Below are 55,726 nucleotides of genomic sequence, written 5' to 3'. Positions count from 1 at the left end.
CCGGATACACCTACGCCTACCGGGACTGTGTGGAGGGGCTGGTGGACCGCCGCGTCCAGCGCGTCCACGCCTTCGAGGCGTGCCGTCTGGCCGCGGAACGCCGCTGAAAGACACCGGCGCCGACCACGGGTGCGACGCCACCGCGCCTTCATCCGGATCTAGAACGAGTGGGGATCTATCTTTCCGGTGACCAGGCCGACGAGGAACTGACGCAGCGTGGAGGCCGCGCCGGGCCGCTTGGCGCTCGCGGGGCTCTCGTCGGCCGCCGGCTCGGCCGGCGCGGGCAGGTCGTAGCCGGCCTTGAGTTCGTATCGGATGGGCAGGGACCGCAGGCCCCGGACGAAGGGCGAGGACCGCCAGGGAAGCCGGTCCACCGGGACCGCCAGTTCGAGCTGCTCGAACTCCTCGAAGAGGCACTCCAGGGCCAGGGTGGTGATGGTGGTGGCGAGTTCACGGGCCGGGCACTGGCGCGGGCCCGCGCCCCAGGAGAGATGGGCGCGCGTGCTGGTCGTCCGCTCCGCCGACGTGCCGGACGCGAAGCGTACGTCCGTGTGCGTGGCGGCCGTGGCGATCCACACCGGTTCGCCCGCCCGGATGAGGTACTCGCCCAGCCGCTGGTCGGTCACCGGGAACCGCGGTACGAAGTTGGACAACGGCGGTTTCCGCAGGGCGACATGGTTGACGGCCTCACGGATCATGCCGGCCGACAGGCTGGCGCGTGCGCGGCCGTCACCCGTGATGATCTCGACGACGGCGTTCGCGATGAGGATGCCTCCGTGGTCCGAGATCATCCCCATCAGCATGGTGAGTTCATGGGCCAGCTCCGAGGCCGTCAGACCAGGCCGCGCGGCCAGCATGTAGGAGGGGAAGTCCTCGCCCGGCCGGTTCCGCTTCTCCTCGCCGAGCCTGCCCATGGCGGTGAGGACGCGCGCGGAGGCCTCGGCGGAGCCCGGTCCCGCGTCGAGGATCCGCCAGATGTCCATGAGGGACTCGTCGTCGAGGGATCCGGAGGCGCCCAGGAGTTCACCGGCGACCATCAGGGGCAGCGGCCGGGAGAACTGCGCGGCGAGATCCGCCGTACCCGACCTGCCACCCTGCGCGATGAGCGCGATCAGCTCCTTCGCGGTCCGGCGGATGCTCTCCTTGAGCCTGCGGGTCCGCGGATGCCGCGGGTCCTGGAACGGTTTGAGCGCCGCGTCCCACGCGGCCCGGTAACCGGGGTGGCCGGCGCCGCCCCGCGCCATCATGTTCTCGGCCACCAGCGCGGGAGCGAGCGGCCAGTCGTCCGGGACACGGCCCTCGTTGCGGGCACGCCAGTACTGCATCCCCTTGGGCCACAGCGCGTCGTTCTGGAGCACGTGCAGGGCTTCCGGATAGCCGAGCACCAGCCAGACGGGGACACCCAGCAGGTCCACCGGCGCCACGGCGCCGTGGCGGCGGCGCAGCCGCTCGTGCACGAGGTCCGGGCGGTCCTGGTACTCCCGCCCGAGCAGCGGCTCGGGGCTCAGTTCTTCCAGAGTGGCATCCGGGGCGTGTCCCCCGCTGACTCGTTCCACGTCGGTCTCTTCCCACGGGGCGGTTCACCGCGCCGGAGGCGGGCCGGCGGCGCGGCCGACCGCGCGGCCCTCGGCCAGCAGTGTACGAGTCCGACGCGGTGTGACCGTCGCCGGGCGCCCCCTCGCGGGAGTCGCCGGCGGCCCACCGCGGGAGTCGCCGGCCGCCCACCGCACGTCACTTGACGGTGTGTCAGAAGATACGGACCGGGATCTCGGCGGGGGCCGCGAGCAGATCGGAGATCTCGTCGTCCAGGCGGACCAGGGTGATGGAGGCGCCGGCCATATCGAGCGACGTGCAGTATTCGCCCACATAGCTGCGGCGGACCGCGATGCCCCGCTCCATGAGCTGACGGTGCGCCAGCCCGTACACCAGATACAGCTCGCCGAGGGGGGTGCCGCCCAGGCCGTTGACCATGAGCGCCACGGAGTCGCCGGAGGTGTAGGGGAGATCGTCCACGACGGCGGTGACCAGTTCCCGCACCATCGCGTCCGCCGGCTGAAGTTTCTCGCGCCGCCGCCCCGGCTCGCCGTGGATCCCCACGCCCATCTCGATCTGGTCCCCGGGCAGATCGAACAGCGGGGACCCCTTGGCCGGCGGGGTGCACGCGGTCAGCGCCATCCCCATGGTGCGGGTGACGGAGTTGACCTTCGTACCGATCCGGTGCACCTCGTCGAGGTCCGCTCCGCGTTCCGCCGCCGCGCCCGCGGCCTTCAGCACGAAGAAGTTGCCCGCCACCCCGCGGCGGCCGACCGTGTACGTGGAGTCCTGAACGGACACGTCGTCGTCGATGTACAGCGTACGGACGGTGATCCCGTCGGCCTCGGAGAGCTCCTCGGCCATCTCGAACGCCATGCGGTCGCCGGTGTAGTTGTTGACCAGCAGCAGAACGCCCTTCGGGGACGCCACCCGTTTGACCGTCTCGTACACATAGTCGGCGGGCGGTGCGGAGAAGACGTCCCCCGGACACGCGGCGTCGAGCATTCCCGGGCCCACGTTCATGACATGGGCCGGTTCATGTCCGGACCCCGAGCCCTGGACGAGGGAGACCTTGTCGGCGCGCGGTGCGTCGGCGCGCATGATCAGGTTGTACTCGGGGACATAACGGAGGGTGTCGGGGTTGGCGAGGGCCAGCCCCTGAAGCATCTCGGGTACGTAGTTCTTCGGGTCGTTGACGAACTTCTTCATGGGGTCGGTCGCTCCTCGATCTCGACGCCGGACAGGGACGGAAACAGCACGGGCACGGAAACAGCGGGGCCGGAAACAACGGGGCCCCGGAACAGCGGACGGAACAGCGGGGCCGGACGCGGGGCGCGGAAGCACCCCGGGGCGGGACCGGGTACGGGACCGGTCCCGGGGAGGGTCAGGTGCGCCGGGCCCACTCGTCCGCGACCCGGTCCGCGATCACCGCGACGGCCACGGCTCCCGCGTCGGGAGAGCCGATGCTGCGCTCCCCCGTGTAGCTGGGCCGGCCGCGCCTGGCGAGCATCGGGGTGGTCGCGTCGGCGGCGGTACGGGCCGCCGACGCCGCGACCCGCGCGAGACGGACGGCGTCGGCCGCCGCGCCCTCGCCCTCACCGGTCCGTGTCTCCTTCTCCAGCGCGTCGGTCATCGGGATCAGCGCGTCCAGCAGCGTCTTGTCACCGAGATCGGACCTGCCCCGCGCCTTGATGCCCTCGGCGGCGGCGCGCAGCATGGCGACCGCGTCCGTACGGCCCAGCCGGGACCGGTCGGTGACGGCCCCGGCCGCCCGGAGGAACGCCGTGCCCCACAGCGGTCCCGAGGTGCCGCCCACCCGTCCGGTGATCACCACGGCGACCTTCTTCAGGAACGCCGACGGCGAACCGCGGTCGAAGGAGTCCCAGTCGGCGAGCACGATCTCGAATCCCCGCGCGAGCGAGTATCCGAGGTCGCCGTCGCCCACGACGGCGTCGAGTTCGCTGAACGCGCGCTCGTTGTCCACGGCCGCGCGGGCGATGGTTCTGACGACGAACTCCAGGTCGCTCTCCTGACCGTTCGCACCGCCGCTGTCCATCACACTGCCGCTGTCTCTCTCACTGTCACTGTCTGTTGTCGCTGACATGTCCTCTCCTGACTGGCCTGCTCCGCTGTCACTTCGCGCCGGGGGCGGCGGAGAGCAGGAATTCGAGATCCGCGAGCCGGACGAAAGGACGCGGGTCCGCACCGAAGGGGTCGCTCAGGACCTCCGTGGTGGTCTCCTCAGGCCCGGGGCCGTCCCCCGGTGCGGGGTCGCCCAGGGAGGACACGACCACCAGCGCGCCGGTGAAGTCCTCCTCACCGGTGTAGGCGCTGGGCGTGACGACACACCCGAGGCCCGCGTCCAGTGCCGACAGCAGGCCGTTGCGGCTGTCCTCGATCACGACCGTGCCCGCGAGGCCGAGCCCGAGCCGGTCCACCGCGTACCGGTAGATGTCCGGAGCCGGTTTCTTGCGCGGGACGATGTCTCCGGCGAACACCGCGAAGCGTCCGGCGAGTTCGGGACCCATGGCGAGTTCCAGCACACTCCGTACGGCCGGCTCCGCCGAGGTGGAGGCGACGGCCAGCGTCCAGCCGGCCGCGTCGGCCTCGGCGGCCACCCGCCGTACACCGGGGCGGGGCGGGATGGAGCCGCCGGCGATGATCCCGGTGTACACCTCGGTCTTGCGCCGGTGCCACCGGGCGACCTCCTCACCGAGCGCCGCGGGGTCGTCGGGCAGTCCCGCCTCGGCGACGAACCGGGGGGTGAGGAGCGTCTTCATCCGTTCCTTGCCCCCGCCGACCTTGACCTTCTCGGCGTACTCGGCGTCGCTCCAGCGCACCGGCAGGCCGAACTCCTCGAAGGTCCGGTTGAACGCCGGCAGATGCCCGTAGCGCTCGGTGTCGGCGAGTACTCCGTCGCAGTCGAAGACGAGGGCGGGCACGGTGTCACCCGGCCCGGCCGGCGCTGCCGAAGAGCGTCATGAGCGAACCGGCCATTCCGATGACGTCCTGGCGGACGGAGCGGAACAGCGAAGGCGGATCCCATTTCTGCTTCTCCGCGGCCGATTCGAGGAAAGCGAGACCCGACTTCATGAATGTTTCCTTGAGAGCGGTCGAGATATTGACCTTCGCGCACCCCCGGGAGATCAGGTCGCGGAACTGCTCGTCGGACAGACCGCTGCCGCCGTGGAGCGCGATCGGCACGGGGTAGGCGGCGACGATGTCGGACACCCGCTGGAAATCGAGGACCGGTGCGCGTTTGTACGTTCCATGAGCGTTTCCGATGGCGGGCGCGAAGACGTCCACACGCGTCGTCGTGAGGAATTCCAGCGCCACGTCCAGATCCTGCTGGGCGGCCGTGCTGTCGGTGCCGATCCCGTCCTCGACACCCGTGATGGACTCGATCTCGCCCTCGACATGGGCGCCGTGGGAACGGGCCTCGGCGACGACCTCCACCGTTTGCCGCATATTCTCCTTCACCGGCAGATGAGAGGCGTCGAACAGCACGGAATTCCAGCCCCGGCGCAGACACTCGGTGATGACCTCACGCTCCGGACAGTGGTCGAGATGCAGGCTGACCGGGACCTCGATACCCGCCGTCATGGAGGTCCACAGGGCGTGGAGCACATCGCTGCCGATCGATTTGACCGTCTTGACGGACGTCTGCACGATCAGGGGCGACGATTTCTCCACGGCGGCCGCGAGGACCGCCTCCATCGTGAGATCGTTGAAGACATTGATGGCCGGCACGCCGTAACGCTCTTCGAAGGCGTCGGACAGAATGTCGGTCAGCGGCACGACGGGCACAGCGACTCCTGGGATCGGGCTCACCCAATGGGGCCCGGCCCTTCTCGCGGGGGACCGGACACTCCAGGTCCATTCGACGCCTGTCGGCGGGGCGCCGCCACTCAGCCGCGTTCGGCCGGTCCGGCCACGCGGCCTACAGACCTCCCGGCAGACCACCTGACAGACCTCCGCCGGGCCGGTCAGCCGTCCCGCTGCGGCCGCTCGTCGGCCCCCTGCGCCTTGGCCCGCTGCTCGTTGGCGTAGTTGATGTAGTTGTAGACGGTGAAGCGGCTGACGCCGAGGGCGCTCGCCACCGTCTCCACGCCATGGCGCACGGTGAAGGCTCCGCGCGCCTCCAGTATCCGGACGACCGACTGCTTGGTCTTGCGGTCGAGATCCGCGAGCGGCATACCGTGCTGCCGCTCCAGCGCCGCCAGGATGTGATCCAGGGACTCCGAGAGCTGGGGCAGCCGTACGGCGAGGATGTCCGCGCCCTCCCAGGCGAGCACGACATCGTCGGGCCTGGCCTCCTGCGGCGCGAGCAGTTCGCCGCCCATGGCGTCCACCAGCGGCTTGACGGCCGTGATGAAGGGATGGTCCAGCGCGTCGGTCACCGGCCGTCCTCCGCTCTCAGGCCCCCGGTGCCGTCGCCGTTGTCGGTGTCATCGGCGTCATCGACATCATCGTCCGCGATCACACTGATCTGGAGCGAGACCCGGGTCGCGCCGACGGCCAGCGAGCGGCGCAGCAGCGCGTCCACCGTGCCGAGCACCGCGTCCGTACCGCCCTCCGCCGTATTGCCGAACGGTCCCACGTCCACCGCGTCCAGCCCGGCGCCCTGGACGATCTCGCGGGCCACCACCGCGTGCGCGGGCGGCTCGTCGAGGTCGAAGGGTTCGGTCGTGAACTCGACTCTCAGTCGCACTGTGCCTCCCTCGCACCGGCCCGGGACGAGGACGACCCTAACCGACCGTGTGACCGGCCGCGGATCTCCCGGGTACGGCGCCGGGTACGGCACGGGCGCCTTCCGGCCGGTCCGGTTGTCGTGATCGTTCCGGCTGTCGTCGTGAGCGTTCCGGCTGCCGCACGGATCATCGTCCGGTCAGATCCCGCTGCATCAGGACCGTGTCGAGCCGGCGGCCGTGCTTGTGGCCGACCCCCGTCAGCCGTCCCGCCTCGACGAAGCCGAAGCGCCGGTGCAGGGCGGCCGACGCGCCGTCGTCGGTGTCCACGAGGACCGCGACCATCTGCTCCGTCCCGGCCTCGGCGCATCCGGCCAGCAGCGTGCCCAGCAACGCGCCGCCGAGCCCTTGCCCCGTGCGCCCGGGAGCCAGATAGACGCTGTCCTCCACGGTGTGCCGGTAGGCCGGCTTCGTACGCCAGGGCGCGGCGTACGCGTACCCCGCCACCTCACCGGACACCTCGGCGACCAGGAACGGCAGACGGCGCCCGGCGAGTTCGTCGAGCCGGTCCCGCCATGCCCCGGGGCCCGGCGGTGTCTCCTCGAAGGTGATCACGGTGTGGACGACGTAGTACGCGAAGATCGCGGCGACCGCCGCGAGGTCTCCGGGAGCGGCCGGGCGGACGACCACGTCCGGGGACGGCTGCCGGATTTCCGCCGTGTTCATCCGTCACCTCTTGACAGTCCAGGAGCCCCAGAGGCAGGCTTTCCATCAAGCAGAAGATGACTTCCGCAATACGGAAGGAGCGCCTGACTCCTCATGGCCCCTCTCACCACGAACGGGCGCGGCACAGAGCAGCGCTTCGATGTGAACCTGTCCATCCTCTTCACCGAGCTCCCCCTTCTGGAGCGCCCCGCCGCCGCCGCGGCCGCGGGTTTCACCGCGGTGGAGCTGTGGTGGCCCTGGATCGACACCCCCACCCCGCCGCAGCGCGAGCTGGACGCCCTCAAGACGGCGCTCGACGACGCCGGCACCCGGCTCGTGGGGCTGAACTTCTACGCGGGGCGGCTCCCCGGACCCGACCGCGGCGCGCTCTCCGTACCCGGCGAGGAGGCCGAGCGGTTCCGCGCCAATGTCGAGGTGGCCGCGGGTTTCGCCGCCTCCGTCGACTGCCCCGCGCTCAACGCGCTGTACGGCAACCGCGTCGAGGGGGTCGACCCGCATCTCCAGGACACCCTGGCCCTGGACAGTCTGGTGCTGGCCGCGCGGGCGGCGAGCGAGGCCGGCGCGATCCTGCTGATCGAGGCGCTCAACAAGCCGGAGTCCCCGCTCTATCCGCTGGTGAGCGCGGAGTCCGCGATCGCGGTCGTCGACCGGGTCAACGAGGCCACGGGGCTCGACAACGCGGCGTTCCTGCTCGATCTCTACCACCTGTCGATGAACGGCGAGGACCTGAACGAGGTCATCGAACGCTATGCCGACAAGACCGGCCATGTACAGATCGCGGACAACCCCGGCCGGGGCGCCCCGGGCACCGGATCGCTGCCGCTGGACGACCTCGTCGGACGGCTGCGGAAGGCCGGTTACGCCGGCTGGATCGGTCTGGAGTACAAGCCGGGGGACCGCCCGAGCGCCGAGGCCTTCGACTGGCTCGCCAACTGACCATCTTCACGGGCGTGTCGAGACGCACGCGCGTGTGCTGAAAGAGGGCACCTCATGAGCAATCCCCCCAAGATCGCGTGGATCGGCCTGGGCATCATGGGCTCGCCCATGTCGGAGAACCTGATCAAGGCCGGTTACCCGGTGACCGGCTTCACCCTGGAGCAGCCCAAGCTGGACCGGCTGGCCGCGGCCGGCGGCACGGTCGCCGGCTCGGTCGCCGAGGCGGTACGGGACGCCGATGTGATCGTCACGATGGTGCCCGCCTCCCCGCAGGTCGAGGCGATCGCCTACGGCGAGGACGGCATTCTGGAGAACGCCCGGCGGGATGCCCTGCTGATCGACATGTCGTCCATCACCCCGGGCACCTCGGTGGAGCTGGCCAGGAACGCGGCGGAGAAGGGCATCCGGGTCCTGGACGCCCCGGTCTCCGGGGGCGAGGCCGGCGCCGTCGAGGCGGTCCTCTCCATCATGGTCGGCGGTGAGCGGGCCGACTTCGACGAGGCCAGGCCGCTGTTCGACGCCCTCGGCAAGACCGTCGTGCTGTGCGGGCCGCACGGCGCGGGCCAGACGGTGAAGGCCGCCAACCAGCTCATCGTCGCGGTCAATATCCAGGCCTGCGCCGAGGCCGTGGTCTTCCTGGAGAAGTCCGGGGTGGACCTCACGGCGGCCCTCGACGTCCTCAACGGCGGTCTGGCCGGGTCGACCGTACTGACCCGCAAGAAGGACAACTTCCTGAACCGCGACTTCAAGCCCGGCTTCCGGATCGATCTGCACCACAAGGACATGGGCATCGTCACGGACGCCGCCCGCGCCGTCGGCGCCGCGCTTCCGGTCGGCGCCGTGGTCGCCCAACTGGTCGCCTCCCTGCGCGCCCAGGGCGACGGCGGCCTGGACCACTCCGCACTGCTGCGCTCCGTGGAGCGCCTCTCCGGCGATCAGGTCTGACTCCCGGGACCGCCGCCGGACCTCAGTACCCGGGCGGCGCCAGCGCTGACACCTGTCCTGTCGCGCCCAGGCGCTGCCGCCGCCCGGACCCATCCGCGCGAGAGCGCGGAGCACGGACGTTCCCGTGCTCCGCGCTCTTCCGCGTTCTGCTCCCTGCCCCGCCCGGGCGCGGCAGGGCAGCGGCGTGGCAGGGCAGGGGCAGGGTCAGGACAGGGTCAGGGTCAGGGGCAGAACGGGACGGGCGGGTCAGGACGGGACGGGAGAAGCCGACGGCCCCCGCACCGGATTCCTCCGGTGCGGGGGCCGCGTCCCTCCGCCGCTGTTCGGTCGGGGACAGCGGCGGATCAGGGTCAGGTCAGTTCGGATCCGGTCAGCGGCAGGATCTCCGTGGGCGCGTGCCACGGCTCCGTGGCGAGGTCCTCGAACTCGTTCACACTCGCGATGTCACTGCCGCTCATCGAGATGTTCGTGACGCGTTCGAGGATCGCCTCGACCACGACCGGGACCCGGTGCTCGGCGGCGAGCTTCTTCGCCTCCTCGAAGGCCGGCAGGAGCCCGCCGGGTTCGGTGACCCGGATCGCCTTGCACCCCAGTCCCTCGGCGACCTTGACATGGTCGACGCCGTAGACGCCCAGTTCGGGCGAGTTGATGTTCTCGAACTCCAGGTTGACCTGGAAGTCGATGTCGAAGGTGCGCTGTGCCTGGCGGATCAGCCCCAGGTAGGAGTTGTTCACCAGCACATGCACATACGGGATGCGGTGCTGGGCGCCGACCGCCAGCTCCTCCAGCATGAACTGGAAGTCGTAGTCGCCGGAGAGCGCGACGACCGTGGCCTCGGGATCGGCGACGGCCACCCCCAGCGCCGCGGGGACGGTCCAGCCGAGCGGGCCCGCCTGGCCGCAGTTGATCCAGTGGCGCGGCCGGTAGACATGCAGCATCTGCGCGCCGGCGATCTGGGAGAGGCCGATGGTGGTGACATAGCGGGTCTCGGGGCCGAAGGCCCGGTTCATCTCCTCGTACACCCGCTGGGGCTTGAGCGGCACATTGTCGAAGTGCGTACGGCGGTGGAGCGTGGCCTTGCGCTCCCACGCGGAGGCGGCCCAGGTGGTGCGGTCGGGCAGTCCGTCCGAGTCCTTCAGCTCCTTCGCCACCTCGACGAAGAGCTCCAGGGCGGCCTTGGCGTCCGAGGCGATCCCGTAGTCCGGTGCGAAGATCTTGCCGATCTGGGTGGGCTCGATGTCGACATGGACGAAGGTCCGTCCCCGCCGGTACACATCGAGCTTCCCGGTGTGGCGGTTGGCCCAGCGATTGCCGATACCGAGGACGAAGTCCGACTCCAGGAAGGTCGCGTTGCCGTAGCGGTGCGAGGTCTGGAGACCCACCATGCCGGCGTTCAGCTCGTGGTCGTCCGCGATGGTCCCCCAGCCCATCAGGGTGGGGATGACCGGAACGCCCGTCAGTTCGGCGAACTCGACCAGCAGTTCGGAGGCGTCGGCGTTGATGATGCCGCCGCCCGCGACGATCAGCGGGCGCTCGGACGCGTTGAGCATCCGGAGGGCCTTCTCGATCTGCGCACGGCTCGCGACGGGCTTGTAGACCGGCAGCGGCTGGTAGGTCTCGGGGTCGAACTCGATCTCGGTGAGCTGGACATCGAGCGGCAGATCGACGAGCACCGGGCCCGGCCGGCCCGAGCGCATGAGATGGAAGGCCTGCTGGAGAACGCCGGGGACCTGGGCGGCCTCCAGGACCGTGGTCGCGGCCTTGGTGACGGGCCGTGCGATCGACGCGATGTCGACGGCCTGGAAGTCCTCCTTGTGGATCACCGCGGTCGGGGCCTGGCCGGTGATGCAGAGGATCGGGATCGAGTCACCGGTGGCGGAGTAGAGGCCGGTGATCATGTCCGTGCCGGCGGGGCCCGACGTACCGACGCAGACACCGATGTTGCCCGGGTGGGTACGGGTGTACCCCTCGGCCATGTGTGAGGCGCCCTCGACATGGCGGGCGAGCGTGTGGTGGATCCCCCCGGACGCCTTCAGGGCCGCGTAGAAGGGGTTGATCGCGGCGCCCGGCACACCGAACGCGTTGGTCACACCCTCGCACTTGAGGATCTCAACTGCCGCTCGGGCAGCGGTCATTCGAGGCATGGAGTTCTCCTGCTTGGGCCGGCGGATTCGGGCTCTGTCGCGCCACCTGAGAGTCGATTCCGTAATACGGAAGTTTAGTTCTGCTATATGGAATCAATCTAAGGCGGGGCTCCGCGCGGCGTCAAGGGATGCCGGAAGAGCCTCCCGAGGGCCTCGCCCGTGGTGGACGATGGACACCGGGCGCGATGGATCACGGCCGGAGGGGGCACGGGTGACGGAGAGGCACATGACGGAGAACGTGTGGGTGAGCTGCCCGTCCTGCGGCGGCGGGCACGCCTTCGTGGCGGCGGTCCATCCCTGCGCGTGCGGGGCTCCGGTGACACCCCCGCTGGCCGACGACGTACCCGTGGAGCCGATCACGTACCGCAGTTGGGCCGAGGAGTGGGTGGCCGTGCGCTGTACCGCGTGCGGACGCGAGGACGACTGGCCACGGCCGGAGCTGGGCTGTCCGTGCGGCACGGTGCTACGGATTCCGGTACGGCCGATGAGTCCCACGGCCCCGGGGACGTCGGGGGCGCCGGGGGCATCGGGAGCCCCGGGGACCTCGGGGGCTCCTGTGGCGCCAGGGGCTCCGGAGACCTTCGTGTCACCGGAGGCCACGGGGGTCACGGGGATTCCGGAGACCGGGACGCACGCCGGGGCGCCGGCCGCCGGCGGAGCCGACCGGGCCGGGCCGCTGCCCCTCACGGGCCCGCCCGCGCATATCCCGCTGCCGCGGACCGCGGCGTCACCACGCCCCTCGTTCCGTCCGCTGACGATCCGTAGCGCCCACGACGTGGTGACGGCCGCGGCGCTCTATCTGCGCTGGCTGGGCTTCAAGAACGTCGTCAGGGCCGGGGAGGGAACGGAAACCGCGTCGTATGTGATCGATCTGCGCGGCCGGGGCGTGGTCGCCCAGGTGGAGCCGACCACCCGTCCCGTCACCCCGCGCGCCGTCGAGTGCCTCTGGCTCAACGGTCTCAACGCCTCGGCGGTGGGCGTCTTCTTCTCCCTCTCCGGGTACGCGGACAATGCCCTCGCCCGCGCCGGCGACCTGGGCGTGCCGCTCTTCGTCCTGGACCTCACCGGCACTCCCCGGCCAATCAACGGCCCGGCGGACGAACTGCTCGCGGCCGGCGCGCGGCCCCCCGGCGCATAGTCCCTCCCCGGTCGGTCCACGGGGCCGTTCCGGCCGGTCGGCGGGGCCGTTCCCGCGCGGGGTCGGTGCGTGCGGCTCCCCCGCGATCAGCGCGTACGGCCGGTCCGTGGCAGCGGCGCCGTCCCGTACGGGGTCAGGTGCCGGGTGAACCACTCCGTGGCGAGATGGGACACGGCTTCCAGCGCACCGGGCTCCTCGAAGAGATGGGTCGCTCCCGGCACGATCGCGACCTGGTGCTCACCGCGCAGACGCTGGGCCGCCTCGCGGTTGAGGCGCAGTACGTCGGTGTCGGAGCCGCCGACGATGAGCAGCGTGGATGCCCGTACCTCGGCGAGCCGGCCCGCCGCCAGATCGGGACGGCCGCCGCGTGAGACCACCGCCGCGATGTCCGTATGCGGCTCGGCCGCCGACACCAGAGCCGCCGCGGCACCGGTGCTGGCACCGAAGTAGGAGACGGGCAGGGCCCGTTCGCGGCGCAGCCACAGGGTGGCCAGGGTGAGCCGCTCGGCCAGCAGGCCGATGTCGAAGACATGGGTACGGTCCTCCGCCTCGTCCGGCGTGAGCAGGTCGAACAGCAGGGTGCCGAGGCCCGCCCGGTGCAGTGCCGACGCCACGGCCTGGTTGCGGGGACTGTGCCGGCTGCTTCCGCTGCCGTGCGCGAAGGCCACGATGCCCGGCGCGCCCCTCGGCACCACCAGGATCCCGGGCAGCTCCGTCCGTCCCGCCCGCACCACGACCTCCGGGTCCCGTGCGCTATGCCCGGCCGTTCCCCCGTCCGTGCCCGTACGGCTGGGGGCGCGGGTGCCGGAGAGCGCGGCGTTCTCCCCGGCCTCCCCCTCACCTGCCTCCCCCTCCCCGGGCACCGGTTCCCCCGACACCGCTTCCCCCGGCACCGCTTCCCCGGACCTCGCCCCACGGGCGAGCAGGGCCGCGACCTCGTCGTCACTGGTCTGCGCGAAGTCCACGTACCACTGGCCGACCGAACCGAAGTACTCCGGCGACGACAGACACACCACGGCGTCGGCCTCCTGGCCCAGCCAGCCCAGGGCCTCGGCCGGTGCCAGCGGTACGGCGAGCACCACCCGCGCGGCACCGCGCGCCCGTGCCACCCGGCAGGCGGCGAACGCGGTGGACCCCGTGGCGATGCCGTCGTCGACGATCACGGCGGTCCTGCCCGTGAGCCCGACGGGCGGGCGGTCCCCCCGGTAGCGCCGCAGCCGCCGCTCCAGCGCCGCGCGCGCGGTCCGCTCCACCGCCGCGCGTTCGTCCGGGGCGACCCGTGCGGCGCGGAGCACATCGTCATTCATGATCCTCACGCCGCCCTCGCCGATCGCGCCGAATCCCAGCTCGGGCTGGTACGGCACGCCCAGCTTGCGGACGGCGATCACGTCCAGCGGCGCGCCGAGCGCGCGGGCGACCTCGTACGCCACCGGAATTCCGCCGCGCGGCAGCCCCAGCACCACGGGATCGTCGAGATCCGTCCGTTCCACTTCTTCGGCCAGCCGTTTCCCGGCGGCCGTTCGGTCGACGAAGCGCATGGTCCGCCTCCTCTCCCGGGGCCCTGCGGCCCGCATCGGGAACTCTCTCCATCCAACCCGAAAACACCCGAACCGGCAGGACCGGGATCCCCGCCCGAAGGCGGGGGAAGCCGCCCCATAGCGCCGGGAGGGCTCCGGGTGGAGTCTGGATATGAGGATCCCGTGGGTCGCCGGGGGCTTCGTGCGCCGCCGCCGCGACATCTCCGAGGAGGCGGCAGCCATGACCACCACGACCGACACCACGTTGCACGGTCTCCCCCACGAGCACCGTGAGCGGCTCATGGCCGGCGCGTGCCGGGTGAACTTCGCCGAGGGCACGCGCATCTTCGACGAGGGGCAGCCCGCGGACCGCTTCTGGATCGTGCGCAGCGGCTGCGTGATCCTCGATGTACGGGTGCCGGGCCGCCGCCCGGCGGAGATAGCGTCCCTGGGCGCGGGCAGTCTCGTCGGCTGGTCCTGGCTCTTTCCGCCGTTCGTCTGGCAGCTCGGGGCGGAGGCCATGACGCTGGTGCGCACCTACGAGTTCGACGCGGCGCACGTACGGCGGATGTGCGGCGCCGATCCGGTGTTCGGCCAGGCCGTGGCGCTCTGGATCGGAGGGATTCTCGCCCACCGGCTGCACGAGGCGCGGACCCGGCTCCTCGACCTGTTCGCGCCGCACGGGAGCAGCGAGGGACCGATGCCGTGAGGGGGCGGCCGCGAGGGGGCGGCCGGCAGCGCGGGCAGCCGGCCGCACATGGCCGGAATAGTCATGCACCGAGTGCGAGTTGGCACGGTGATCGAGTAATTCCGAGGGCACGTGGGAGACGAGACAATGGTTACTCTGAAGGAGTCCGTGGGCCGGTACGGGATCTGGAGCTCGGGACTCCGTTCCGAGGAGGCCCTCGCGAGCGGTGAGGCCCGTGAGGCCGCCGCCGAGCTGGAGGAGCTCGGCTTCGGCGCGGTCTGGCTGGGCATGAGCGGTGCCGAGCACGCGGTCCCGCTCATCGAGGCCACGTCGCGGCTCACGGTCGCCACCGGCATTCTCAGCATCTGGCGGTACGAGGCCGCCGACGCCGCCGCCGACTTCCTGCGGGTGGAGTCCGAGCACCCCGGACGCTTCGTGCTCGGTATCGGTGCCAGCCATGCCAAGCTCGCCGCGCAGTACCGCCGCCCCTACGCGTCGATGGTCGAATACCTCGACGGTCTGGACGCGGGCGGGGTTCCGGCCGGACGGGTCGTACTGGCCGCGCTCGGCCCGAAGATGCTCGAACTCTCCCGTGACCGCGCGGGCGGTGCCCACCCCTATCTGGTCACCCCCGAGCACACCGCGCAGGCCCGGGACATCCTCGGCCAGGGACCGCTCCTCGCCCCCGAGCTGAAGGTCGTCCTGGACACCGACCCGGAGTCCGCCCGCGCCACGGCCCGTGACTATCTCGCCATGTATCTCGGCCTGCCGAACTACACGAACAGCTTCCTGCGGCTCGGCTTCACGGAGAACGACTTCAAGGACGGCGGCAGCGACCGGCTCATCGACGCGGTCTACGCGTGGGGAGACGACACGCGGATCCGGCAGCGTATCGACGCCTTCCACGAGGCCGGCGCGGACCATGTCGCCCTCCAGGTCGTGGAGCCGGGAAGCACGGCGGGAGCGCCGGGGCCGCTGCCCCGCGCCGGATGGCGCCGGCTCGCCGAGGTACTGGCCTGACGGCCGCGCCCCTGCGGCCGGTCACCGGGAACAGGTGACCGGCGGCGGGCCCGGCCACCGGCATCGGGGCGGGTGCCGCCGCCGGGCCGGGTGACCGGCGGCAGGCCCGGTGACCGGTGGCGAGCCCGGTGACCGGTGCGAGCCCGGTGACCGGCCATGGGCCCCTGGCTGAGACGTCCCGCCCTGCGTATGACGCCCGGCGGGTACGACCCGCACGTATCCCCGGCCCCCGGGCCCCCCGGCCCCGGGACCCGCCCACGGCTCGACCGTGCCCCGCCCCGGGACCCACCGGGAGAAGGCTCAGGCCGAGAACCGCTCCCGCAGTTCGATCTTTCTGACCTTCCCGCTCACGGTCATGGGGAAGGCATCCACGATCTCCAGCCGGCGCGGGATCTTGTAGTGCGCGAGCCGCTCCCGGCAGTACGCCACGATCTCGTCCGTCGTCGGCGGCCGCGCGGGATCGCGGGGGATCACACACGCCAGGATCTCCTCGCCGTACTTCGCGTCCGGTACGCCGACCACCTGCACATCCATGACCTCGGGGTGGCCGTGCAGAAACTCCTCGATCTCGCGCGGGGAGACATTCTCACCCCCGCGTATGATCATGTCCTTGATCCGGCCGACGATCTGCGCGTAGCCGTCCTCCCTGATCACCGCGAGGTCGCCGGTGTGCATCCAGCGGCCCGCGTCGATGACCTCCGCCGTACGCTCCGGTTCGTTCCAGTAGCCGAGCATCACGCTGTAGCCCCGGGTGCACAGTTCGCCCGCCTCGCCGCGCGGCAGCGTCACCCCGGTCACCGGATCGATCACCTTGACCTCGACATGGGGCAGCGCCCGGCCGACCGTGCCCGTACGGCGTTCGAGATCGTCGTCACGGCGGGTCTGGGTGGAGACCGGGGAGGTCTCGGTCATCCCGTAGCAGATGGACACCTCGGACATGTTCATCTCGGCGACCACCCGCTTCATCACCTCCACCGGGCAGGGCGAGCCCGCCATGATCCCGGTGCGGAGCGAGGAGAGGTCGTACGACGCGAAATCGGGGAGGTTCAGCTCCGCGATGAACATCGTCGGCACCCCGTACAGCGAGGTGCAGCGCTCCTGCCCGACCGCGCGCAGGGTCGCCGCCGGGTCGAAGGACGGCGCCGGGATGACGACGCACGCCCCGTGGGAGGTGGCACCGAGATTGCCCATCACCATGCCGAAGCAGTGGTAGAACGGGACGGGCAGACAGACCCGGTCGTGCTCCGTGTAACCGACCGTCTCCCCCACGAAATAGCCGTTGTTGAGGATGTTGTGGTGGGAGAGGGTGGCACCCTTGGGGAAGCCGGTGGTGCCCGAGGTGTACTGGATGTTGATCGGGTCGTCGCAGGACAGCCCTGCCTCGCGCACCGCGAGCTGATCATCCGTCACCTCCCCTGCCGCCGACAGCAGTTCGTCCCAGCTCGGACCGCCGATGTAGTGCACGGAGCGCAGCGCGGGGCAGCGGCCGCGCACCTGCTCGACCAGGGCGCGGTAGTCACTGGTCCGGTGGGCGGAGGAGGCGATCAGCACCGAGGTCCCGGACTGCTGGAGTACGTACTCCACCTCGTGGGAGCGGTAGGCGGGATTGATGTTGACCATGATCGCGCCGATACGGGCCGTCGCGTACTGCGTGAGCACCCACTCGGGGCAGTTGACGGCCCAGATGCCGACCCGGTCGCCCTTCGCCACACCGCGCCCCAGCAACGCCCGCGCCAGCTCGTCGACCGCCGCCCCGAACTCCGTATAGGTCCAGCGGCGTCCCGACGGCACATCGACCAGCGCCTCACGGTCGCCGTGGAGGGCGACCGTCCGGGCGAGGTTCGCGCCGATGGTGTCGCCGAGCAGCGGGGCCGTACCGGTGCCGTGCGTGTACGCGTACGAGCGCGACCGCGACCGCGACCGCGGGGACGGTACCGGCCGCGACGACGGGGCCGGTACCGGGGCCCGGCCCGGGGCTGAGGAAGAAGTCGGGTCCGTCATCCCAGGTCCCCCTCGTCGTACTCGGCCGACGATCCCGCGGCCGTACGCTCCCGCAGCTCGATCCGGCGGATCTTCCCCGACACGGTCTTGGGCAGCTCGGCGAACTCCAGCCGGCGGACGCGCTTGTACGGCGCGAGGACGGAGCGTGAGTGGGCGAAGATCACCTTCGCCGTGTCGGGGCCCGGCTCCCAGCCCTCGGCGAGTACGACATACGCCTTGGGCACGGCCAGCCGCAGCGGATCGGGCGCGGGGACCACTGCGGCCTCCGCCACCGCCTCGTGCTCCAGCAGCGCGCTCTCCAGCTCGAACGGCGAGATCTTGTAGTCGGACGCCTTGAAGACGTCGTCGGAGCGGCCGATGTAGGTGATGTAGCCGTCGGCGTCCCGCGCGCCGATGTCACCGGTCCGGTAGTAGCCGCCCGCCATCGCCTCCGCGGTCCGGTCGGGATCGCCGTGGTAGCCGGTCATCAGCCCCACCGGGTAGGTGGAGAGGTCGAGGCAGATCTCCCCCTCGTCCACACCGGGCACCCCGGTGACCGGGTCGACCAGCGTGACCCTGAAGCCGGGCGTGGGCCGTCCCATGGACCCGGCCTTCAGCGACTGGCCGGGGGAGTTGGCGATCTGGACGGCGGTCTCGGTCTGGCCGAAGCCGTCCCTGACCGTCACGCCCCAGGCGCGGCGGACCGTCTCGATCACCTCGGGGTTGAGCGGCTCGCCCGCGGCCACGGCCTCGCGCGGCGGTGTGCGGAGCTGGGAGAGATCCGCCTGGATGAGCATCCGCCACACGGTGGGCGGGGCGCAGAAGCTGGTGACCCCGGCGGCGTCCATCTCGGCCATCAGCCTGGCCGGGTCGAAGCGGGTGTAGTGGTGGATGAAGACGGTCGCCTCGGCGTTCCAGGGGGCGAAGAGATTGGACCAGGCGTGCTTGGCCCAGCCGGGTGAGGCGATGTTCAGATGGACATCACCGGGCTTGAGCCCGATCCAGTACATCGTCGCGAGATGGCCCACGGGGTACGAGACATGGGTGTGCTCGACGAGCTTGGGGCGTGCGGTCGTGCCCGAGGTGAAGTACAGCAGCAGCGGGTCGTCCGCATGGGTGACCCCGTCGGGCGTGAAGCTCTCCGGCCGGCCGTACGCCTCCTCGTACGGGAGCCACGTCCCGGGGCCGTCGCCCGGCGCGGCGGGACCGCCCACCACGATCCTGGTGAATCCGCCCGGGATGCCCGAGAACTTGCCGGTGTCCTCGGCGCGGGCGATCACATGGCGGGCCCGGCCGCGCGCGACGCGGTCCCGCAGATCGGCGGGGCCGAGGAGGGGGGTCGCCGGGATGACGACGGCCCGCAGTTTCATCGCGGCGAGCGCGGTCTCCCACAGCTCGGCCTGGTTGCCGAGCATGACGACGATCCGGTCCTCGGCCCGGACACCCCGCTCACGCAGCCAGTTCGCGACCCGGTTGGAGCGGGCGGACATCTCGGCGAAGGTGAGCCGGGTCCTGCGCCCGTCCTCCTCGACGATGTGCAGGGCGACCCGGTCGTTGCCCTCGGCGATCCGGTCGAACCAGTCCAGCGCCCAGTTGAAGCGGGTCGGCCGCGGCCAGGTGAAGCCCTCGTACGCCGTCGCGTAGTCCTCCCGGTGCGCCAGCAGAAAGTCCCGGGCCGCTCTGAACTCCTCGGTCGGACCGCTCGGCGTCCTTGCCGTCATCTGTCCTCCTCCTCGCCTGACCGACACGGGGCGTGCCGGCCCCGTACCGCTCTCGTACACCCACGCCCGTTCCGCTTCGTACCGCCGCTTCGTACCGCCGGTCCCCGCCCGGCTCACGGCGCCCGCCGCGCGTCCGGTCCCGCCGACGGGCCCCGGCAGGGGGCGGACAGGCCCTAGCATCGTGTAATCAGTGACGCAGGTCTCACCACCCCCGGACGGGGGTGGTGGCGCGGGGGCCGCGGTGCGGGCGGGAGGAAAGTGGCATGGCCGAGGCGGTGGAGATGCGGTCGGCGCTGGCACGGCTGCGCAGGACGACCGGGCTGACCGTGGCCTTCGGCGGGCTGACGCACGAGGTGGGAGAGCTGCGGATCGCCGAGCTGAACGGCACCGCGACAAGCGCCCTGCGCGGGCTCGCGATCTCCTCGGGCAACGGTCTGGGGGGCAAGTCGATCGCCATGGCCAGGCCCTGCGCGGTGACGGACTACCGGGAGGCGCGGCACATCAGCCACGAGTACGACGCGGCGGTGGCGGCGGAGGGGCTGCGCTCGGTGCTCGCGGTACCCGTCGTCGTACGGCGCCGGGTGCGCGGGGTGCTGTACGGCGCGCTGCGCAGCGCGCTGCCGATCGGCGAGCGCGCCTTCGACGCGGCGGTCGCCGCCGCGCGGGACGTGGAGCAGGCGCTCGTCGTACGGGACGAGGTGCGGCGGCTGCTCTCGGTGACCCGTGAGGCGACGGCGGGCGCCGGGGCCTGGGAGGAGGTCAGGGCGGCCCACAGTGAGCTGCGCGCGCTGGCCCCGCGGATCGTGGACGCGGAGCTGCGCGAGGAGCTGCTCGCCGTCTGCGGGCGCCTCGCGGGGGCCTCCCGCCCGGCGGACGCTCCCCCGCGCCCGCTGCCCGTGAGGCTGGCGCCGCGCGAGGTGGATGTTCTCGGCTGTGTCGCGGCGGGCTCGACCAACACGACGACGGCGGAGCTGCTGGGGCTCCGCCCGGAGACGGTGAAGGGCTATCTGCGCTCGGCGATGCGCAAGCTGGGCACGCACACCAGGCTGGAGGCCGTGGTGGCGGCCAGACGGGCCGGTCTGCTGCCGTAGCGCCAGGGCCGCCGCGGGAGCCCTGGCCGCCCTTGCTGCCCTGGCTGCCCCGGCCGCCGCCCCTGGGCAGCGGGCGCTCTTGCTCCCCCGGTAGCCGCCGCCTGGCCGCCTCGGCTGCTGCGGCTGTTTCGGCAGGCCAGCCCCGGAGCGGCCCCGAGCGGGCGCGTGCGCGGCGCCAGGAGTGCGTCAAAATCCGGCCCCTCCCGGTCAACGCTCCGTCATGGGCCCGGCGATTCGCGCTCTCCCGGGCATAGCTTCCCGGTGTCAGACAGCGAACGACTCCCCTGGGAGGACACCATGGAGCGCCTCATCACCGAGGACGCGGGGGCGAGGCCGGACGCGGACCGGGGCTCCGCCTCCGACGCCGCCCCGGACTCCGATCCCGACCCGGACCCTGATTCCGACCCCGACTCCGACCCGGGTCCCGGCCTCGGCTCGGGTCCCGGCGTCGGCTCGGGTCCCGGCCTCGGCTCCGACCCCGACACATTCCGTGCGACGAGAGCGCTGTACGTACCCGTACGGCTCGGCTCGTACGGCGGGCAGCAGTTGCGCTTCGCCCGTACCCCGCTCGGCGCGCGGACCGCGATCGGTTTCACCAGCGCCCGGAGGCTGACCGCCGTCCTCGGTGAGCGACAGGCGTGGATCAGGCTCGCGGAGCCGGTCCTGCGGGCGCTGGCCGCACCGCTCGGGGCCGCGATCGTCACGGTGGACCCCCAGCTCACCGCCCCCGCCACAGGTCCGGCGACGCCACCGGTACCGGAGCCGGGGCCGGGGACGGGGACGGGGACGGTACCGGGGCCGGGGCCGGGGCCTCGGAAGGCACCGGTCAGCACCTGTACGCGCCGCGCCCCGGAGCTGCCGGAGACGATGCCGGTATGACCGCGGAAACGTCCCTGCTGGTCAGCGGGGTGAACACTCCGCCCGTCTGGCCCGCGTCCGCCGTCCTCGCGCCCGGTGGCGACATCGCGGTGGCCGGGGTCGGTCTCGCCGAGCTGGCCGACCGCTACGGCACCCCGGCGTACATCCTGGACGAGGACGAGGTGCGGGCCCGCGCGCGGGCGTGGCGGCAGGCGCTGCCCGGCGCCGATGTCGTCTACGCCGCCAAGGCCTTCCTCTGCCGGGCGGTCGTCGACTGGATCGAGCAGGAAAGTCTCGGACTCGACGTCTGCTCGGCGGGCGAACTGGAACTGGCCGCCACCCGTGGCTTCCCGTCCGAGCGGATCGTGCTGCACGGCAACGCCAAGTCCCCCCGGGATCTGCGCACGGCGCTGCGGCTCGGCGTCGGCAGGATCGTCATCGACTCGGCCTGCGAGACGGCCAGGATCGCCGCGCAGGTGCCGGGGCCCGCTCCCCAGCGGGTGATGGTCCGCGTACTGCCCGGGATCGAGGCGGGCGCGCACCCCAAGATCCGTACCGGAACGGAGGGCCAGAAGTTCGGCCTCTCGATCGCGGACGGCTCGGCGGCGGACACGGTCGGCCGGATCCTCGGCCAGTCGCGGCTGGAGCTCGTCGGACTGCACTGCCATCTGGGCTCGCAGATCGCCGAGCCGGAACCGTACGCCGAGGCCGTACGCCGTCTGGTGGCGTTCCTGGCACACATCAGGGACCGCCATGGTGTGACCCTGCCCGAACTGGACCTGGGCGGTGGCTTCGCGGTGGCGTATCTGCCCGGGGATCCGGCGCCCGCCCCGTCGGTGTACGGAGAGCTGATCACCCGCACCCTGGCGGACGCCTGTGCCGGACACGGTCTGCCCGTGCCCCGGCTGACCGTGGAACCGGGCCGCTCGGTCATGGCCCCGGCCGGGATCGCGCTGTACCGCGTCCTGTCGGTGAAGCGCGGCGGCGGCGGGGTGTTCGTCGCCGTGGACGGCGGGATGAGCGACAACCCGCGGCCCGCGCTGTACGGGGCTCGCTACACGGTCCGCCGGGTGGGCCGCGTCTCCACGGCGCCGATGCGGACGGCGACGGTCGTCGGCCGGCACTGCGAGGCGGGCGATGTGCTCGCCGGTCCGGTGGAGCTGCCGGAGGACATCAGGCCCGGCGATGTGCTGGCCGTTCCCGCCGCCGGTGCCTATCACGTGTCGATGGCGTCGGGCTACAACATGACCGGCCGGCCGCCGGTGGTGGCGGTCTCCGGGGGCGCGTCACGGCTTCTGGTGCGGCGGGAGAGTTTCGAGGACCTGCGCGCCCGGGACGTCGGTCTCTGAGCCGGCCGGGCGCTGGGCGGACCGAGCGGAAAATGCCGCGACACCCGAGCGCGCGCTTGTTAGCTTCCGCGGCATGAAGCCGATCGACGAGAACGAGATCCGTGGCTCGTTCGTGAACTGTTCCAAGGGCGAGGCCCGCAGAATCAGCCTTCCCCGCGATCTGGACGGCCTGCCCTGGGCCGATCTGGACTTCCTGGGCTGGCGCGACCCCGGCGCCCCCGACCGCGGCTATCTCGTCACGGAGCGCGAGGGCGTGTGGACCGGCATCACCCTGCGCGGCCCGTCCTCCGGGCAGAAGAGCGTCTTCAAGTCCAGCATCTGCTCGGTCTGTGTCACCCCCCACACCGCGTCCGGGGTCGATCTCATGAGCGCGCCCAAGGTCGGCCGGGCGGGCCGGCAGGGCAATGCCGTCGGGATCTACATGTGCGCGGACCTCGCGTGTTCCCTGTATGTGCGGGGCCGGAGGAAGAGCCTGCTCGGCCGCCGACTGGAGGAGTCGCTCACACTGGAGGAGCAGATAGCCAGGACCCGCGCCAACCTGGACCGGTTCCTGGACAAGCTGTACGAGGAGCCCGCGACGGCGGTGTGACCGCCCCTCCGGACGCCGCGCCGCGCACGGGAAGCACCCGCGCACAGGAAGCACCGCGCCGCGCACGGGAAGCACCGCGTACGGGAAGCACCGCGCACGGGAAGCACCGCCTCGCGTACAGGAGGCACCGCGTCGCGTGAAAGCACCGCGCCCCGCCGCCCACGGCGGATCGCGGGTGGCGGGGCGGGAAGGGGCGCCGGATTCCGGCGGGCGGGGGCGGGGGCGGGGTCCTGAATTTCTCTCCGGGCCCCCGCCGCGCGGTCAGGCGCCGTACGAGCCCGTCCCCGGGCGGCGGGAGGGGCGTGCCAGCGTGTAGCCGGCGATGCCCGCGAGCGCGCCGAGCACACCCCCGGCCACGGTCCAGATCCAGCGGTCCGTCCACCGGCCCGAGGCCCATCCGTCCTCCGGCTCGGACGCGAGCGGCGCGCCGTCCTCGCCGTCACCCGCTCCGGCCTCGGTCCCGTCCCCCGCGGGCCCGCCCTGCGTGGACGCGTCGGCGACCCCCGGCACCAGCGGCGCGGCCAGCCTGCCGCCGACCGCGTGGGCCCCGCCCTCGTCGGCGGTGGCCGCCTCTACCTCGGCGCGTACGGGCAGCCCGAGGTCCTCCTCCTGCGCGCTCACGACGGTGAGACGTATGTAGTAGCTGCCCGGCAGCGGATCGTTGGCCCAGGGCTCCGCCCACGCCCGTACCGTACGGAGCGTGCAGCGCAGCGCGACCGTGTCCGCGTCCGCGGCCACCGCCCTGGTCTGGGCGCCGTTCACACAGGGCTGGCGCCGGCGCAGCCCGTCGTAGACGTCCACCCGCCAGGTGGCCGCGCCCTTCCTCGCCGCGGCGGATTCGGGCAGCGTGACCGTGGCGGTCACGGTCGGGCGCTGCCCGGCGTCGGCCGGGAAGACCCAGTAGAGATAGTCGCCCGTGGAGGCCTCGGCCGTGGCGCGCTGCCCCGGCCTGAAGGCGGTGGCGGTACGGAAGGACGTTCCCGCCTCGGTGGGTCCCGCGGCGCTCCCGGTCCCGTCGTCGGCGGCGGGCGTGGGGGTCTCGTCGGCCACGGCGGCGCCCGCCGTGCCGAGCAGCAGCGCTCCGGCCAGCAGGGGGCCGGTGAGCAGGGTGGTGATACGCATCAGTTGGTCCTCCGGACGACGACACGCAGGCGGGAGATCCAGCCCCACAGCAGTCCGGCGACCAGGCCGGTGAGAACCAGGGTGGCGAGCAGCCACCAGCCGCGGCCGAGACCGAAGGCGGCGACGTCGGACGCCTCGTCGGGCGCGTCCACGAGGTCGACGGTCAGCTCGACGGGCAGACCGGGGGTGGTCTTCACGGAGTCGGGCGCGGAGAAGGCGTTGCTGACCTGGAGGCAGACCGTCTCCGCGGCCGGCTTCACGTCGCTGTCGTCGTCATCGGCCGGCGGCTTCGGGTAGCGCAGCCCGGCCGAGATCACATCGGTCCGTCCGTCGCCCGCTTCCGCGCCCCGGACGATCTCCCTGCCGTGGACGGTCATGGCGCGCAGCAGGACGGCGTAGTCCCGGTCGACGGCGCGGTCGGCGGCGACGCTCACCGAGGCGCGCAGCTCCTGGCCGGGCAGGACGTCCACCCGGTACCAGCGGTGCTCGGAGAACTCCTCACGGTCGCTGTAGAGGCCCGGCTTGATCTGCGGGGCGTCGGCGCAGCGTGCGGCGCCCTCGGTCGCCACCGGCGTGACGACGGGGTCGGCGGCCCGGTCGACGAGCTGTTTGACGCGTCCGGAGAGCTCGTCGGTGTGGCGCACGGAGGTGTAGGTGCCCCCGGTGGCCTCGGCGATACAGGTGAGCTGCCGCCGGGTCTTGGCGTCGGGCACGAGCCCCAGCGTGTCGATGGTGAGATGGATGCCCCTGGCCGCGATCTCGCGCGCGACCTCGCAGGGGTCGAGCGGGGCACAGGTGTCCTCGCCATCGGTGATCAGGACGATACGCCGGGTGGCGTCGCCGCCTTCGAGGTCCTCGGCGGCGCCCAGCAGAGCGGGTCCGATCGGCGTCCAGCCGGTGGGCGCGAGGGTGGCGACCGCGGTCTTCGCCTCCGTACGGTCCAGGGGCCCCACCGGGTAGAGCTGCCGGGTGTCCTTGCAGCCGACCTTGGTGTCCTTCCCCGGATAGTCGGCCCCGAGGGTGCGGATACCCAGCTCCACCTCCTGCGGCACCGCGTCCAGGACCTCGTTGAACGCCTGCTTCGCCGCCGCCATCCTGGACTGGCCGTCGATGTCACGGGCCCGCATGGAGCCGCTCACATCGAGGACGAGATCGACCTTGGGGGCCGGTTTCCCGGTAGGTTCATCGGCGGCGGCAGCAGCGGGAGGGAAGAGCCCTACGGCCAGAGTGGCCACCAGACCGCACACGGCGGCTGCCGACCGTCTACTTATGATCATCGCCGGATGATATGAGAATGGTACCGGGGAACCAAACGTGAGCTGACGCGCTGTCAAGTGGATGGCATACAGAGGAGGTTGGGGTATGAGCGGAGTGAACAGACGGCGTTTCATGGGCATGGGTGTGCTCGCCGCCACCTCGGCCGTCGCGGCGCTGCCGGCCCCTGTCGGGCCGCCCGCCCCGTCCGGATCCGCCCCGCGCACCGCCGAGGGCCCGTCCTCGCCCGCCCGCCCGCGCGCCGCGGCCACCCGTCCGCTGTTCCTCGGTACGTACACCTCGGCGGCGGGCGGTGGCACCGGTGTGGGACTCGCCGTCTACGACCCCACGACGGGCGCGGTCTCGGGCACCGGAACGGTCCCGGGTGTCGACAACCCGTCGTATCTCGCCGTCCATCCGGCGGGCGGCACGCTCTACACCGTCAATGAGCAGCAGGACGGCGGTGTCACGGCGATCGCCCTGGCCGAGGACGGGAACCACCGGGTCCTGGGCACCCGGAGCACGGGCGGCGCGGGACCCACGCATCTCTCGGTGCATCCGGACGGCGGCTGGCTGCTCAGCGCCAACTACACCTCCGGCAGTGTGGCCGTGCATCCCGTCGAGGCGTCGGGCGCGCTGGGTGAGCGCACGGACCTGGTGACGCACTCCGCCCCGCCGCCCGGCCCCGGCCAGGGCGGACCGCACGCGCACCAGATCGTCACGTCCCCGGACGGCGGCCATGTCCTCGCCGTCGATCTGGGCAACGACACCGTGTACACCTACCGGCTGGACACCTCGGCGGGGACGCTCACCCAGGTCTCGTACGCGCGTCTGCGCCCCGGCGCGGGCCCCCGCCATCTCACCTTCCACCCGTCGGGCGCGTACGCCTATCTCGCCAACGAGCTGGACAACACCGTCGTCGTCTGCGCGTACGACCCGGCGACCGGCCTGCTGACACCGGGCGAGCCGCAGCCGACCGGCACGAGCGACGGCTTCCCGGCCCAGCTCGTGGTCACCGGCAACGGGGCCTTCGCCTATCTCGCCAACCGCGGCCCCAACACACTGACGCGGTACGCCGTCGGCGCGGACGGCGCGACACTGCGGCTGCTGGACACCGTGGCCGTCGGCGGCGACTTCCCCCGGCAGCTCGCCCTCTCCCCCGGCGGGAATCTGCTGTTCGCGGCCAACCAGCGGTCGAACTCGGTGACGGTCTTCCATGTCGACCAGGACAGCGGGAGCCTGCGCTCCGCCGGCGCCCCGTTCCCCGCGCCGGTGGCCGTCTGCGCACTGCCGCTCTGACGTTCCCGGGTCTGACGTTCCCGGCGCCCCGGGGCTGACGTTCCCGGGGCGCCGGGCCCCCGGGGCTCGTCCGGTCCATCAGGTCCCCCGGGCCCCGGCAGACGCGCCCGCCGTCCCGCTCCGCCCTCGGCCCCTCCGCCGTCGCGGTGCATGGGAGCGCTCCCAGTGATTGGATGGCGATCAGCCCGTTCCCCGTTCCTGGATCAGGCTCATACGCACACTCGCGACGGGAGGTCGCACGATGGTGACCAGGGGACGTACGGGCCAGCCCACCCTTGAGGAGGTCGCCGCGCTCGCGGGCGTCGGGCGGGGCACGGTGTCGCGCGTCATCAACAACTCACCCCGGGTGAGGGACACCACGCGCCATCTCGTGGAGCAGGCGATCGCGCAGCTCGGCTACATACCCAACCGGGCCGCCCGCGCCCTGGCGGGGAGCCGCACCGACGCCGTGGCCCTGGTGATACCCGAGACCGAGAAGCGGTTCTTCGCCGAGCCGTACTTCTCCGACATCGTCCACGGGGTCGGAGACGGGCTCGCGGACACCGATCTCCAGCTCCTGCTCACCCTGGTCCGTACGGAGAAGGAGCGCCAGCGCTTCCTCCAGTACGCGCGCGCCCGCCGTATCGACGGTGTCCTCCTGGTCTCCCTCCACGACAGCGACCCGCTGCCCGATCTGCTCGCCGCCATGGAGATGCCCACCGTCCTCAGCGGCCGCAGATCCGGCGACGAGTCCGTGGCCTATGTGGACTCCGACAATGTGGGCGGCGCACATGCGGCCGTACGCCATCTCGCGGCGTCGGGGCGGCGCCGGATCGCCACCATCACCGGTCCACCGGACATGTATGTGGCGCAGTGCCGGCTGCGCGGGTACGAGGAGGCCGTACGGAACGCTCCGGGCGGCCCGCGCCCGTCCTGGATCGCGCACGGGGACTTCACGGAGGAGAGCGGGCGCCGCGCGATGGCGGAGCTGCTCACGCTCCACCCAGGGCTCGACGCGGTGTTCGCCGCCTCCGACGTGATGGCGGTGGGCGCCCTGCACATCCTGCGGGCGGCGGGCCGCCGTGTTCCCGAGGACGTGGCCGTGGTGGGCTTCGACGACTCCCCCCTCGCGCGCCACACGGATCCCCCGCTCACCTCCGTGCGTCAGCCCATGGAGGAGATGGGACGCACCATGGCCCGGGTGCTGCTGGAGTCGATCAGTGACGCCTCGTCGGCCTGGCAGCATGTGGTGCTGCGGACGGAATTGGTGCGCCGGGCGTCGGGGTGACCCCCTGGGAGCGCTCCCGGCGGGCGCGTCCCCACGGCTCCCTTTCCCCTTCCCGGGCGTGTTCCTGGCGTTCCCGTGCGTGTTCCCCTTCCCCTGGGCGTTCCCGTGCGCGTTCCTGTGCGCGTTCCCGCTCCCGCGTCCACGGCGCGTCGTGGTGGATCGGCGTGCGCGCGCCCGTCAACGGGACACCGCTGCCGCCCCGCCGTACCGCGACGATCTCCGCGGCGATGGAGAGCGCGGTCTCCTCGGGCGTGCGCGCACCGAGGTCGAGCCCGATCGGCGAGTGGAGCCGGGCCAGTTCCCGCTCGGTGACACCGCTCTCGCGCAGCCGCCGCTCACGGTCCTCGTGGGTGCGCCGGGAGCCCATCGCGCCGACGAAGGCGACCGGCAGCCGCAGGGCGAGTTCCAGCAGCGGTACATCGAACTTGGCGTCATGGGTCAGTACGCACAGCACCGTACGGCCGTCGGTCGCGGTGGACGCCAGATAGCGGTGCGGCCAGTCCACGACGATCTCGTCGGCGTCGGGAAAGCGGGTCCGGGTGGCGAAGACGGGGCGCGCGTCGCACACCGTCACGTGGTAGCCGAGGAACCTGCCGGTGGTGACGAGCGCCGAGGCGAAGTCGACGGCCCCGAAGACGATCATGCGCGGGGGCGGGACGCTCGACTCGACCAGCAGCGTCAGCGGCTCGCCGCAGTACGACCCGCGCTCACCGATGACGACCGTGCCCGTACGGCCGGCGTCCAGCAGGGCGCGGGCCTCCGCCGCCGCCGTACGGTCCAGCCCGGGGTGACCGCCGAGGCTGCCCTCGTACGATCCGCCGGGCCGTACGAGCAGGGCGCGGCCCCGCAGTTCCTCCGACCCCCCGGCGATCCGCGCGAGTGCCGCCGCTTCCCCCCGGGCGGCGGCGGCCAGCGCCGCCGCGAACACCGCGTCGGCGCTCTGTCCCACGGAGTCCGCCGGTGCCGGTGCCGGTGCCGGTGTCCGTATCCGTGTCGCTGCCGGTGGCGGTGTCTGCCTCTGCCTCTGCCTCTGCGTCTGCGTCCGTACCGGTGTCACCAGGATGTCGATGACACCGCCGCAGGTCAGCCCGACGGCGAAGGCGTCGTCGTCGCTGTAGCCGAACCGCTGGAGAACGGTGGTGCCGTCCTCCAGCGCCTGGCGGCACAGTTCGTACACGGCCCCCTCCACACAGCCCCCGGAGACCGAGCCGATGGCCGTGCCCTCTCCGTCGACGGCGAGGGCGGCGCCCGGCCCCCGGGGCGCACTGCCGCTGACCGCCACCACCGTGGCGACGGCGAAGTCGCGCCCCTGCCCGACCCACCGGTCCAGCTCGTCGGCGATGTCCAGCATGTCGGTCTCCTCGAAAGCAGGACGTATCCGCCGCGGTGGGTGTCAGGTCCGGGTGGGTGTCAGGTGCCGGTGAGGTGTTCCGGCCGGACCGGCGTCCTGGTCAGCTCCAGCCCCGTCGCGTCCCTGATCGCCGCGAGCACCGCGGGGGTGGAGGAGAGCGTCGGGGCCTCGCCGACGCCGCGCAGTCCGTACGGCGCGTGGTCGTCGGCCAGTTCGAGCACATCGATGGGGATGCTCGGGGTGTCCAGAATGGTGGGGATCAGATAGTCCGTGAAGGACGGGTTGCGCACCTTCGCGGTCACCGGGTCGACCAGGATCTCCTCCATGACCGCCACCCCCAGCCCCTGGGTGGTGCCGCCCTGGATCTGGCCCTCGACGGAGAGCGGGTTGAGCGCCTTGCCGACGTCCTGGGCGACGGCCAGCTCGATCACCTTGACCAGTCCCAGCTCCGTGTCCACCTCGACGACCGCGCGGTGCGCGGCGAACGAGTACTGGACATGCCCGTTGCCCTGTCCCGTACGGCGGTCGAAGGCCTCGGTCGGACGGTGGCGCCACTCCAGCTCCAGGTCCACCGCCTCGTCCCCCAGGACGTCCACGAGGTCCGCGAGGACCTCACCGGCGTCGGTGACGACCTTGCCGCCTTCGAGCAGCAGCTCGGCGGTGGCCCACGCCGGGTGGTACGTGCCGAACACGCGCCGGCCCCGCTCCAGGACCTTCTCCCGGACGGCCTCGCAGGTGTGCTTGACCGCGCCGCCGGTGACATAGGTCTGGCGGGAGGCCGAGGTGGACCCGGCGGAGCCGACCCGGGTGTCCGCGGGCTGGATGGTGACCCGGGCGACCCCGAGCTCGGTGCGCGCGATCTGCGCGTGGACGGTGACACCGCCCTGGCCGACCTCCGCCATCGCGGTGTGGACGACGGCGACCGGCTCCCCGGCGATCACTTCGAGCCGTACCCGGGCGGTGGAGTAGTCGTCGAAGCCCTCGGAGAAACCGACGTTCTTGATGCCGACCGCGTAGCCGACCCCCCGTACGACCCCTTCGCCGTGGGTGGTGTTGGAGAGCCCGCCGGGCAGGGCCCGTACGTCCGGCTCCTCACCGGCCGCCAGCCACTGCCGCTCGGGCGGCAGCGGTCTGGCCTTGACCCGGCGCAGCAGTTCGGCGACGGGCGCCGGGGAGTCGACGCGCTGTCCCGTCGGCATCAGCGTGCCCTGCTCCATGGCATTGAGCCGCCGGAACTCCACCGGGTCCATCCCGAGCGCCGCCGCCAGCCGGTCCATCTGCGCCTCGTACGCGAAACACGCCTGGACGGCGCCGAAGCCGCGCATCGCGCCGCAGGGCGGGTTGTTGGTGTAGAGGGCGACCGCCTCGATGTCGACGTGGTCGATGACATACGGGCCGGCGGAGAGGGAGGCGGCGTTGCCGACGACGGCCGGCGAGGAGGAGGCGTAGGCGCCGCCGTCCAGCACGATGCGGCACTTCATGTGCGTGATCCTGCCGTCGCGCGTGGCGCCGTGCTCGTAGTGGAGCTTCGCCGGGTGGCGGTGGACATGGCCGAAGAACGACTCGAACCGGTTGTAGACCATCTTGACCGGCCTGCCGGTGCGCAGCGCCAGCAGACAGCCGTGGATCTGCATCGACAGGTCCTCCCGGCCGCCGAAGGCCCCGCCGACCCCCGAGAGGGTCATCCGGACCTTCTCCTCGGGCAGGCCGAGGACGGGGGCGATCTGACGGAGGTCGGAGTGGAGCCACTGGGTGGCGACATACAGATCGACCCCGCCGTCCTCGCCGGGCACGGCGAGACCGGACTCCGGGCCGAGGAAGGCCTGGTCCTGCATGCCGAAGACATAGTCGCCCGAGACGATCACATCGGCGCGCGCGGCGGCTCCGGCGGCGTCACCGCGGACGATCGGCTGGCGGTGCACGATGTTCGGGTGCGGGACATGGCCGCTGTGGTGGTCGGTCCGGCCCTCGTGGATCAGCGGGGCGCCGGGGGCGGTGGCCGAGGCCTCGTCGGTGACGACGGGCAGTTCGGCGTAGTCGACGCGGATCTTCGCGGCGGCGCGGCGCGCGGTCTCGGGGTGGTCGGCGGCGATGACGGCCACCGGCTCGCCGTGGTGCCGGACCTTGCCATGGGCGAGGACCGGGGTGTCCTGGATCTCCAGACCGTAGTTCTTCACCGGGGACGGGAGATCGTCGTAGGTCAGTACGGCATGGACACCGGGGGTCGCGAGGGCCGCCGCGATGTCGATCGACCGGATCTCGGCGTGCGCCACGGTGGACCGCAATGTGTGGCCCCACAACATGTCTTCGTGCCACATGTCGGAGGAGTACGCGAACTCACCGGTGACCTTGAGGGTGCCGTCGGGACGGAGTGTCGACTCGCCGATGCCGCCCCTGGTCCGGGAGCCCTGGCTGAGGCTGGTGGGGGTGCCGGTGGTGGGCATACGGTCAGACCGCCCTTTCCTGCCGGGCGGCCGCGAGGCGGACCGCGTCGAGGATCTTCTCGTAGCCGGTGCAGCGGCAGAGATTGCCCGAGAGCGCCTCACGGATGTCCGCGTCGCTCGGGGAGGGGTTCCGCTCCAGCATCTCGTCGGCGGCGACCAGCAGGCCGGGGGTGCAGAAGCCGCACTGCACGGCGCCCGCGTCGATGAACGCCTGCTGGACCGGGGACAGCTCGCCGCCCTCGCCGGTGTGGGAATCGGATCCCCCGGCCCGCCACCGGGCGGCCTCGTCCAGGGAGGTACCGCAGGTGCCCGGGACACCCGGGGCGCCCGCGCCGCAGCCCTCGCCGCAGCCCTCGCCGGGGTGGGTGCCTTCGCGGTGCCTGGCGTACTCCGCGAGACCCTCGACGGTGATGACCTCGCGGCCCTCGGCCTGACCGGCCGCCACCAGGCAGGAGCAGACCGGAACACCGTCGAGCCGTACCGTGCAGGAGCCGCATTCGCCCTGCTCACAAGCGTTCTTGGAGCCCGGCAGACCCAGCCGCTCACGCAGCACGTAGAGCAGGCTCTCGCCCTCCCAGACGTCGTCGGCCCGCTGCTCACGTCCGTTGACCGTGAAACTCACCCGCATGGCTACGCCGCTCCTTCCAGGGCGCGGCCGGTGCCGCGGTACTGCTCCCAGGTCCAGCCGAGCTGACGGCGGGCCATGATGCCGACCGCGTGCCGGCGGTAGCGCGCGGTGCCGCGCACATCGTCGATGGGGCTGCACGCCGCCGCGGCGAGCGTGGCGAACTCCTTGGCGATCGACGGTGTGATGATCCGGCCGCTCTCCCAGAAACCGCCCTCGTCGAGCGCCGCGTTCAGGAACTCCTCGGCCGTGCGGGCCCGTACGGGGGTGGGGGCGGCGGAGCCGATGCCGGTCCGTACCGTACGGCTCCCCGGGTGCAGCGCGAGCCCGAAGGCGCAGACGGCGATGACCATCGCGTTGCGCGTGCCGACCTTCGAGAACTGCTGCGGTCCTTCCGCCTTCCGGATGTGCACCGATCTGATGAGTTCGTCGGCGGCGAGCGCGTTGCGCTTCACCCCGGTGTAGAACGCGTCGATCGGGATGAGACGGCTGCCCCGTACCGACGCGACCTCGACCTCGGCCCCGGCCGCGAGCAGGGCCGGATGCGCGTCGCCCGCCGGGGAGGCGGTGCCGAGGTTCCCTCCGACGCCGCCGCGGTTGCGGATCTGCGGCGAGGCGACGGTGTGGGAGGCGAGCGCGAGACCCGGCAGCTCGGTCCGGAGGTGCTCCATGATGCGGGTGTACGGGACGGAGGCGCCCAGCTCGACGCTCTTCTCGCCGACCGTCCAGGTGCTCAGCTCGCCGATACGGTTCAGGTCGAGCAGATACTCCGGCCGCCGGTGATCGAAGTTGATCTCGACCATGACGTCCGTACCGCCCGCGATGGGCACGGCCGTGGGGTGCTCCGCCTTGGTGGCGAGCGCCTCCTCCCAGCTTGCGGGGCGAAGGAAGTCCATGAGTGGCTCTCTTCTCGATCGTGTCGACCGGGGTCCTGACCGTTGTCGATCGGGGCTCTTCATGACCTGTTGACGCTGTATGGCACAAGTACACAAGCACTGCTCCGCCTGGTGCAGTCACCGAAACCATGAAGGAGTTGGCTGGTCGCCCACCGGGTCTTGTAGATTCGAACGAAAGACGGGGCCCGGTAACCGCGAGGCCTTCCTCCCGAAACACGCGTACGCGGGCTGTGCGCGCACGCGTCCCTTGTCCGCCGGGCCGTCCGGATCCCCGGCACCGACGGGCGGGCGACACGAGAGAGATCGGCGGCGACGACGAGATGCGGCTGCGCGCACTGCTGGGAACGGACGCGCTGGGCCTGCGGCTGCTGGGCGGCGAGGACGAACTGGACCGGGTCGTCGGCGGGGTGATGACCACCGATCTGCGGGACCCGAGCCGCTATCTGTCCGGCGGTGAGCTGGTTCTCACCGGTCTCGCCTGGCGGCGGCGCCCCGAGGACTCCGAACCGTTCGTCCGTATCCTCGTCGGCGCCGGGGTCGCGGCACTGGCCGCCGGCGAGGCGGAGCTGGGCGCCGTACCGGACGATCTCGTCCGGGCGTGCGAGCGCCACCGGCTGCCGCTGTTCGCGGTGAACGAGGACGTGGCGTTCGCGACGATCACCGAATACGTGGTCCGCCAGGTGTCCGGGGAGCGGGCCGGTGATCTGGCCGCGGTCGTCGACCGCCACCGCCGGCTGATGACCGCGGGCCCGGTGGGCGGCGGCCCCGATGTGGTCCTCGACCTGCTGGGCTCCGATCTCGATCTGCGCGCCTGGGTGCTCTCCCCCACCGGCCGGCGGATCGCGGGGGCCGGCGAGCCGCTCTCCCCGGCGCGGGCCGCCGCGCTGGCCGCCGAGCATCTGGCCGCGACCCGCGCGGGGCGCCGGAGCCCCTTCAGGACGAACGTCGGAGGGACGGTGTACTCCCTCTTCCCCGTACCCTCCTTCCCCGTACCCTCCTTCCCCGTACCCGCCCCGGGGCGGGGAGCGGCCCCGGCCGAGACCTCCCCCGATGTGCGCGGGACCGTGCTCTCGGACTGGCTGCTGGCGGTGGAGGCGGACGCGGGCGACTGGCCGGACGCCCGGCTCGATCTGCTCCGGGGCGTCACCCAGCTGATCGCGGTGGAACGTGACCGGCGGGACGCGGCCCGTGCGGTACGGCGCCGGCTCGCCCAGGAAGTCCTGGAACTGGTGCAGGCGGGCGCGGCCCCCGCCGAGATCGCCGCGCGGCTGCGGGCGGCGGCCCCGGTGCTGCTGCCGGGGGCGGCCGGCGCACCGCGGTGGCAGATCGTGGTGGCCCGGGTGGAGTGGGACGGGGACGGCAGGGACGCGGTGGTGGAGGGCGGTCCGGTGGCGCAGGCGCTCCTGGAGGAGATCCTGATCGATCCCGCGGCGACGGGGGCCGGGACGGCGGGCGTGACGGCCACGGAGCCGACCTCGGGCAGGGGCACGGCGGGCGGCATGGGCACGGCGGCCGGCAGGGGTACGGTCGGCGTGGGGACAGCGGGCGTGGGGACAGCGGGCGTGGGGACCGACTCCTCCGACCGGATCGCGGTGGCCCGTACGGACGACGAGGCGGTCGCCCTGGTGCCCCTGCCCGCGCCGCCGCCCCGGCCGGAACGGCCGGTGGACGGAGCCGTACCGCACGGGCCGCGTCCCGGCCGGGCGGACGACGACGACGCGGACCCGGCGCCCGGCCCGGAACCGGACCCCGGGGTGCACGCGGACGCGCTCCTGGCCGCCGTACGGGGTCCTCTGACGGCGGGTCTGGCGGACGACGGACGGCTGACCCTGGGGGTCAGCGCGGCGGTCCACTCGGCGGAGGGGCTCCGCGGCGCCCTGGAGGAGGCCCGCCACGCCCGCCGGGTGGCGGCGGCCCGGCCCGGCCGGGTCTGCGCGGCGGGCCACCAGGAACTGGCCTCGCACGTCCTGCTCCTCCCGTTCGTCCCCGACGACGTCCGGCGCGCCTTCACCGCGCGTCTGCTGGATCCCCTCCGCGGCTACGACCGCCGTCATCGCGCGGAGCTGATCCCCACCCTGGAGGCGTTCCTCGACTGCGACGGCTCCTGGACCCGGTGCGCAGCCCGACTCCATCTGCATGTGAACACGCTGCGCTACCGGGTGGGCAGGATCGAACAGCTCACGGGGCGCGATCTGTCGCGGCTGGAGGACAAGCTGGACTTCTTCCTGGCCCTGCGCATGAACTGACGGCACGGGCGGACGCCGGACCGGCGAGCGGGTGCTCCGGCCGTCAAGCGGGTGCTCCGGCCGTCGGCGGGGCGGTCGGCGGGGCGCCCTGACCACCGTCACCGCGGCGCCTTGTCCGCGCCGTCACCATGTGCCATGTCCACGGCGGTTGACGCCATCACCCGATACGGGCAACAAAAGATCCCGCTCCGTCGCGGGAGGGATCCGACGACGCCCCGGCCACCGACCGTACCGTCACCGTCGCCGCAGGTGACAGCCCTTCCCGGGGCGCCGGGTCCGGTGGCCGGTACCCCCCGCGCCCCGGTCAACCGGCCGTTCCGGGCGGCCCCGGCGACCACGGGATTGTGAAATTTTTCACCCGCCCTATTGGCCCGGCGTGCCCATCCGTGCTGAGATGCGTCCACACTCAACAGCACAATGGCGCGCTCGGGGAGGGCAATGTGGCGCATACCGCCATGTCTGGTTCCGGAACGACTGCCGGTGACGACCCTCTCCAGACCGCGGTATGGCGGCTGCGCTCGCGTGGCTGTTGGACCGACGCAGCGGCCCTGCTCGCACCGCACACCACCGCCCCCGCGCCGGCGCTCCAGCGGGCCTCGCTGCTCGTGGAGCGCTGCCTGTTCACGGGCGTCGGCTGGCCCGAGGCCGAGGACGCGCTCCGCTCCGCCGAGGCCACGGCCCGCGAGGACCACGAACGCGGCGCCGCCGCCTGCGAACGGGGTCATCTCGCCTACGCCTCGACCGTCCTGGGCGTTCGCGACCGCGCGGACGAGGCGCGTGCCGCGCTCGGCAGGGCGGCGGCGCTGCTCGATCCGACGGCTCCCGGCCGCGCCCTGCTCGACTTCCGGCGCGGGCTGGTGGCGGAACACCTCTCGGACTCCCCGCAGTCCGCGCGCGCCGCGTACCGCCGCGCCCATGCCTCCGCCACGACCCACGGCGAGACGCTGCTGCTCTCGTTCACCTGGCGCCATCTCGCGGGACTGGCCCTGAGGGAGGGCGAACTGGCCGAGGCGAGACACGGCTTCGGTGAGTCCCTGCGTATCCGCGAGGAGCTGGGCTATCTGGTCGGTACGGCGCCGGCCCTGGCCGCCCTGGCGGACGCGGAACCCGAGCCGGAGGCCACCCGCCTGCGCGAGGAGGCGGGCCGCCTCTTCCGCCTGCTGGGCGGCGTACCGACCTGGCTGGCGGACCAACTCGCGCCCCACGCACCGGTCGTCTGACCCGCACGTCCGCCCCGCACGTCCACCCCGCACCTCCGCCTCGTACGCACTGTCCGTCCCTCCGGACCCGGCTCCGGACGGACGCAGGCGCTCGCCCGCGTCCCGGGCGGACACAGACGCCCGCGTCCCGGCCTCAGCGCCCCGGACACGAGAAGCGCCCGTACGCCCGCCTGACCGGCTGCGCTCCTGGTACGGACAACTCGTCGCCGGCCGCCCCGGGTACCGTCCGGCACGACGGCGATCCGGAATCTCCGGCTCCCTGTTCGAGTCTTCCCTGTCGCGCCCCCTAGGGTGTCCTCGACGTCGCGGACATGCCTCAGCGATCCGGAGGCCCCCGCATGCCCCGAAGTCCGGTCCTGACGTACTGTCGGCCGACCCCTCCGACCTGGGGTTCCGGGTGCCAACAGGCCCCAAAGCGGACCCTTGCTGAATTTCCGTCAGATGCCAGAAACGGAGCAGAAGGACATGGACGTCGAGCCTTGGTGTGATGATAAGATCGCCGAGCTTGCCAAGCGGTGGTAAACCCGCTATGGCATAAAGGGAAAGTCAGCGCATCGGCCCAGAAATCCGCCACCCCGGGGAGAGCTATGCCATCAGCCGGGCCTTTCAAGGCAGTCCGGCGGGCGAGTATGCGCGACCGATCCCGTATGTCTGAGACTGTGAGCGCACTCGAACGCAGCGTCCAGACATTCAGTGTCCGGTGCCCCAGTCGCCCGAAGAGAGCCTTATGACGCAATACTTCCAGGATCCAGCGCTGTGGGGTCTGATAGCTGCTGGTACTCCTGTCGCCGCTACCGCGATCGTTCGCGGTAGAAAGTCGATCGCCCAGCTCAAGAAGGAGAAACAGGAACTCAGGGCACATTACGCAAATCTGGAAGATCATTACGCCGAGGCCGTCGAAGAGGCCAAGGACAGGGCCGAAGAAGCCACCAAGACCGCTCTGAAGTCCGCGATGCGGACGCTCCAGGGTCTTGCGAGCGAGCAGCAGCTCGCCATTACGAAGCTTCAGGACAAGTACGGAGAACTCCAGATTCTCCAGGACCTCCTCGACATCGACCACATGAATTCGCAGTTCGCCCGGCGTGCGCAGTCCATCGCCGTTCTCTGCGACGGATGGCTCGGGCGTCAGCGCGCCTCGGCCTCCCTCTATGACGTGGTCCGCAGCGCGAAGGGCCGTATCCGCCACTTCACGCGCGTCGAGATCCGGGCCCAGAGCAATTTCGCCATCGTCAGCCGCGCCGTCGAACCGGTCGCGCTCACGCTCGCCGAACTGCTGGACAACGCCACCAGTTACTCGGCGCCCGAGACGATGATCGAGATCAATATCCGCCCGGTGCCCAAGGGCGTCTGCATCATCGTCGACGACGCCGGTGTCGGCATGAACGAGGAAGAGAAGAGCAGAGCGGCCAAGCTCCTCTCCAGCGAACGCTCTCCCGGTGTCTCCGGTCTCGGCAACCCGCCGCAGTTCGGCTTCACCGTGATCGGTGTGCTCGCGGCCCGTTACGGCTTCACGGTCTCCGTGGACTCGACTTCTCCGTACGGTGGCGTGCGCGCGGTCGTGCTCCTTCCCGAGGAGCTCCTCACGACCATGCCCGCGCCCGCGCCCGAGCCCGAGGAGAAACCCGCCATGGCCGCGTCCTCCCCGATGCCTCCGGAAGAGACCCCGGCGACGCCCGCGACCACCTTCGGCGGACTCCCGAAGCGCCGTCGGCGAGGCGCGATATCCATCGTTCCGGCGGCCGAGAGCACGGAAACCCCGGCGCGCTCCAGCGAGCAGGCCGCCTCGGTCATGGGCGCGTTCCAGCGCGGAACGCAGTCGGGCCGCCGTTCCACCAACGCAAGCAGCGAAGGGCATGAGTCTCAGTGAATTACGATCTGTCATGGATGCTTGACAGTGCTCTCGAAGTGCCCGAAGCGCGCCACGCGATTCTTGTCTCCGCGGACGGTCTGCTCATGGCCCGCTCGAAGGACGTCGGCAAGGACCACGCCGACACCGTCGCCGCCGCGATGAGCGGAATGCAGTCGCTGAGCCGTACCGTGGCCGACTTCTGCGGCGGATCCCCGAGCGAGCGCCCGCAGTGGCGCCAGACGGTGGTGGAGTTCGACCACGGCTGGGTCTTTCTCATCTCCGCCGGTGAAGGGGCCTATCTCGCCGTCTCGGCGTCGCCCGAGGTCGACATGTCCGAGATCACCTTCCGTATGCAGCAGCTCGTCGGCCAGCTCGGCAAGTCCCTGACCAGTCCCCCTCGCGAGATTGCTGACACCAAGGCATGACCATCCCGGACGAGCCCGAGCTGGAACGAGAAGCAGCACCCTTAGTGCGACCGTATGTCATCACCAACGGCCGCCACCTGCTGGATGACAACGAGTTCTCCCTCATCACTCTGGTCACGGCCTCCGCCGACGGCCCCAGAACGGGACATCTCGATCCTGAGAAGCTCCGTCTCCTGGATCTCTGCGCCGGCGGTTACCTCTCGGTCGCGGAGATAGCCGGACACACCAATCTGCCTGTCGGCGTCGTCAAAATCCTGCTGTCCGATCTCACGGAGGAGGGGCATCTCATGACGCGCGCCCCGATTCCTCCCGCGAAGCTTGTCGAGCGGCACATACTCGAGGAGGTGCTGAATGGCCTTCAAGCCCGTTTTGGATGACGGCGTCTATCTGCGCAATTCAGTGCAGACGGCGGCGAAGATCCTCGTCGTCGGCCACTTCGCCGTCGGCAAGACGACGTTCATCGGAACCATGTCCGAGATTCCGCCGCTGCGCACCGAAGAGGTGATGACGCAGGCGGGCGAGGGAATCGACGACCTCAAGGGCACCCCGGGCAAGACCACGACCACCGTGGCCATGGACTTCGGCCGTCTCACCCTCAGCGAGAGACTCGTCCTCTACCTCTTCGGCACCCCTGGACAGCAGCGCTTCGTCCAGGTGTGGGAAGACATGTCCCGGGGAGCACTCGGGGCATTGGTGTTGGTGGACCCGCAGCGCCTCGAAGAGTCCTTCGCCGTGATGGACCTGGTGGAGCACTACGGAATTCCGTACGCCATCGCGGTCAATCGATTCGACGGCACACCGAGCCACACGGACGACGAGATACGGGAGGCACTCGACCTGCTCCCCGAGACGCCTCTCGTCAATTGTGACGCACGCGACCAGCGTTCGTCAGCGAATTCGCTCATCGTCCTTGTCCGTTATCTCCAGTCGCGCCTCAGCTAGGAGCTTGCCATGCAATCGCACTCGGGAAACCAGGCGCCACCTCCGGGCTGCCCTGCCCATAACAGCGGCAAGAGCGTGCCTCTGCACGGGCCCGAATTCGCCGCCGATCCCCAGGCTTTCTACGAGTATCTGCGGCAGCACGGCCCCGCCGCGCCCGTCGAACTGGCGCCGGGCGTGGAGGCCTCGCTGGTCACGGACTACGCGGCGGCGCTGCATGTGCTCCAGAACCCCGACACCTTCGCGCGCGACTCGCGCCGCTGGCGCGCCCTCAACGAGGGCCAGGTCCCGGCGGACAGCCCCATCCTGCCGATGATGGCGTACCGGCCGAACTGCCTGTTCTCGGACGGCGCCGATCACCTGAGGCTCCGTCAGGCCGTGACGGAGTCGCTGGCCAAGATCGACACCCACCGGCTGAGCCGGCACACCGACCGGGTCGCCACGTATCTCATCGACCAGTTCAGCAGCCGCGGCAAGGCCGATCTGGTCAGCGACTACGCGCAGCTGGTGCCTCTGCTGGTCTTCAACGACATCTTCGGCTGCCCGGCCGAGATCGGCGACCGGCTGGTCTTCGGTATCTCCAGCCTGTTCGACGGGGTGGACGCGGAGAAGGCGAACGAGGTCCTCACCGAGGCCCTGTTCGAACTGGTCGCGCTGAAGCGAGCCAAGCCGGGCGACGATGTCACCTCCTGGCTGATGCAGCATCAGGCGCGGCTGTCGGACGAGGAGATGATCCACCAGCTCGTCACGCTCATCGGCGCGGGCACCGAGCCCACGCAGAACATCATCGCGAGCGCGCTGCGGCTCCTGCTGTCGGACGACAAGTACGCCGGCGGACAGCACACGGCCGGCCTGCTGGTCGAGGACGCCATCAACGACGTGCTCTGGAACAGCCCCCCGATAGCCAACTACGCCGTGCACTACCCCATGTACGACGTCGATCTGTCCGGGAGCAAGCTGGACGCCGGTGATCCCGTGGTCATCAGCTTCGCCGCGGCCAACACCGATCCGAGCCTGTCCGTGAGCCGGCAGACGCTCAGCAAGCGGGCCCATCTCGCCTGGGGCGCCGGTCCGCACGCCTGCCCGGCCAAGGATCCCGCCCTGCTGATCTCCGTCATGGCGATCGAGAAGCTGCTCAACAGCCTGCCGGACATCGAGCTGGGCGTGCCCGTGAACAGCCTGTCCTGGCGGCCGGGTCCGATCCACCGGGCGCTCAACGCCCTGCCGGCCCGGTTCACCCCGGTCCGCAGGGAGAAGAGGACGTCGGCGCCTCAGCCGAGCACCTCCCGCACCCTCGGAAATGCTCCGGCCCAGCCGCAGCACGGGGCACAGAAGGGTACCTGGTGGAGCGGATTCCTGACCTGGTGGAAGGTGTGACATGCTTAACAATTCGGGACGTTTTACCCTCGCATGAATGTTCAACCATAGGGGTAGACAGGGTTGGCGAATCTTATGTGATCTCTTGAAAGAAGGAGTCGCTGTGGATCCTTCCCTGGCAACCTCATCCGTCGACCGGCGCTCTGTGGTTTCGCTTTTCTCTCGCCTGCGCACATCGGGCGGTCAGTCAAATCCATTGCCTTTCTACAAAGAACTCCGGGCGATGGGCAATATCATGCCCGCCCCCTGGGGCGGGCACCTGGTGACGTCGTACAAGCTGTGTGACCAGGTACTGAGGAACAGGGCCTGGCAGGTGCCGGGCAACGAGTGGCGTACCCAGCAGAAGGACGCCGCACGCTGGAGTGCACCTGCCTCGCTCCAAATGGGGCGCACGCTGCCCATGCTCAATCCGCCGCATCACACACGGATGCGGCGGTCGGTGGGCAATATGTTCGACCGTAAATCCCTCGACGCCATGAGGAATTCGATCGACCGAATAACCGAGCGGCTCCTCGATCAGGTCGGCGAGGAGTTGCGCGACGGTGAGCCGGATTTCGTGGAGCTGGTCTGCGAAGAATTGCCGGTGATAACGATCGGCGAGTGGCTCGGCCTGCCGGCCGCGGACTATCCACTGCTGCGTTCGCTCACCCACGACCAGGTATTCACCCAGGAATTGTTCCCCTCGCCGAGCCAGCTCGCGCTGTCCGACGCGGCGACAGGTCAACTGCGCGCTTACTTCAGCGAATTGATCCGGGAACGCCGCAGATCCCCCGGGGACGACAAGGTCTCGGTCTGGATCCGGACCTGGGACGAACTGGAACCCGACCGGGACGCCGCCGACGCCGCCGTCCACTCACTGGCGCTCTTCGTGGTCCTGGCCGCTCTGGAGACCACCTCGCATCTGCTGGCCACCCTGGTGTGGCTGCTTCTGGAGCACCCCCGTCAGCTCGACTGGGTGCGCACCCACCCCGAGCACCTGCCGGGGGCGATCGAGGAGACCCTGCGGTACGACCCCCCGATCCATATGATCAGCCGGATCGCCACCGAGGACACCACGCTGGCCGACATGCCCATCCAGCGGGGCGAGATGGTGCAGCTCATGGTCGGTGCCGCGCACCACGACCCGGACCAGCACACCGATCCCGACATCTTCGACATCCGCCGCAAGGCCGCACACCTCAGCTTCGGCGGTGGGATCCACTACTGCCTCGGGGCGCCCCTGGCGCGTCTGGAGGCGACCTCCCTGGTGACCACACTGCTCAGACGCATGCCCGGACTCCGTCTCGCGGACGGGCCCTCCTACGCCCCCCGGGTCGCCTTCCGGCGCCTCAAGTCGTTCCGCGTGACGGCCTCCTGACATCACCTCATCCCCGCGGGACGTCGCACGCCGGACCACAGCGCACCACGACGAACCGTGACAGACCATCACGACCAAGGAACAGCATGGTGGAAGACTTCAAGGCCCTTCACGTCATAGCTGAGGGACCTGTCCTGAAGGTGCGGCTGAACAGTCCGGAGACGGGCAACGCCGTCTCCGGACCGCTCCTGGACGAACTCCTCGCCGTCCTCGACGCCGTGCACGGAGATCCCGCCGTGCGCGTGCTGATCCTGTCCGGTGCGGGGGACGACTTCAGCCTGGGCGGGGACCGCTCCGAGTTCCCGGGACTGCTCGCCGCCCATCCCGGCGGAGCGGGACTGCACGCCCTCGGCAACAAGGCCCGGCGGGTGTGCGAGGCCCTCGCGAGCACCCACGCGGTGACCGTCGCCCGGCTGCACGGGGGTGTGATCGGGGCGGGGCTGGGGCTCGCGGTGTTCTGCGATCTGCGGGTCGGGGCGGACAACTGCCGTTTCCGGATGCCGGAGCTGGGCCTCGGGGTGCCGCCCGCCTGGGGAGGCGTGCTGCCACGGCTGCTCAGCGAGGCGGGGGCCGCCAGGGTCCGGGAACTGCTGCTGACGGCCGACAACTTCGACGCGGCCAGGGCGGCCGAGCTGTCCGTCCTCCACAAGGTCGTCCCACTGGACGAGCTGGACAACGCCGTCGCGCGCTGGACCAAGCCGCTGCTGCGCAGGTCGCCCGCGGCGCTGCGGACCACCAAGGCCATGCTGAACGCCTACGCGGGAGCCGGCCGTCTCGCCGACGCCACCTTCTTCGACGCGGAACTGCTGACGGCCGCGGTGGCGGCCTCGGAAGCCGCACGAGAGCGCCGCTAGGGTCTTCCGTCCGGTGCCGGGGCACACGAGCCCGGCACGATCCGGACGAAGGGCCCCAGCACCGCCCGTTCAGTCCGGGGCGCCGGCGAAGTGCTCGCGCACCAGTGCCTGAATCACCGTCAGATCCCTTGCCTCCAGGGCGTCCAGCAGCGCCGAGTGCTCCGCCGCGTCGGCCACCAGATCGGCGCGGCGCACGGCCGGCGCTGTGACCAGCGGCCACTGGCTGCGGCGGTGCAGATCATCCGCGACCATGACCAGCTGCTCGTTGCCGCAGAGCGAGAGCAGCGCGCGGTGGAAGGCACGGTCGCTGTCCGCGTACGCGGCGCGGTCGCCCACCGCCGCGGCCGTCGCCGTCGCCTCCGCCAGCGGGCGCAGCTCGGTCCAGCGTTCCGCGGGGACGGTACGGGCCAGCCGCAGCATCACCGGTACCTCGATCAGCGCACGCAGCTCGGCCAGCTCCGCCAGCTCCCGCGCCCCGCGTTCCGTGACACGGAAGCCCCGGTTCGGGACGACCTCGACCGCGCCTTCCCGTGTGAGCTGCTGCATGGCCTCGCGTACGGGGGTGGCGGAGACGCCGAAGCGCTCACCGAGCGCGGGGGCCGAGTAGACCTCACCGGGGACCAGCTCGCCCCGGACGAGCGCCGAGCGCAGGGCGGTGAGGATCTGCCCCCGTACCGAGTGCCGGCGTACCGCCCGGGGCGCGGGAGGCTCACCGTGCGTGTGCTCGCCCCTGGTCCCGCGCCGGGTGTCCTCCGTACCGCCCCGTGCCTCCGTGCGCGCCTGCTCGGGCACACGGCCCGGGGCCCCGGGACCGGCGTCCGAACCGGTCGTGGAGGGGGAGGCGAAGACGGCGGCCGGCCCCGGCTCGGCAGGCGTCCCGGCAGGCGTCCCGGCGCCGGGGCGGGCCCCGTCGTCCGGGCCCGGCAGGCTCGGAGCCGTCGGCGCGCTCTCGGGCGCTCCGCCGTGCTGCTCCACCCCGCCCACCTCCGCCCGCTCTCCGCCGCCGTCCGCCCGGCCCGGCGCCGGATGCATCTGAGCACGATAGGCCGCCCGTGCCGCACTTCAAACCCGATCGCATCGGGTAAGGTAAGGCTTACCTGCAAACGATCCCGATTCGGTGGTCCCTGCATGACCGTGCCCACGCTGCTGCCCGGCCTTCTCACCTCTCCCGTGACGGGCGCCTACGCCCGTCTGACCGAGGTGTTTCCCTCGCTGAGCATCGACCTCCTCACCGGGGACGAGCGGCCCCCGCGCGACGGCGGCTGGGTCGGCGCGGCGGACCTCGCCGCCGGGGGCGAGGCCCTCGACACCTTCCTCGACTGGGATGAAGCCCAGGTCCAGCGGGACTACGGGCAGCGGGCACGCCCCGACGTGATCGCCAGTTTCGCGCTGCACCGCTATGCCTGGCCGGCCTGTCTGCTGATCACCGTGCCCTGGTTCCTGCACCGCAGGGTGCCCCGGGTCCCCGTCGGAGACGTGTTCTTCCAGCGGGCCCTGGGCCGGATGGCCGTACGGGTCGACGACTTCGCCTGTCTGCCGGACGACCCCGCCGCGGCGCTGCCCGGCGCCCGGGTCGTACCGGACGAGGAGGCCCTGCGGGCCGAGGTGCGGGCCGCCGCGGCCGAGCATCTCGAACCGGTCCTGGCCGGTTTCGGCCCCCGGATGCGCCGCGGCCGGCGGGCGCTGTGGGGGATGGCGACCGACGAGATCGTCGAGGGTCTCTGGTACATCGCCCATCTCCTGGGTGAGGAGCGGCGGGCGATGGCGGAGCTGGAACTGCTGCTGCCGGGCACGGCCGGACCGTATGTCGGCACGGCGGGTTTCCGTGAACTGACCGGGCCCGAAGGTGAGTCGCTGCCGACCCGTGACCGGGCGAGCTGCTGTCTTTTCTACACACTGCGTCCCCAGGACGCGTGTGTCACCTGCCCGCGTACGTGCGACGCCGACCGTGTCCAGAAGTTGAGTGCCGGCGTCTGACCCCGCGTCACCCGAGGAGCCACGCCACCCGCTAGGGTGATATTAATCGAACATGACAGCCGCCTCCCGTGCGGCAGTTCTGGTTTGATCGCGCCTATCAGTGTGCCCCACCACCTCGTTGGCGTCTTCTTGTTCCAAAACCCCCTGAGCGGCACCGCTCTTCCGCCAATATGGCGCCCGAAACGCCCTACTGCGATGCAAGGAACACCGCATGCGACTGACCGACATATCGCTGAACTGGCTGCTTCCCGTCGGCGTGCTGATCGTCGGAATCCTGGTGGCGGTGGCAGTGCTCGCGCGCGGTAAGCGCGCCGGTGACAAGGCCGCGGCCGAGGATTCATGGGAACGCAGTGAAGAACGACGCAGGCGGAAGGAGACCATCTACGGCGCCGCTTCCTACGCACTCCTGTTCTGCTGTGCGGCGGTCGCCGCCGCCCTCTCCTTCAAAGGCCTGGTCGGTTTCGGCCAGGAGAACCTCAGCCTGAGCGGCGGCTGGGAGTACCTCGTCCCCTTCGGCCTCGACGGCGCGGCGATGTTCTGCTCCGTGCTCGCCGTGCGCGAGGCCAGCCACGGTGACGCGGCCCTCGGCTCGCGTCTGCTGGTGTGGACGTTCGCCGGCGCCGCCGCCTGGTTCAACTGGGTGCACGCGCCCAGGGGCCTCGGCCACGACGGCGCCCCGCACTTCTTCGCCGGCATGTCCCTCTCGGCCGCGGTCCTCTTCGACCGCGCGCTGAAGCAGACCCGCCGGGCGGCACTGCGCGAACAGGGCCTCGTGCCCCGTCCGCTGCCGCAGATCCGGATCGTCCGGTGGCTCCGCGCTCCCCGTGAGACCTTCGGCGCCTGGTCGCTGATGCTCCTCGAAGGCGTACGCACGCTGGACGAGGCCGTCGACGAGGTGCGCGAGGACCGCCGTCAGAAGGAACAGAACCGGCACCGCCGGCGTGAGCAGCAGAAGCTGGACCGGGCGCAGATCAAGGCGCTCAACCGGCAGCACCGGGCCTGGGGGCGCGGCCGCGGCGGCCGTCAGGTCCCCCTGCCCGCGGTGGGCGGCGGATCGGGCTCACCGGCCGCCGTCGAGGCCGCCGCGGAGCCTGCTATAGCGGAACAGGGTCAGCTGCCTCATCGATCCCGGCTCTCCCTGTCGGCCGTCAAAGGCGGTGAGGCCCGAACCGTGGACCTGACCGCGGAGGACGACACCCAGGCGCTTCCACGACTCGACTCCCTGGAGCGCAAGCTCACGGATCTGGAGCGGCAGTTCGGCTGACCCGAAGAAGGCGTCCGGCGCGCGGTACGCGTCCGACGCGGGGAATCCGTTCGAGAACACAGCACACGGACCGGTGTGACGGAACATCGTCGCACCGGTCCGCTGTTGTGTTTCCCGGTGCACGGCCGCCACCACCGGCGTCGGCCCGGAGGCTCCGAAGGCTCCGAAGGCTCCGAAGGCTCCGGACAGGATCGGCGCTCCCGCTCAGGCCGCCGCTTCCCCGTTCATCTCGAACCACACCACCTTGCCCAGGGGCCGGGACCGTATCCCCCAGTCGTCCGCCAGGGTCCGCACCAGCGCCAGACCCCGGCCGTGCGTCGCGTCGTCGGCCGCCGGGGGCTGGGTCTCGGGCCGGGCCAGCGGCAGGGGCAGGGTGGTGACGAAGTCCCGCACCTCCACCCGCAGCCGTGAGTCCGCGACGGTCGCCGTGACCACGGCGCCCCGCTCGGTGTGCACCAGCGCGTTGGTGACCAGCTCGCTCATGAGCAGTTCGGCCACCTCCGCCGAGTCCCGCTCGCGCCAGTGCCGCAGCATCTCCCGCAAGGCGTGTCGCACTTCCGGGACGGCCGACAGATCGGCACCCCCCACTCTGCGCCGTAGCCCTGTCATGGTTCTGTCCCCCCGTTTGTACCGGTGACGACTCCCGTTCTCGGACGCTTACGGGGAGCATGCCCCGCCCCCCTCACGGCAGTCATGTCGCCGACCATGTCGTTCGTCACCTACTCGCCACGGTGAGGCGGGTGCGTGGGGGCCGTGTGGGGAAGTGAGGAAGAAGTGACGTGAGGCCCTGACCGGCGCGGCCCAGGAGCGAGGAGCCCCGATGCACGACGACCGCATCCAGGTGGAAGGCCGGCTGGAGCGCGCGCTGCGCCAGTTCATCCGCCCCGCGCGGTACGCCGCGCGGGAGCCGCTCGCCCTCTCCGTCCTGCGTGTACCGGGTGAGCCGGTGGCGGTCGACGGCGCGCTGACGGGGGCGTACACACCGTTCGCGGTCGGCACGGAGTGGGGCTCCCCCTGGTCCACGAGCTGGTTCCGGCTGGAGGGCACCGTCCCCGAGGCATGGGCCGGCCGCCGGGTCGAGGCCGTGATCGACCCCGGCTTCACCGGCGAGGGCCCCGGTTTCCAGGCCGAGGGACTGGTGTACGACGCGGCGGGCGTCCCGCTGAAGGGCATCCACCCGCGCAACCGGTACATCCCCGTCGCCGCGCCCGCGTCCGGCGGCGAGCCCGTACGTCTGCTGCTGGAGGCCGCCGCCAACCCCGCCGTCCTGCACGGCTTCGAGCCGACGCTCCTCGGGGACGTCCTGACCGCCGGGGACCGCCCCCTCTACCGCTTCGCCGCCGCCGAGCTGGCCGTCCTGGACGAGGAGGTCTGGCATCTCGTCCTCGACATCGAGGTCCTCTCCGAGCTGATGCGCGAGCTGCCCGAGGACCGGTCGAGGCGCCATGAGATCCTGCGCGCCCTGGAGTCCATGCTCGACGCGCTCGATCTGCACGATGTCGCGGGCACGGCCGCCGCCGCCCGCGGCGAGCTGACCGAGGCGCTCTCCCGGCCCGCCTCCCCGAGCGCGCACCGGATCTCCGCCGCGGGCCACGCCCATATCGACTCGGCCTGGCTGTGGCCGCTGCGCGAGACGGTACGGAAGGCGTCACGGACCTTCGCCAATGTCACGGCGCTCGCCGCCGACTATCCGGAGCTGGTCTTCGCCTGTTCGCAGGCCCAGCAGTACGCGTGGGTGAGGGACCACCAGCCCCATGTCTGGGACCGGATCAAGCGGGCCGTGGCGGACGGCAATTGGGCGCCGGTGGGCTCGATGTGGGTGGAGTCGGACGCCAATATGCCCGGGGGTGAGGCGCTGGCGCGGCAGATCGTGCACGGCAAGCGCTTCTTCCAGGAGGAGCTGGGCGTGGAGACGGAGGAGATCTGGCTGCCGGACTCCTTCGGCTGCACGGCGGCCTTCCCGCAGTTGGCGAAGCTCGCCGGGGTGAGGTGGTTCCTCACCCAGAAGCTCTCCTGGAACCAGTCCAACAGGATGCCGCACCACACCTTCTGGTGGGAGGGCATCGACGGCACACGGGTCTTCACACACTTCCCGCCGGTCGACACCTACAACGCCCGCTTCCACGCGTCCGAACTCGCCCACGCCGAGCGGAACTTCGCCGAGAAGGGCCGCGCCTCGCGCTCGCTCGTGCCGTTCGGCTGGGGCGACGGCGGTGGGGGCCCCACCCGGGAGATGATGGAGAAGGCGCGGCGGCTGAAGTCCCTGGAGGGCTCGCCCCGGGTCGAGATCGAGCCGCCGTCGGCCTTCTTCGCGGCCGCCGAGGAGGAGTACGGAGCACGTGCCCCGGTCTGGTCGGGTGAGCTGTATCTGGAGCTGCACCGGGCCACGTACACCACGCAGGCCAAGACGAAGCAGGGCAACCGCCGCAGTGAACATCTTTTGCGGGAGGCCGAGTTGTGGGTGACGGCCGCCGCGCTGCGCTCGTCCGCGTACCGCTGTCCGTACGACGAGCTGGACCGGATCTGGAAGACGGTGCTGCTGCACCAGTTCCACGACATCCTGCCGGGCTCCTCGATCGCATGGGTGCACCGGGAGGCCCGCGACACCTACGCGGCGGTCCGGGAGGAGCTGGAGGGCATCGTCGCGGACGCGCTGGCGGTGCTGGGCGGCGACGCCGTGGGGGTGTGGAACGCCGCGCCGTACGCGCGCCGCGATGTGGTCGCCGCCGACGCGGCGGACGTACCGGAGAGCGTCGCCACCCAGCCGCTGGCCGACGGCCGGGTGCTCGCCCCCGCCCTGGTGCGGGCCCTGGCCCCGGGCACCTTCACCTCGCTGGCCCCCGCCCCCGTCTCGGTCCTCGACGAGCGGGGCACGGTCACCCTGCGGAACCGGTATCTCAAGGTCATCGTCGACGCCGACGGGCTGCTGGCTTCGGTACGCGATCTCATCACGCACCGCGAGGTACTGGCGCCCGGCAGCCGTGGCAATCTGCTGCAACTGCATCCCGATCACCCCAACCAGTGGGACGCCTGGGACATCGACCGGCACTACCGGCACCGGCACACCGATCTCACCGCCGCCGACTCCGTGGAGCTGGTCGAGGAGGGCCCGCTGCGGGCGGCGGTGCGGGTGGTGCGTAGGTTCGGGGCGTCGCGGATCACCCAGGAGATCCGGCTCACCGCCGACAGCCGCCGGATCGATGTGGTCACCGACATCGACTGGCGGGAGTCCGAGAAGGTCCTCAAGGCCGCGTTCCCGCTCGATGTCCACGCGGAACGGTCCACCGCCGAGATCCAGTTCGGCCATGTGCACCGCGCCACCCACGAGAACACCGGCTGGGACGCGGCCCGGTTCGAGATCTGCGCCCACCGCTGGCTGCGGGTGGCCGAGCCGGGCTACGGCGTCGCCGTGCTCAACGACTCGACGTACGGACACGATGTGACCCGCACGCCGCATCCGGAGGGGCTCGGTACGACCGTACGGCTGACGCTGCTGCGCGCCCCGCACAGCCCGGACCCGGAGACCGATCTCGGTACGCACCGCTTCACCTACGCACTGCTGCCCGGCACCTCGCAGGAGGAGACCGTACGGGAAGGGCTGGCGCTCAATCTCCCGCTGCGGGTGGCCGCCGCCCCCGAGCAGGTGCCGCTGGTCCAGGTGGACCATCCGGCGGTGACGGTGGAGGCGGTCAAGCTCGCGGAGGACCGGAGCGGGGATGTGGTGGTCCGGCTCTACGAATCGGCGGGCGGCCGTGCCGATGCCACGCTGCGCGTCGGCTTCCCGGTGGTGGGGGCGAGGGTGACCGATCTGCTGGAGCGGCCGCTGCATGACGCGGAGACGGACGAGGAGGGGCTGAGGCTGAGGCTGCGACCGTTCCAGATCCTGACGCTGCGCCTGACGCCTCCCGGCTAGCGCCTTTCGTTCGGCGCACACCTGGCCGCGCCCACACCTGGCCGTGCCCGCCGCACCGCTCCGGCGACGCGCCCCGCGGACGGCTGCCCCCGCGCTGTGCCGGGCGCCGCGCTACGCCAGGGCCGTAACAGCCGTGTATGAGTGCTCAGGTGCCGGTCGCGCCGAGGCCTGCGACGGCGAGCCGGAAGGCGCGGTCCGCCGGTATCGCCGGGGCGGTGTAGTTCTCGGTGGCAAGGGCGATTCCGACGATCAGTGTGAGCAGATCGTCGACGGTGATGTCCGCCCGGACAGCCTGGTCGTCAATGGCCTTGCGCAGCAGCGAGGCGCCGGCCGCTCCGATGACTCCCGCACAGGAGTCCTGGGTGACCTCGTCCTGGAGAGGCTGGTAGGAGAGGACGTCCGCCAGACCCCGTGCGGCGAGCGAGTAGTCGAGCAGCTCGCGCAGCCACCGCACCAGCGCGGAGCGGCTGTCGTGCTCGCCGCAGAGCGTATGAGCGCGATCGCACAGGGCATGGACGCGCTGCTTGAAGACGGCTTCGAGCAGGGCTTTACGGGTGGGGAAGTGGCGCCGCACGGTGGCTGATCCGACGCCCGCGGTACGGGCGATCTGCTCCAGGGACGCCTGGGCTCCTTGGGCCGCCACCTCGGCCTCGGCCACGGCGAGGATGTGGGCGTAGTTGCGGCGGGCGTCCGAGCGCTGGCCGGTCATGATCTCCTTCAGCGTTGATAAGTGGCGGGGACCGCCGTATTGTAGCGAACCAGAAACGGCGGAGCCCGCCGTTTCTGGTGTCGTGACCACTGAGGAGATGTACTCATGACCACTGCCGCACCACCGGTTCTCGTCGCCGGTGCCACTGGCCGCCAAGGTGGCGCGACCGCCCGCGCCCTGCTCGCGCAGGGAACACCGGTGCGCGCCCTGGTGCGCGACCCGGACACGCCGCGTGCACGGGCCGTTGAGGAACTCGGCGCCAGCCTGTTCGTCGGCGATCTCACCGAACCGGCGACCCTTGAGGCGGCCGTGGACGGCGTGCGGGCCGTCTTCTCCGTGCAGATGCCCGCATACACCGGGCAGGGGTTCGACTTCGCCGGGGAGGTCAGCCAGGCGGTCAACCTCATGACGGCCGCGCGGGCCGCGGGCGTGGAACAGTTCGTCCAGGCCTCCACCAGCGGCGTGGGACAGCACGTCGAGGCCCCGGGCTGGGCCGAAGGACGGTGGGCGATCATGGAAGCCCCGCTCGGCACGAAGGCCGCGATCCAGGACCGGCTGCGCGAATTCGACTTCACCTACTGGACGTTGCTCAAGCCGTCGTTCTTCATGGAGAACTTCGAGCCGTCCATGCGGTTCTACTTCCCCCGCGGCGTCGAAGGGGGCCTGGTCACCGTCGTCAGACCGAGCACGCACCTGGCACTCGTAGCGGCCAAGGACGTGGGCCGAGCCGCGGCAGCCGCCCTGTCCGCGCCTGCCGAGTTCCACCGGGTGGAACTGGAGCTCGCCGGCGATTACCTGACCATGACCGAGATCGCCGAGATCCTCTCCCGCGCCCTGGGAGTCCCGCTGACGGCGCCGGACATGACCGAGGAACAGGCCCGCGCCGCCGGCATGGGGGACATGGGCGCCACGCACGAGTTCATGGAGGTGGTAGGCCAGCCGGCCCGGCCACAGTTCGCCCGCGCGCTGGGCATCGAGCCGACCAGCTTCGAGGAGTGGGCGCACGCACACCTACGGGCCGCCGCCTGAGCAGGTTCCGGCTACCGGCCCCTGACCGGCTGATCGAGGACGAGGGCACGACGAACGCGGCCACGGTCGTCCGTCCGCTGGCGGCGGGGTACGTGCTGCCGCGATCCGCGCGTGCGGCGGGTTCCTCACGGGCGCTCCGTGTGCCTCCGCCCGGTACGGGCACCCGTAGGGAGTGACGAAGAAGAAGCGGAAACTCACCCTCGCGTACAAACCCGTCGGCTTCGTTCTCGGCTGGGCGGGAGGCGCACTGGCCGGACTCGCCTTCCAGCAGACCTGGAAGGCCCTGCGCCACGAGGACGACGCACCGGACGCCCTGGACCGCGACCGCGGCTGGGGTGAGGTCCTGCTGGCGGCCGCGGTCCAGGGCGCGATCTTCGCGGTCGTACGCAGCGCGGTCGACCGGTCGGGCGCCAAGGCGATCGAGCGTGCGACGGGTACCTGGCCGAGCAGCGGTGGAGGGGGCAGGGACTGAACCGCCGCCCCGCGTTCCCTCACGCGGAAGGCGTCCCCTCACGCGGAAGGCGTCCCCTCACGCGGGAGGCGCGTGTCTTCGTGACCGCGCCGGGCCCGCTCCGGCAAGCGAGTGGCGTTCAGGCGGCACCCGACGGTGGCTTCGCGGGCAGAGCGCCAGAAGTGCCCGGAAGGACCCGGAGGCCGTAGCGGGCCCACAGCGCGCGCTGTAGGAGGAGAGTCAGTGTGCCCGCGAGGAACATCCCGGCGAGGTTGAGTCCGAGTTGGGCGAAGGAGGCCCCGACCTCGCCCCAGTGCGCCAGGGCCATGGCCACCGCGATGTTGCCGGCCGCCGGGACCGTGGTGACGGAGATGAAGACTCCGACCAGCGCGGCGGACTTGCCGGCGGTCAGCGACAGGATTCCGGCGACGCCCGCCAGGACCGCCACGATGAACGACCACCGGTCGGGATGGACGATGAAGCCGGTGAGCGGCCGGTCGTCGAGCATGTCCGGGGTGATCCATCCCAGCCCCCGGCTCACCGCCGCGCACGCCAGCGTGATCATGATCGCCACCGAGAACCCGACGGCCAGCGCCCGTACGGCCGCGACGACAAGTCGCCCGTCACGTCGCAGCGTTCCGAAGCAGGAGGCCGCCACCGGCCCGAACTCCGGTCCGAGCACCATCGCGCCCACGATCAGGATCGGCTGGTCCAGCAGGGCACCGATCGCCGCGATCTGGGTCGCCAGCGCCAGGAAGGAGAGGAATGCCCAGGTGATCCGGGTGTCCGAAGCGGCCCTGGCCGCCAACTCCTCCCAGACGACCGCATCGTCCGGATCGCCCGGAGCCACCTCCTGCGCCGCCTCCGCCGCCGTCGAGATCGACAGATCCACCTGCTCGGCCGAGACGCCGCCGGTGTCACTCAGGCCGAGGGCCCGCAGTCGCGCCAGCACATCGTTGGCCGCCTCCCGCGCCACCTCGAACTCCACCAGGTCCCCCGCCGGCGACCGGGCCGCCCCGGGGAACCTCACGATGTTGACGACCGCCGGGGAATCGGCGATCCGAAGCACTTCCTCCGCGAGAGCAGGAGGGCAGATCACTCGTATACGCAGCACGCTGCGCATTGTCCCGCGCCCGCCCGGCCCGCCCGACATCGCGGGGGGGTCTACTCCGCGCTCCAGGCGTGACTTCCCGTGCCTCGCAGCGGCCCGTTGGGGATCTCTCCGGTGTCCGGTGTCCGGTCTCGGATGAGTCCGGGCAGGGCGGGGTCGCACGGCCGCGGTACCCGAAATCTGGGGGAGACGGGTCTCGCGAGGTCGCCTCACACCGCGTGTGATCCGGCGTTCGACGTGATCCGGGACAGACGGATCGCGGAGACGAGGAAGAAGATCCCTCCGAGCGTGGCATAGCCGGCGAGGGCGGTCAGCGAGGGGTCATCCTGTGAGGCGCTTCGGATGAAGGACGCGCCGGCCAGCACCGAGATGCCGCCGCTGACGATCATGGCCCACTGACCGCCCATCGATCGGCGCGCGACGCCTACGAGGAGCTGGACCAGACCGGAGAAGACCGCCCAGGCGCCCCAGACGCGCAGCACGTCGGCGACGCCCGAGGCGCTGGCGACCGCGACGCCGACGGCGGCGAGCGCGCTGACGGCCATGTTCACGTACAGGCCCTTGGCCGGCCCGGTGGCGCGCGCCGACCTCGCGTCGACGACGGCCGCGGCCACGTCGAAGGCGGGATAGAGGAACAGCAGCAGCTTGGTCCCGGTGGTGAGGTCGGAGCCGGACACCAGCAGGAGCGCCGCCCAGGCGGCGGCGAAGACGAAGCGGATGACGTAGAGCCGGCGCAGGGCGGGCGCGGCGGCCACCTGTTCGGCGGAGGCGACGGATGCCATGGGGTTCTCCAGTGAGTACGGGGAGGGCTACGGGACGGGTTCGACCGCTCGGGCAGAGGCAGGCAGGCTTCTCCGGCCCGAGCGGCGGAATGCCTCGAAGCAGAGAGAACGATCTCTCTTGCACGCAGCCTGACATACTCGATCCACCAAAACAAGAGAGACCGTTCTCTCTGCTACGATGGGTGATATGACACAGCTCGAAGCCGGCACCGGCAGGAGAGTCTCCGAGGCCCGGGAGCGGCTCCTGAGGACCGCCGGGCAGCTCTTCTACACGGAGGGCATCCACACGGTGGGCGTCGACCGTCTGGTCACCGAGTCGAAGGTCACCAACGCCACCTTCTACCGCCACTTCCCCAGCAAAGAAGACCTGGCCGTCGCCTACATCGGAAGCGTCGACCAGGCGATCCGCACCCAGATCGGCGCCCTGACGGCCACGGACGTGCCGGCCGACGCGATCCTGCGGGGCATCGGCGCGTCCCTGGTCGAGCAGATCCGCTCGCCCGGCTACCGCGGATGCGCCTTCCTCAACGCGGCAGCGGAATTCCCCGCTCCCGACCACCCGGTCCACCGGGCCGTCGTGCAGCACCGCGAGTGGTTCCTGCAGACGATCACCGGACTGTTCGCCGGGATCGCGGACACGTCCGCCGAGCACGCCGGGCGGCACTTCGTCATGCTCCGCGACGGCGCGATGAGCGCCGGCTACCTCGGCGACCCCGTCCTGGCCGGCGAGACCCTGCTGCGCGGCATCGAAGGACTGCTGCGGGTCCACACCGCCGGTGGGCTCGACGAGAGCGCCGCCCCCGCGCCCGGTCAGGCGCCTTCGGCGGCCACGACGGTCCCCGACATCGAGTGCTCACCGCCCAGCGCCTAGGACTTGTCCGGCCGATCATGTTCGGAGCCAGATGGTGAGGGCTGCCGCTGTTGCGGTGCCGAGGAAGATGTAGCCGCGCTTGTCGTATCGGGTGGCCACGGCCCGGTGCTGTTTCAGCCTGTTGATGGCCCGTTCGACGGTGTTGCGTTTCTTGTACCGCTCTTCGTCGAA

Annotated in this window: 48 protein-coding genes and 3 pseudogenes (1 of these 51 cut by a window edge); 27 read left to right on the top strand and 24 right to left on the bottom strand. The window is 71.5% G+C overall.

From position 1 onward, the window contains the following. On the top strand, positions 1-107 hold the 3' portion of the coding sequence (locus tag ACFYYH_RS00255) for a hypothetical protein (protein WP_388543779.1). Its footprint begins 163 nt before the window's first position; only the last 107 of its 270 coding nucleotides appear in the window; its start codon lies beyond the left edge, outside the window; its stop codon occupies positions 105-107. Positions 108-158: 51 nt separating this feature from the next. Here the strand turns inward: ACFYYH_RS00255 and ACFYYH_RS00250 are convergent, their stop codons facing one another. The 8 genes and pseudogenes from ACFYYH_RS00250 to ACFYYH_RS00215 all read right to left on the bottom strand — a co-directional run bounded on the left by ACFYYH_RS00250 (position 159) and on the right by ACFYYH_RS00215 (position 6,947). Further along, on the bottom strand, positions 159-1,556 hold the full coding sequence (locus tag ACFYYH_RS00250) for a cytochrome P450 (RefSeq protein WP_388543777.1): 1,398 nt from the start codon (positions 1,554-1,556) through the stop codon (positions 159-161). A gap of 190 nt (positions 1,557-1,746) precedes the next feature. Continuing rightward, positions 1,747-2,742, bottom strand: coding sequence for a dihydroxyacetone kinase subunit DhaK (gene dhaK / locus ACFYYH_RS00245; RefSeq protein WP_388543774.1), 996 nt, complete (start codon positions 2,740-2,742; stop codon positions 1,747-1,749). Between the two features lie 175 nt (positions 2,743-2,917). Further along, positions 2,918-3,637 (bottom strand): dihydroxyacetone kinase subunit DhaL, encoded by a 720-nt coding sequence (dhaL, locus tag ACFYYH_RS00240; protein WP_388543771.1) that lies wholly within the window; start codon positions 3,635-3,637, stop codon positions 2,918-2,920. 28 nt (positions 3,638-3,665) lie between these two features. Beyond that, entirely contained in the window at positions 3,666-4,475 is an 810-nt protein-coding gene (locus ACFYYH_RS00235; RefSeq protein ID WP_388543768.1) for an HAD-IA family hydrolase, read from the bottom strand. A 4-nt stretch (positions 4,476-4,479) separates the two neighbouring features. Next, positions 4,480-5,340 (bottom strand): ketose-bisphosphate aldolase, encoded by an 861-nt coding sequence (locus ACFYYH_RS00230; protein ID WP_388543765.1) that lies wholly within the window; start codon positions 5,338-5,340, stop codon positions 4,480-4,482. Between the two features lie 179 nt (positions 5,341-5,519). Continuing rightward, positions 5,520-5,876, bottom strand: a complete 357-nt coding sequence (locus tag ACFYYH_RS00225; RefSeq protein WP_388545219.1) for a helix-turn-helix domain-containing protein — start codon at positions 5,874-5,876, stop codon at positions 5,520-5,522. A gap of 125 nt (positions 5,877-6,001) precedes the next feature. Further along, a pseudogene (locus ACFYYH_RS00220) lies at positions 6,002-6,244 on the bottom strand (hypothetical protein); the annotation flags it as partial. A 166-nt stretch (positions 6,245-6,410) separates the two neighbouring features. Then, the gene (locus tag ACFYYH_RS00215) at positions 6,411-6,947 is read right to left on the bottom strand and encodes a GNAT family N-acetyltransferase (protein WP_388543762.1); all 537 of its coding nucleotides are present in this window, start codon (positions 6,945-6,947) and stop codon (positions 6,411-6,413) included. Between the two features lie 93 nt (positions 6,948-7,040). Here ACFYYH_RS00215 and ACFYYH_RS00210 point away from each other — a divergent pair, with 93 nt between their 5' ends. Together ACFYYH_RS00210 and ACFYYH_RS00205 are read left to right on the top strand one after the other, a co-directional pair. Then, entirely contained in the window at positions 7,041-7,883 is an 843-nt protein-coding gene (locus tag ACFYYH_RS00210) for a TIM barrel protein (protein ID WP_388543759.1), read from the top strand. Between the two features lie 54 nt (positions 7,884-7,937). Further along, the gene (locus ACFYYH_RS00205; RefSeq protein ID WP_388543756.1) at positions 7,938-8,828 is read left to right on the top strand and encodes a 2-hydroxy-3-oxopropionate reductase; all 891 of its coding nucleotides are present in this window, start codon (positions 7,938-7,940) and stop codon (positions 8,826-8,828) included. A 350-nt stretch (positions 8,829-9,178) separates the two neighbouring features. Here the strand turns inward: ACFYYH_RS00205 and gcl are convergent, their stop codons facing one another. Further along, positions 9,179-10,972, bottom strand: coding sequence for a glyoxylate carboligase (gene gcl / locus ACFYYH_RS00200; protein WP_388543754.1), 1,794 nt, complete (start codon positions 10,970-10,972; stop codon positions 9,179-9,181). Positions 10,973-11,198: 226 nt separating this feature from the next. Here gcl and ACFYYH_RS00195 point away from each other — a divergent pair, with 226 nt between their 5' ends. Further along, a complete protein-coding gene (locus tag ACFYYH_RS00195) occupies positions 11,199-12,110 on the top strand; it encodes a hypothetical protein (RefSeq protein WP_388543753.1) in 912 nt (303 codons plus the stop codon). 86 nt (positions 12,111-12,196) lie between these two features. On the opposite strand, the gene ACFYYH_RS00190 is transcribed toward ACFYYH_RS00195, so the two are convergent. Further along, on the bottom strand, positions 12,197-13,648 hold the full coding sequence (locus tag ACFYYH_RS00190) for a phosphoribosyltransferase (protein ID WP_388543750.1): 1,452 nt from the start codon (positions 13,646-13,648) through the stop codon (positions 12,197-12,199). A gap of 220 nt (positions 13,649-13,868) precedes the next feature. Between ACFYYH_RS00190 and ACFYYH_RS00185 the strand changes: the two genes are divergently transcribed. Both ACFYYH_RS00185 and ACFYYH_RS00180 read left to right on the top strand, forming a co-directional pair. Continuing rightward, entirely contained in the window at positions 13,869-14,336 is a 468-nt protein-coding gene (locus ACFYYH_RS00185; protein WP_388545217.1) for a Crp/Fnr family transcriptional regulator, read from the top strand. A gap of 126 nt (positions 14,337-14,462) precedes the next feature. Beyond that, positions 14,463-15,335: an LLM class F420-dependent oxidoreductase gene (locus ACFYYH_RS00180; protein ID WP_388543748.1), complete on the top strand. Its 873-nt coding sequence runs from the start codon at positions 14,463-14,465 to the stop codon at positions 15,333-15,335. 300 nt (positions 15,336-15,635) lie between these two features. On the opposite strand, the gene ACFYYH_RS00175 is transcribed toward ACFYYH_RS00180, so the two are convergent. Continuing rightward, entirely contained in the window at positions 15,636-17,336 is a 1,701-nt protein-coding gene (locus ACFYYH_RS00175; protein ID WP_388543746.1) for an AMP-binding protein, read from the bottom strand. After that, positions 17,333-19,036, bottom strand: a complete 1,704-nt coding sequence (locus ACFYYH_RS00170; protein ID WP_388543743.1) for an AMP-binding protein — start codon at positions 19,034-19,036, stop codon at positions 17,333-17,335. Before ACFYYH_RS00170 ends, ACFYYH_RS00175 begins: the two co-directional genes overlap by 4 nt. A 263-nt stretch (positions 19,037-19,299) precedes the next feature. On the opposite strand from ACFYYH_RS00170, the gene ACFYYH_RS00165 reads away from it, so the two are divergent. From ACFYYH_RS00165 to ACFYYH_RS00150, 4 genes are all read left to right on the top strand, one after another. Continuing rightward, positions 19,300-20,127, top strand: coding sequence for a response regulator transcription factor (locus tag ACFYYH_RS00165; protein WP_388543741.1), 828 nt, complete (start codon positions 19,300-19,302; stop codon positions 20,125-20,127). 297 nt (positions 20,128-20,424) lie between these two features. Continuing rightward, positions 20,425-21,006 (top strand): SAV_915 family protein, encoded by a 582-nt coding sequence (locus ACFYYH_RS00160; protein WP_388543739.1) that lies wholly within the window; start codon positions 20,425-20,427, stop codon positions 21,004-21,006. Further along, positions 21,003-22,334 carry a diaminopimelate decarboxylase gene (gene lysA / locus ACFYYH_RS00155; RefSeq protein ID WP_388543737.1) on the top strand — a complete coding sequence of 444 codons (1,332 nt, stop codon included), beginning with the start codon at positions 21,003-21,005 and terminating at the stop codon, positions 22,332-22,334. Before ACFYYH_RS00160 ends, lysA begins: the two co-directional genes overlap by 4 nt. A gap of 73 nt (positions 22,335-22,407) precedes the next feature. After that, positions 22,408-22,923 (top strand): FBP domain-containing protein, encoded by a 516-nt coding sequence (locus ACFYYH_RS00150; RefSeq protein ID WP_388543735.1) that lies wholly within the window; start codon positions 22,408-22,410, stop codon positions 22,921-22,923. A 261-nt stretch (positions 22,924-23,184) separates the two neighbouring features. Here the strand turns inward: ACFYYH_RS00150 and ACFYYH_RS00145 are convergent, their stop codons facing one another. Together ACFYYH_RS00145 and ACFYYH_RS00140 are read right to left on the bottom strand one after the other, a co-directional pair. Continuing rightward, positions 23,185-24,045, bottom strand: coding sequence for a hypothetical protein (locus ACFYYH_RS00145; protein WP_388543732.1), 861 nt, complete (start codon positions 24,043-24,045; stop codon positions 23,185-23,187). After that, a complete protein-coding gene (locus tag ACFYYH_RS00140; RefSeq protein ID WP_388543730.1) occupies positions 24,045-25,322 on the bottom strand; it encodes a VWA domain-containing protein in 1,278 nt (425 codons plus the stop codon). Before ACFYYH_RS00140 ends, ACFYYH_RS00145 begins: the two co-directional genes overlap by 1 nt. 85 nt (positions 25,323-25,407) lie before the next feature. Between ACFYYH_RS00140 and ACFYYH_RS00135 the strand changes: the two genes are divergently transcribed. Both ACFYYH_RS00135 and ACFYYH_RS00130 read left to right on the top strand, forming a co-directional pair. Beyond that, the gene (locus ACFYYH_RS00135) at positions 25,408-26,598 is read left to right on the top strand and encodes a beta-propeller fold lactonase family protein (protein ID WP_388543729.1); all 1,191 of its coding nucleotides are present in this window, start codon (positions 25,408-25,410) and stop codon (positions 26,596-26,598) included. 241 nt (positions 26,599-26,839) lie between these two features. Next, on the top strand, positions 26,840-27,865 hold the full coding sequence (locus ACFYYH_RS00130) for a LacI family DNA-binding transcriptional regulator (protein ID WP_388543727.1): 1,026 nt from the start codon (positions 26,840-26,842) through the stop codon (positions 27,863-27,865). 148 nt (positions 27,866-28,013) lie between these two features. Here ACFYYH_RS00130 and ACFYYH_RS00125 read toward each other — a convergent pair. The 4 genes and pseudogenes from ACFYYH_RS00125 to ACFYYH_RS00110 form a co-directional block, all read right to left on the bottom strand. After that, positions 28,014-29,216, bottom strand: a pseudogene (locus ACFYYH_RS00125) (XdhC family protein); the annotation flags it as partial. Positions 29,217-29,275: 59 nt separating this feature from the next. Further along, positions 29,276-31,660, bottom strand: a complete 2,385-nt coding sequence (gene pucD, locus ACFYYH_RS00120) for a xanthine dehydrogenase subunit D (protein ID WP_388543726.1) — start codon at positions 31,658-31,660, stop codon at positions 29,276-29,278. Positions 31,661-31,664: 4 nt separating this feature from the next. Continuing rightward, positions 31,665-32,288, bottom strand: a complete 624-nt coding sequence (locus ACFYYH_RS00115) for a (2Fe-2S)-binding protein (RefSeq protein ID WP_388543723.1) — start codon at positions 32,286-32,288, stop codon at positions 31,665-31,667. A gap of 2 nt (positions 32,289-32,290) precedes the next feature. Beyond that, positions 32,291-33,181, bottom strand: a complete 891-nt coding sequence (locus tag ACFYYH_RS00110; RefSeq protein ID WP_388543721.1) for an FAD binding domain-containing protein — start codon at positions 33,179-33,181, stop codon at positions 32,291-32,293. Between the two features lie 320 nt (positions 33,182-33,501). On the opposite strand from ACFYYH_RS00110, the gene ACFYYH_RS00105 reads away from it, so the two are divergent. From ACFYYH_RS00105 to ACFYYH_RS00065, 9 genes are all read left to right on the top strand, one after another. Then, a complete protein-coding gene (locus tag ACFYYH_RS00105) occupies positions 33,502-35,427 on the top strand; it encodes a PucR family transcriptional regulator (RefSeq protein ID WP_388543718.1) in 1,926 nt (641 codons plus the stop codon). Between the two features lie 455 nt (positions 35,428-35,882). Then, positions 35,883-36,647: a hypothetical protein gene (locus ACFYYH_RS00100; RefSeq protein WP_388543715.1), complete on the top strand. Its 765-nt coding sequence runs from the start codon at positions 35,883-35,885 to the stop codon at positions 36,645-36,647. Between the two features lie 727 nt (positions 36,648-37,374). Then, complete coding sequence (locus ACFYYH_RS00095; protein ID WP_388543712.1) at positions 37,375-38,514, top strand: ATP-binding protein; 1,140 nt, start codon at positions 37,375-37,377, stop codon at positions 38,512-38,514. Next, complete coding sequence (locus ACFYYH_RS00090; RefSeq protein ID WP_388543710.1) at positions 38,511-38,921, top strand: roadblock/LC7 domain-containing protein; 411 nt, start codon at positions 38,511-38,513, stop codon at positions 38,919-38,921. Before ACFYYH_RS00095 ends, ACFYYH_RS00090 begins: the two co-directional genes overlap by 4 nt. After that, entirely contained in the window at positions 38,918-39,298 is a 381-nt protein-coding gene (locus ACFYYH_RS00085) for a DUF742 domain-containing protein (RefSeq protein ID WP_388543708.1), read from the top strand. The genes ACFYYH_RS00090 and ACFYYH_RS00085 overlap by 4 nt, the downstream gene beginning before the upstream one ends. Further along, complete coding sequence (locus ACFYYH_RS00080; protein WP_388543706.1) at positions 39,273-39,863, top strand: ATP/GTP-binding protein; 591 nt, start codon at positions 39,273-39,275, stop codon at positions 39,861-39,863. The genes ACFYYH_RS00085 and ACFYYH_RS00080 overlap by 26 nt, the downstream gene beginning before the upstream one ends. Before the next feature lie 9 nt (positions 39,864-39,872). Then, positions 39,873-41,237, top strand: coding sequence for a cytochrome P450 (locus ACFYYH_RS00075; RefSeq protein ID WP_388543703.1), 1,365 nt, complete (start codon positions 39,873-39,875; stop codon positions 41,235-41,237). A 223-nt stretch (positions 41,238-41,460) separates the two neighbouring features. After that, positions 41,461-42,594, top strand: a complete 1,134-nt coding sequence (locus tag ACFYYH_RS00070; protein WP_388543700.1) for a cytochrome P450 — start codon at positions 41,461-41,463, stop codon at positions 42,592-42,594. A gap of 86 nt (positions 42,595-42,680) precedes the next feature. Continuing rightward, positions 42,681-43,448, top strand: a complete 768-nt coding sequence (locus ACFYYH_RS00065; protein WP_388543697.1) for an enoyl-CoA hydratase/isomerase family protein — start codon at positions 42,681-42,683, stop codon at positions 43,446-43,448. 69 nt (positions 43,449-43,517) lie between these two features. Here the strand turns inward: ACFYYH_RS00065 and ACFYYH_RS00060 are convergent, their stop codons facing one another. After that, positions 43,518-44,480: an FCD domain-containing protein gene (locus ACFYYH_RS00060; RefSeq protein ID WP_388543694.1), complete on the bottom strand. Its 963-nt coding sequence runs from the start codon at positions 44,478-44,480 to the stop codon at positions 43,518-43,520. Positions 44,481-44,576: 96 nt separating this feature from the next. Between ACFYYH_RS00060 and ACFYYH_RS00055 the strand changes: the two genes are divergently transcribed. Both ACFYYH_RS00055 and ACFYYH_RS00050 read left to right on the top strand, forming a co-directional pair. Continuing rightward, on the top strand, positions 44,577-45,425 hold the full coding sequence (locus ACFYYH_RS00055) for a (2Fe-2S)-binding protein (protein WP_388543691.1): 849 nt from the start codon (positions 44,577-44,579) through the stop codon (positions 45,423-45,425). Positions 45,426-45,636: 211 nt separating this feature from the next. Next, complete coding sequence (locus tag ACFYYH_RS00050) at positions 45,637-46,689, top strand: DUF2637 domain-containing protein (protein ID WP_388543690.1); 1,053 nt, start codon at positions 45,637-45,639, stop codon at positions 46,687-46,689. Positions 46,690-46,893: 204 nt separating this feature from the next. Here the strand turns inward: ACFYYH_RS00050 and ACFYYH_RS00045 are convergent, their stop codons facing one another. Next, positions 46,894-47,244 (bottom strand): ATP-binding protein, encoded by a 351-nt coding sequence (locus ACFYYH_RS00045; protein WP_388543687.1) that lies wholly within the window; start codon positions 47,242-47,244, stop codon positions 46,894-46,896. Between the two features lie 265 nt (positions 47,245-47,509). Here ACFYYH_RS00045 and ACFYYH_RS00040 point away from each other — a divergent pair, with 265 nt between their 5' ends. Beyond that, complete coding sequence (locus ACFYYH_RS00040; RefSeq protein WP_388543685.1) at positions 47,510-50,602, top strand: alpha-mannosidase; 3,093 nt, start codon at positions 47,510-47,512, stop codon at positions 50,600-50,602. A 145-nt stretch (positions 50,603-50,747) separates the two neighbouring features. Here the strand turns inward: ACFYYH_RS00040 and ACFYYH_RS00035 are convergent, their stop codons facing one another. Next, positions 50,748-51,311: a TetR/AcrR family transcriptional regulator gene (locus ACFYYH_RS00035; RefSeq protein WP_388543682.1), complete on the bottom strand. Its 564-nt coding sequence runs from the start codon at positions 51,309-51,311 to the stop codon at positions 50,748-50,750. Between the two features lie 105 nt (positions 51,312-51,416). On the opposite strand from ACFYYH_RS00035, the gene ACFYYH_RS00030 reads away from it, so the two are divergent. Continuing rightward, the gene (locus ACFYYH_RS00030; RefSeq protein ID WP_388543679.1) at positions 51,417-52,340 is read left to right on the top strand and encodes an NmrA family NAD(P)-binding protein; all 924 of its coding nucleotides are present in this window, start codon (positions 51,417-51,419) and stop codon (positions 52,338-52,340) included. Between the two features lie 172 nt (positions 52,341-52,512). Then, entirely contained in the window at positions 52,513-52,812 is a 300-nt protein-coding gene (locus ACFYYH_RS00025) for a DUF4235 domain-containing protein (protein ID WP_388543677.1), read from the top strand. 118 nt (positions 52,813-52,930) lie between these two features. Here ACFYYH_RS00025 and ACFYYH_RS00020 read toward each other — a convergent pair whose 3' ends face one another. Further along, a complete protein-coding gene (locus tag ACFYYH_RS00020; protein WP_388543674.1) occupies positions 52,931-53,905 on the bottom strand; it encodes a DUF389 domain-containing protein in 975 nt (324 codons plus the stop codon). Between the two features lie 206 nt (positions 53,906-54,111). Next, on the bottom strand, positions 54,112-54,684 hold the full coding sequence (locus ACFYYH_RS00015) for a hypothetical protein (RefSeq protein ID WP_388543671.1): 573 nt from the start codon (positions 54,682-54,684) through the stop codon (positions 54,112-54,114). A 178-nt stretch (positions 54,685-54,862) separates the two neighbouring features. Here ACFYYH_RS00015 and ACFYYH_RS00010 point away from each other — a divergent pair, with 178 nt between their 5' ends. Next, positions 54,863-55,555 (top strand): TetR/AcrR family transcriptional regulator, encoded by a 693-nt coding sequence (locus tag ACFYYH_RS00010; protein WP_388543669.1) that lies wholly within the window; start codon positions 54,863-54,865, stop codon positions 55,553-55,555. Positions 55,556-55,570: 15 nt separating this feature from the next. Here the strand turns inward: ACFYYH_RS00010 and ACFYYH_RS00005 are convergent. Further along, positions 55,571-55,726 (bottom strand): annotated as a pseudogene (locus ACFYYH_RS00005) (IS5/IS1182 family transposase); the annotation flags it as partial.

The sequence above is a fragment of the Streptomyces sp. NPDC002018 genome (assembly GCF_042890865.1).
Lineage (GTDB): Bacteria > Actinomycetota > Actinomycetes > Streptomycetales > Streptomycetaceae > Streptomyces.
The sequence above is the reverse complement of the archived record's forward strand: the minus strand, read 5'-3'. Positions and strand labels throughout refer to the sequence as shown.

What these genes read in the sequence shown, in the direction of transcription:
- dhaK (WP_388543774.1), bottom strand. Translation starts at nt 2,742, where the DNA reads ATGAAGAAGTTCGTCAACGACCCGAAGAACTACGTACCCGAGATGCTT.
- dhaL (WP_388543771.1), bottom strand. Translation starts at nt 3,637, where the DNA reads ATGTCAGCGACAACAGACAGTGACAGTGAGAGAGACAGCGGCAGTGTG.
- ACFYYH_RS00225 (WP_388545219.1), bottom strand. Translation starts at nt 5,876, where the DNA reads ATGGGCGGCGAACTGCTCGCGCCGCAGGAGGCCAGGCCCGACGATGTC.
- ACFYYH_RS00215 (WP_388543762.1), bottom strand. Translation starts at nt 6,947, where the DNA reads ATGAACACGGCGGAAATCCGGCAGCCGTCCCCGGACGTGGTCGTCCGC.
- ACFYYH_RS00210 (WP_388543759.1), top strand. Translation starts at nt 7,041, where the DNA reads ATGGCCCCTCTCACCACGAACGGGCGCGGCACAGAGCAGCGCTTCGAT.
- ACFYYH_RS00205 (WP_388543756.1), top strand. Translation starts at nt 7,938, where the DNA reads ATGAGCAATCCCCCCAAGATCGCGTGGATCGGCCTGGGCATCATGGGC.
- gcl (WP_388543754.1), bottom strand. Translation starts at nt 10,972, where the DNA reads ATGCCTCGAATGACCGCTGCCCGAGCGGCAGTTGAGATCCTCAAGTGC.
- ACFYYH_RS00195 (WP_388543753.1), top strand. Translation starts at nt 11,199, where the DNA reads ATGACGGAGAACGTGTGGGTGAGCTGCCCGTCCTGCGGCGGCGGGCAC.
- ACFYYH_RS00190 (WP_388543750.1), bottom strand. Translation starts at nt 13,648, where the DNA reads ATGCGCTTCGTCGACCGAACGGCCGCCGGGAAACGGCTGGCCGAAGAA.
- ACFYYH_RS00185 (WP_388545217.1), top strand. Translation starts at nt 13,869, where the DNA reads ATGACCACCACGACCGACACCACGTTGCACGGTCTCCCCCACGAGCAC.
- ACFYYH_RS00180 (WP_388543748.1), top strand. Translation starts at nt 14,463, where the DNA reads ATGGTTACTCTGAAGGAGTCCGTGGGCCGGTACGGGATCTGGAGCTCG.
- ACFYYH_RS00175 (WP_388543746.1), bottom strand. Translation starts at nt 17,336, where the DNA reads ATGACGGACCCGACTTCTTCCTCAGCCCCGGGCCGGGCCCCGGTACCG.
- ACFYYH_RS00170 (WP_388543743.1), bottom strand. Translation starts at nt 19,036, where the DNA reads ATGACGGCAAGGACGCCGAGCGGTCCGACCGAGGAGTTCAGAGCGGCC.
- ACFYYH_RS00165 (WP_388543741.1), top strand. Translation starts at nt 19,300, where the DNA reads ATGGCCGAGGCGGTGGAGATGCGGTCGGCGCTGGCACGGCTGCGCAGG.
- ACFYYH_RS00160 (WP_388543739.1), top strand. Translation starts at nt 20,425, where the DNA reads ATGGAGCGCCTCATCACCGAGGACGCGGGGGCGAGGCCGGACGCGGAC.
- lysA (WP_388543737.1), top strand. Translation starts at nt 21,003, where the DNA reads ATGACCGCGGAAACGTCCCTGCTGGTCAGCGGGGTGAACACTCCGCCC.
- ACFYYH_RS00150 (WP_388543735.1), top strand. Translation starts at nt 22,408, where the DNA reads ATGAAGCCGATCGACGAGAACGAGATCCGTGGCTCGTTCGTGAACTGT.
- ACFYYH_RS00145 (WP_388543732.1), bottom strand. Translation starts at nt 24,045, where the DNA reads ATGCGTATCACCACCCTGCTCACCGGCCCCCTGCTGGCCGGAGCGCTG.
- ACFYYH_RS00140 (WP_388543730.1), bottom strand. Translation starts at nt 25,322, where the DNA reads ATGATCATAAGTAGACGGTCGGCAGCCGCCGTGTGCGGTCTGGTGGCC.
- ACFYYH_RS00135 (WP_388543729.1), top strand. Translation starts at nt 25,408, where the DNA reads ATGAGCGGAGTGAACAGACGGCGTTTCATGGGCATGGGTGTGCTCGCC.
- ACFYYH_RS00130 (WP_388543727.1), top strand. Translation starts at nt 26,840, where the DNA reads ATGGTGACCAGGGGACGTACGGGCCAGCCCACCCTTGAGGAGGTCGCC.
- pucD (WP_388543726.1), bottom strand. Translation starts at nt 31,660, where the DNA reads ATGCCCACCACCGGCACCCCCACCAGCCTCAGCCAGGGCTCCCGGACC.
- ACFYYH_RS00115 (WP_388543723.1), bottom strand. Translation starts at nt 32,288, where the DNA reads ATGCGGGTGAGTTTCACGGTCAACGGACGTGAGCAGCGGGCCGACGAC.
- ACFYYH_RS00110 (WP_388543721.1), bottom strand. Translation starts at nt 33,181, where the DNA reads ATGGACTTCCTTCGCCCCGCAAGCTGGGAGGAGGCGCTCGCCACCAAG.
- ACFYYH_RS00105 (WP_388543718.1), top strand. Translation starts at nt 33,502, where the DNA reads ATGCGGCTGCGCGCACTGCTGGGAACGGACGCGCTGGGCCTGCGGCTG.
- ACFYYH_RS00100 (WP_388543715.1), top strand. Translation starts at nt 35,883, where the DNA reads ATGTCTGGTTCCGGAACGACTGCCGGTGACGACCCTCTCCAGACCGCG.
- ACFYYH_RS00095 (WP_388543712.1), top strand. Translation starts at nt 37,375, where the DNA reads ATGACGCAATACTTCCAGGATCCAGCGCTGTGGGGTCTGATAGCTGCT.
- ACFYYH_RS00085 (WP_388543708.1), top strand. Translation starts at nt 38,918, where the DNA reads ATGACCATCCCGGACGAGCCCGAGCTGGAACGAGAAGCAGCACCCTTA.
- ACFYYH_RS00080 (WP_388543706.1), top strand. Translation starts at nt 39,273, where the DNA reads ATGGCCTTCAAGCCCGTTTTGGATGACGGCGTCTATCTGCGCAATTCA.
- ACFYYH_RS00075 (WP_388543703.1), top strand. Translation starts at nt 39,873, where the DNA reads ATGCAATCGCACTCGGGAAACCAGGCGCCACCTCCGGGCTGCCCTGCC.
- ACFYYH_RS00070 (WP_388543700.1), top strand. Translation starts at nt 41,461, where the DNA reads ATGGGCAATATCATGCCCGCCCCCTGGGGCGGGCACCTGGTGACGTCG.
- ACFYYH_RS00065 (WP_388543697.1), top strand. Translation starts at nt 42,681, where the DNA reads ATGGTGGAAGACTTCAAGGCCCTTCACGTCATAGCTGAGGGACCTGTC.
- ACFYYH_RS00060 (WP_388543694.1), bottom strand. Translation starts at nt 44,480, where the DNA reads ATGCATCCGGCGCCGGGCCGGGCGGACGGCGGCGGAGAGCGGGCGGAG.
- ACFYYH_RS00055 (WP_388543691.1), top strand. Translation starts at nt 44,577, where the DNA reads ATGACCGTGCCCACGCTGCTGCCCGGCCTTCTCACCTCTCCCGTGACG.
- ACFYYH_RS00050 (WP_388543690.1), top strand. Translation starts at nt 45,637, where the DNA reads ATGCGACTGACCGACATATCGCTGAACTGGCTGCTTCCCGTCGGCGTG.
- ACFYYH_RS00040 (WP_388543685.1), top strand. Translation starts at nt 47,510, where the DNA reads ATGCACGACGACCGCATCCAGGTGGAAGGCCGGCTGGAGCGCGCGCTG.
- ACFYYH_RS00035 (WP_388543682.1), bottom strand. Translation starts at nt 51,311, where the DNA reads ATGACCGGCCAGCGCTCGGACGCCCGCCGCAACTACGCCCACATCCTC.
- ACFYYH_RS00030 (WP_388543679.1), top strand. Translation starts at nt 51,417, where the DNA reads ATGACCACTGCCGCACCACCGGTTCTCGTCGCCGGTGCCACTGGCCGC.
- ACFYYH_RS00015 (WP_388543671.1), bottom strand. Translation starts at nt 54,684, where the DNA reads ATGGCATCCGTCGCCTCCGCCGAACAGGTGGCCGCCGCGCCCGCCCTG.
- ACFYYH_RS00010 (WP_388543669.1), top strand. Translation starts at nt 54,863, where the DNA reads ATGGGTGATATGACACAGCTCGAAGCCGGCACCGGCAGGAGAGTCTCC.